The sequence below is a fragment of the Flagellimonas marina genome (assembly GCF_042651185.1).
In the GTDB taxonomy this organism is placed as follows: Bacteria; Bacteroidota; Bacteroidia; order Flavobacteriales; family Flavobacteriaceae; genus Flagellimonas; species Flagellimonas marina.
In genome coordinates this window covers 1-57,671 of record NZ_JBHSCL010000009.1, presented here as the reverse complement: position 1 = coordinate 57,671, position 57,671 = coordinate 1, and the positions used below count along the sequence as shown (strand labels likewise).

Genomic DNA, 57,671 nt, shown 5'->3' with positions numbered 1-57,671 from the left:
TTGACTGGAAAATCATCCATGACCATGTTCATTACATCGATTTGATGAATGGCCTGTCCGGCCAATTGGCCACCCCAAAGCCAGGTAAAGTATCTCCAATTTCTAACCTGGTATTCCATTTCGGTCTGTTGTGGCTCTCTGGGAATTATTCTGGGTTCCACTACATTGTAATAGGTATTTAAAGAAGTGATTTCCCCAATTTCCCCATTTTGAATCCGTTCCACCATTTCCTGAACGGCATTGGAATATCTAAACTGAAGCCCAACGGAAACCACCAGATTCTTTTGGTCGGCCAATTTTCCCACTTCCATTACTTTATGGTATCCAGGAACATCAACAGCCAATGGTTTTTCAAGAAAGGTATGTTTTCCAGCGGTTACAGCTGCTTCAAAATGAGCGGGTCTGAATGGTGGGGGAGTGGCCAGCAAGACAACATCGCAAAGTTCAATCACTTTGGTGTACGCATCAAACCCCACAAATTTCTGGGCCTCGCCAAAATCACATTTATCCGGATAATTTGTTTTGAGTCTTTCGTGCAATTGATCCGCCTTGTCTTTGAACGTATCGCCAATGGCCACTACTTTGGCGGAAGGGGAAACGTTCAACGCTTCAAAAAGGGCGCCGGAACCCCTGCTTCCGCATCCAACAAGTCCAATTTTAAGAACTTTGGCGTTGGCGCCTTTGGCATGTAGCTGACTGGGCAACATACCAAGTAAGGTGCCTCCAACAGCCACCGAGGCACTTTTTATGATAAAATCCCTTCTTCCGTTCAATTTTTCGTCTTCTATTTCCATTCAACTTGGTTGTTATATTCTTTGTTATTCATCCAATACAATTTGCCAAAACTTCTGGGTTTCTTCCTCCGAGGGTTGTTCAATAGGGCTTACCAGTCGAAATCCAATGTATGAAGAGTCTGTGTACCACCAGAAACTTTTTGGGATTTGTGGATCATTTTTTTGCAGGTATAAGCCCGATTCGCCCCTCTTTGTGGGAGAAATGTTTCTTAAGTCATCGTACCAAGACCCTCCTCTGTATACCCTAGGGTGAAGTTTTGTTGGTATGTTCCATGGATTTTCTGCAATGCTATCCCGAAACTTTTCATAATACTTTGCATTATACTCATCCAACGTCCATTCCGATACATTGCCCAAAATATCATATAGACCGAAACCGTTGGGTAGTTTTTCACCAACTTTCGCATACTGATAGTCACTGTTTTCGTAGCTCCATACGTATTGGTCCAGCACATCTGTCTTTACACTAAAAAAATCTTCGGTATCCGCCCCTTTTTTGCACATATATTCCCATTCGGCCTCTGTGGGCAACCTGTAAAATCTTCCGGTAACTGTGGAGAGCCATTTACAAAAGGTCAAGGCGGCATAGGGAGACACATTTACTACGGGAAACCCATCCTTGCCCATTCCCAGACTGGGGTCTTCAAAGGGAGGGCTGGGGCGGGTAATGGCATCCACTTTCTGTAATGTTTCATTGGGGAGGGAATCAAAAACTGCTTTGTTTTCTGCTAAAAAAAGGTCAAAAAGCTCCCAGGTCACCTCATATTTTCCAGCCCAGAGATTGTCTATTTTCACCAAGTGGGCTGGACTTTCATCAATGTTCAGTGAATCGCTGCCCATGGTATAGATGCCGCCTGGGATGGCCACCATATCAAAAGATACTTCCGTGCCAGGAATTTTCTGGGTGTATACACTGCTGGAATCCAGTTTAGCAATTGTTTGGGAAAAACCATACTGTACAGAAGCAGTAAAGACAAGCATCAAGATGGCTAAAAATCCTTTTGGAAGGGGTGTCAATTTCAGCATATTTTTTTTGAATCTATATATCAAATATAAAGGAAATAATAAATTTATAAGGTTTTGAAAGTATTATTTCTTACAAAATGCTTAATTACTATACTTTTTGAAATTTGTTTTGTAGTTTTAATTTCGAATACTTCATCAAATTTTAATTTCTAGAAGAATTGTCCCAAGAGGAATGAATATGCTCCGATTGACTCTTTTTGTGCTATGCACATTAACAAAGATTAGTGGCCTTAGTGGTCAGGATTTGGAACGATATAGCTTCAGTAGGCCGGCCATGGGTACCCAGTTGAATATTATTCTGTATGCCACAAGTGCTCAAAAAGCGAATGAGGCATCCAAAGCTATGTTTGAAAGGGTGGATTACCTCAATTCGATATTAAGTGACTATAACCCCGAGAGTGAGGTAAATCTTCTGTATCAAAAAAGCCAATCGAATACATGGGTTTCAGTCAGTGATGATTTGTTTGAATTGTTGAACTTATCCAAAAAAATTTCCAAGTCAACCCAAGGTGCTTTTGATGTGACATTGGGAAAATACACACGATTGTGGCGGCAGTCCAGAAAGGAAAAGAAGCTTCCTTCAGTGGGTGAACTTATTGATCGTAAGGTGTTTGGGTATCAAAATATACGCCTTAGGGCCAAAGACAAGTCCGTAAAGATCAAAAACCCGGAAATCCTGATTGATTTTGGGGGGATTGCCAAAGGCTACACTGCACAGCAACTCTTGATTTTATTAGAAGAAAACTGTATTGAACATGCGTTGGTGGACTTTGGAGGAGATATCACCGCAAGTGCTGCACCGCCCCATAAAACAGGTTGGCACATTGAGGTCAACTATGGTGAAGGGAAAGGAGAGGTCTCGGAAATTTTGTCGGTCCGGAATTTGTCGGTGGCCACGTCGGGTGACAGGTATCAGAAAATCAAGACAAATGACAACACCTATTCCCATATCATTGACCCAGCAACGGGATTGGGAATTACCAAACCTGTTCAGGTCACAGTGATTTCAAAATCTGGGGCATTGGCAGATAGTTATGCGACCGCATTTAGTGTTATGGGGCTGGAGCGAATCAAAAAGTTTGTAAGAAAGCCGAAGAACCAAAATGTCCATGCCTTGGTTTCGTATGTGGAAAACAACACATTAAAGGTTTGGAAATCCCCAAAATTTGACACGTTCAATACCGCTCAAAAATAAGTGCCCTAAATCCAATCTAGGTGACTTCCAAACCAACTATTAATCTTCAAAAAGGCTTTTGTAATGCTCTAGTTCATGAAAAACTCCACCACTTTCTTCGTAGAAATCCTGTCCTAAGGTGAACAATCCGTTTTGGGTTTGATTCCATGGAGCCCTTCCCATTGGGTGATATCCTATCATGGTTTCCCAGTTTCTGTAGTTTTGGCCACCATTGGTTTCCAGTAAGCCCACATCTTGTCCGGGAAACGGTTTAAGAAGGGAGGCAATGCACTTGTTCCAATCCACCAAGACTGGGTTTACGGTCAAATCGGTACAAAAACAAGGAATGTTTCTGTCATGGGCCAGCTTAGCTATTTTTATGGTCATGCTGAGTGTTTTTCCCATGGGCTTTAGCGCTATACCGGTATACCCCATTTCAATCCGTTTTAAGGCATCTGTATCGGTATGGGCACTCTCATCCGCGGCTATTCTTACACCCAGGTCGGAAACGTCTACATCCAGCGACTCGGGAAATGGTTCCTCTACAATCGCTATTTTATCCAGAACCTTTATTTTTTTGCAGTGATCAAGCAATCGCTTTAGGGTACCTTTACTTTCATAGCGCCCGTTCGCATCCAAATAATAGACAATTTTCCTCTCCGGATTGGTTTTGGCAAGTTCAGTGCTAAATATTTTGTGGATTTGCTCCATTCTCTGCATATCTTTTTCCAGCATTACTTGTTGCGAACCTGGAGCACCAATTTTTATTTTGATGAAAAAATAGCCTTCATCCTTTAATTTTTCAATATCGGCAATAGATGTGGAATATGATATGGAAGGAATACTGGCTATTTTGTCACTCCTATATGAAAATGCCGTTTTATATTTATCTGGGATTAGGTCTGTAAATGATGCTATATTGTTCTGTTTGGCATATAACATCCAAGCGGAATTATCAATGGAAGTAAGGCAGTTGAGTGCAAAAGTTGTTCGTAAATCAGCATTATTGGTAATTTTGGTGCCATAGGCCCAAACTTCGTCCAATATATCTTCTACCATATGTATTGGGGTCTCAAAAGACTGCCCCTCTATCATTTGCAATGCCCTGCAGGTTAGATTGAACATAGCGGAGTTGCCGCCACTTTCCCCCCATACTGATGTTACTTTGGAGTCTGACCATAGTGGAGCATTTACCCCGAGGCCAATAGTCTTATTACCCGAAGAATCCTGTAATTGTGAGACCACTTGCCATAACCGGGTGATATACCCTCCTTTGAATCCGTATGAATTGATCAACGGTTCCCTTTGAAAGGCTGTCTTGAAGCTATCGATCGACAATGGGCTTTTGGATTTGACTCCACGTCCTTGCGCTTTCATGAAGTTGGTGAATCCCAATGAGGCTGCCCCAGTGGCCAATGTGGCTTTCTGTACAAAATCTCTTCTGGTCACATTGTTTTTTTGATTCATTTTTTTTTGATGCTTTTGTGATTGGTAAAACCAATCAGATCAACAATTTTATTTTTTAAGGATTCGTTCCCAATATGTCTTAGATTGAAATCCAATCGCCTTTTTCCTCTTCACTTTTTTGGGCGGCGTCCAAAAATGCAAATAGTTCTATGGTCTCACTGGGGTCTACGGGTATTTCACCGGTTTCAAAATAGTTTAGAATTGCTTCAACCAATGGGAGTGAGCTCTCGTAGTGGCCTAAATAACTGACACTTTTATCACCGAAGACCTGGCCTCCATATTCTTGCATTTTATTTTTAAGCCCGCAATACGTGCCAATTCTACCGGCGCCCCAATCACCGATTACCATGTGGTATTGTTCGGTTACCATGGTTCTTACCCGTTTGCACCCTTGTTGCATAACCGTGAAGAGTAGCTCTGCCCCATGAACACCGTACCAATATAATCTCGGCTGAGTAGGTTCATAACTTATTGGGGCATATATCTGGGCACCTTGAACGTTACCTAAGGAGCCGTTTCTTGCTTCTTTTGCCTTGGTCATGAATCTAACGGAAGATGAAGAGAATATAGGCGTATTGTACTCTTTTGATAATGCAAATATTTTCTTCACTTCATCTAAAGATGCTGCCATAGGCTTATCTATAAAAACCCTTTTTTTTGCTTTTAAGATTTTTTCTGCCTGTTTCAAATGTAACCTCCCGTCAACTGTGCACAACAGAACATAGTCTACCCTGCTCAAGAGATTGTCAATGGAATCGACAATTTCCACTCCCATTGATTTGATTTGGGCGGTAAATTTTTCAACTCTATCGACACTTGGAGGAAAATCCCGACTTATCGTGGTAAAAGCTGTCGTTACTTTGTACTCGCTTTGCAAGCTGTTGATGATTTCCACAAATTGGGGGCTATGGGAAGTGTCCATGCCCACTATGCCAATACGCTTGCTATTGTATGCTGGTGACTTAAATCTGTTCCCGAGTACATTGGTCCCTAGCATGAGGGTGCCAGCACTAACAACAGATGTTTTTTTAATAAAATCTCTCCTCTTTTTGTTCACGGTCAGACTAGTTTAACTCCCTTATTTTAATAGTTCTAAAGCTCACCTTGCCTTCTAAGTTTTGAAGTAATATATGACCACTCCCGTCCTGATCATGATCTTCGGAATTTTTGTGCTGACTAAAGTCGATAAGTGATTTGAACATTTGCGAAGAAAGATTGAATTCAACCGTCTTTTCATTGTTCAGCCAATGTTCAACCTTTCCATTAAATGAAACTATACGTATTTTATTCCAGGTATTAGGCCCTCCAAATCTTTTTTCGCCACCCTTTACAGAAAGATTCTCGTAAGGAATAATGTTGTAGAGTGAGCCACTGCTTTTTCGTTGGGCGCCAATTTCTTCCAAGTTGAGGATATTGTCGTCTATAATTTGAAATTCATAGATAGGTTTGGTAGCTTTTTCCCCATTTTTATCTAGATCTACAAAGTATTGTACGCCGCTATCGATTCCTGGTTCAATTTTAATCTCCAGTTCCATTTCAAAATTCTGGAATCGATTTTCACTATACAGATCTATTGGTTTGCCAATATCAATGGCTAACAGTGTGCCATTTTCTATGTGCCACCCTTCTTTTGGTATTTTGGGAGAGTTGACACTCCTCCAGCCATTAAAGTCCTCACCATTCCACAGTAATCGATATCCATTATTCTTTTCCCATTCCGTAAGCTCATTAGTAAGGTAGCTTATTTCAGGAACACCAAGGTCTTTCTGCCATTGGTTGGTCTCTAAATTGGATGTAAGTATTCTTATATTTCTCCATTTAATTTCCGCCCCATCAAGCTCTGGATTTTCAGGTATGTCATGAATCTGTAGGCCAATAACACCTTCTAAGGAGACGTTGTCAACAATACGTGCACATTGAATACCGTTAACCCATGTTGCAATGGTGTTGCCAATGGCCTCTATATGGTAAGTGTTCCATTGACCATATTTTATGGCACTCCGGGCTTTATTGTTTCTGCTCAAAGGATATAGCCAGCCTCTTCTATACGAGTCATAAATTCCTCCGCTATACCCTCTGTCCGAGGGGTCAATTTCAATTTGATGGCCATAAAGCCTATCTTCTTCGGCATGCTCTTTATGAGATCTTATCTGAACGCCTGAGTTCAATTGCGAGTTAAAGTAAACATCAAACTCTAAAATAAAATCCCCAAATGTTTTCTTGGTTGCAAGATAGGTAGAGTGCGTGTTGGTTTTGGCCTTTCCGATTATAATGCCATCCTCTACCGTAAACGGATTTTCCCCACCAATCCGTACCCAGTTTTCCAGATCTCTTCCATTAAATAAAGGCATCCACTCTGATTGTGAAAACCCATTACTTGGAAAAATCTGCCCGCACATAAGTACAATTAGTAAAGTCCAAAATGATTTTGTCATTGGTTGAAATTAGATTACGAAATATTTCAAATATATTATGAAAGGTAATTAAAATAATAAAAATAAAGATAATAATCTTTATATACTTACGAAAAGAAGTAGTATTACTTATATTTGATTATATAAAGCAAAAGATATGAGTACAGAAAACAACCATCGGAGGGAATTTATTAAAGGGTTAGGTGTTTTAAGTGTGGGAGTGGCATCAGGATGCATCGATGCGAAAGATGTTGAAGAACCCAAGACAGGATATACCACACGACCCAAAAATGCCCAATACATGGGTGATTTTGCTGCCCCTCCCTTAGACAAAGTACGCTGTGCTTTCATTGGTGTAGGCGATAGAGGTTCGGGTCACGTTGCTAGAATGCATCAAATAGAAGGTGTTGAAGTAGTGGCCATAAGTGATCTGTATGAAGATTTGGCCAAAAAAGCCAAAGAAAGCTGCAATAAGGATGCAACCACCAGTCCTGTAGACATTGCCCTGTATTATGGCGGGGAAAATCTTTGGAAGAAGATGCTCCAAGAGGTAAAGCCAGATGCTGTTTTTATTTCCACCCCGTGGTCCTTGCATGCGGAGATGGCGATTGCGTCCATGGAGGCTGGGGCACATGCATTTGTTGAAGTACCCATTGCAACCACTTTGGAAGCTATGTGGAAGATAGTTGATGCTTCAGAAAGAACGCAAAAGCATTGCATGATGATGGAAAATGTCAATTATGGCAGGGAGGAATTGTTGTACCTGAATATGTGCAGGCAAGGTGCCATTGGTGAATTGCTCCACGGAGAAGCAGCCTATATCCACGACTTAAGGTTTCAAATGGAAGATGTTGAAAGGGGAACAGGGTCATGGAGAACCCATCATTATGCAAAGCGCAATGGAAATTTATATCCAACCCACGGATTGGGTCCGATAGCACAGTACATGAACTTGGCAAGGACCGAGGACAATTTTGGGCGATTGGTTTCATTTTCGTCCCCGGCGATGGGCAGAAAAATGTATGCGGAAAAATATTACGATGAAGACCACAAGTGGAATCAGTTGGATTTTAAAGGAGGGGATATCAATACCTCCATAATTAAAACGACCTTGGGAAGGACCATACTGGTACAATGGGATGAAACTAGCCCAAGACCCTATAATCGTTTGAACTTGATCCAAGGCACTAAAGGTATATTGGTTGGATTCCCCACAAGAATCGCCATACCTGAAGAGGTTAAAAAAGTGGGCAACCACCATGCTGAATGGTTCAATGAAGAGGAGATGGAAAGAATTTATGAAAAATATGAGCATCCATTATACAAAAGGCTGGGGGCCTTGGCCAAAAAGCGAGGAGGGCACGGTGGCACAGATTTCATAATGTCCTATAGAATCATAGAATGTTTGAGGAAAGGCACCCCATTAGATCAAAATGTATATGAAGGATGCTTCTGGAGTGCCGTTGGGCCATTGACAGAAGCTTCTGTGTCCCAAGATGGGATGCCGCAAGATTTCCCGGATTTTACAAGGGGTGATTGGAAAAATACCAACCCATTGGACATTATCTTTTAACAAGGCAATATTCCATTGAAATGTCTAAAGCAGTACCAGAGCGCATATTATCCATTGATGTCTTCAGAGGGTTTACCATGTTTTTGCTGATAGGCGAGTTCACTGGGTTCATGGGTCTGCTTTTGGATGATGGTTTACAGGGCAGCTTTTTATATGCCTTGGGAGAACAATTTCACCACCATTCATGGAATGGACTGCATTTTTGGGACTTGATTCAACCCTTTTTCATGTTCATTGTTGGATTGTCCCTGCCCTTTGGGGTTTACAACCGTCAAAAAAAAGGGCATAGTAAACGGCAAATATTTAAGCATGTACTAAAACGCTCAATTATATTACTTTTTCTTGGTTGGGCATTGTACTGCATCCCTGCAGGGGAAATCACATTTTACTTTCAGAACGTTTTGGCCCAGATTGGGGTAACGTATTTGATAGCCTATCTGATTATTGACAAAAGCACGGTATTTCAGATTTCATTTTCTGTGGGCCTCTTGGTATTGACCGAGGTAATATATAGATTCTTCCCTGTTGAAGGATTTGATCAGCCCTTTGTCTTCATGAAAAATTTTGGCACTTGGTTGGATATGCAATACGGGGGTGCATCAAACGGAGGCTGGGCAGCCTTCAATGCCATACCAACGGCAGCACACACCATTTGGGGTGTACTGGTAGGAAAGCTTCTTATGGGAAGCGAAGAGTCCATGCGTAAACTTAAGATCATGGTGTTGTTCGGCACGGCCATGGTAATTGGCGGGTACTTACTGGACCCTGTCATTCCGATCATCAAAAGAATAGCTACATCATCCTTCGTTGTTGTGAGCGGGGGTTGGTCAATTTTGGGGATTGCCCTTTTTTATGGGTTGATTGATATCCTAAAACTAAAGAGAAAATACACATGGTTTTTCAGTATAGTGGGGATGAACTCCCTCTTTATCTATTTGTTTTCGCATGTGGGTGGAGCTAAACTTGTTGAGCGGGTGTTATTCCCTTTTTCAAATGCAATTCTTACACCTTTTGGAGATTTAGCCGCTCAGATCCTGACCAGCTTCTGTGTCTGGATTTCCCTTTGGGGAATTTGCTATTGGATGTATAAAAAGAGATTATTCATAAAAATATAAACTATGGACCAAAACAAAATAAATCTGGACAGAAGGAGCTTTGTACGTGTAAACGCCAAAGCCGCAGCATTACTCTCATTGGCTCCCTCATTTGCCTTAGCAGCACCTAAAAAGGAAGGGGCAAGATTGCGGGTTGCCATGGTCGGAACCGGGATCAGGTCCTTGCGGGCCTGGGGCATTGAACTGGTGGAACCTTACAAGGAATATATGGAAATGGTGGGGCTATGCGACATAAACGAGAAAAGGGCAAAAAACTTCAGGGAGATTGTAGGGTTGGATGCCAAAGTATACCCTGCTGATCAATTTGATGGGATGGTGGCAGAGCAAAAACCGGACATGGTCTTGGTGACCACTACAGATAGTGCCCATGCCGAGTACATCATAAGGGCTATGGAATTGGGCTGTGATGTAATTTCGGAAAAGCCCATTGCCATAGATGAAGTGCAATGTCAAAACATTTTGGATGCCGAAAAAAAGTATGGTAAAAAAGTTTACGTAGGCTTTAACGTCAGGTACATGAACGATTCCGTTGAAATGAAGCGTGTTTTGGATTCGGGGGCATTGGGTAAAATCATTTCGATAGAATTTCAGGAGTATTTGGATACGGACCACGGGGCTTCTTACTTCCGAAGATGGCATGGAAAGAATAAGTATTCAGGATCGTTGTTTGTGCATAAATCATCCCACCACTTCGATTTGGTCAATTGGCTGTTAGATGCCGCCCCCATTCAAGTAAGCGCCATGGGGAGCGTAAGTTTTTATGGTTCCAACAATGATTTTAGGGGGAAGAATTGCCGCAATTGCAATTATACGGACCAATGTGATTTTTATTGGGATATCACAAAAAATGAGACTTTAAAAAAGCTGTATGTCGATTGTGAAGATGTTGACCAGTACTATAGGGATGGATGTGTTTGGGATGAAAAAATCGACAGTCCAGATTCGGGCTCCGTTTTGGTACAGTATGATAATGGTGCATACTTAAACTATACCCTAAATGCTTATTTACCCTATGAGGGGCAATATATCAGCTTTTCAGGTGAAAATGGAAGACTGGATGTTCGGATATACTACAACCAACCTTGGTCTGATGAGGTAAAGACCGAGTTTAGATTGACAAAGGACAAGAAAACCTCAAAAGCATGGACCATTAGTCCTGATGTAGGCGCACACGGTGGAGCCGATAAAAGGGTCAAGGACAATTTGTTTAAACCCAATCAAGAAGATACCAGTGGGCAAAGAGCCGGAAGTAGGGCAGGGGTACTGTCCAGCTTGGTAGGTATAGCTGCGCTAAAATCCATTCAGGAAGGCAAGGCCATCAAAATAGATAATCTTATAACGTTATGATTACCTTAAAGCTTGGTAAGTGGCTATTCGTACTTTGGTGAACATTTCCCTCGCCGAATAAGAACTTCTGTCCATGACCAAGCCGTAGAGATTGTTCTTGTGGTCTATCCAAAACAATGTGGCATGGTAACCGCCCCAGCCAAAAATGCCTTTTGGGGATAAGCCCCCATCTCTTACGGGGTCTGTAAGGTTGTACAAGGAAAACCCAGTTGAAGCACCAATAAATGTGCCCTTGTCAAGTTCGGGGTTTACAGGTGTACTCATCAAGTCTATTGAACTTGGACTCAATATTTGATGGCCCTTAAAAGTCCCTTTGTTTAGGAGCATTTCACAAAAATTACCATAATCTTTTGTGGTGGACACCAATCCAGCTCCACCAAAATGCAGCTTGGGTTCTTTGGAATATGTTAATTCATTGTACTTGTGCTTATAGAAACCGGTAACTTCGCCCTCTGTCCACAAAAGAGGATGTAGGCGCTTTAGTTCTTCATTGGTAAGGTGGAACTTGGTATGGTTCATTTCCAAAGGAATAAAGATGCGCTCCTTCATGAAATCATATAACGATTTTTTTGAGATCACTTCAATAAGTCTTCCCAAGATGGATGTGTTGATTCCATACAAATAGCGGGTGCCGGGTTCAAATTGTAATGGGATGGATGCCATGGATTTGGAAAAATCCTCCAGGTCTTGGTACCAAAGGTCGCTAAGCAATATATGCTGCCCATCAATATTCCGTGGATAGTACCCCCAACCGGTTTGGTGGGCCAGGACATCAAAAATTGTGACAGATTTTTTACAGGGATAGACTTTGCCTTGTTCATCCAAACACTGAAGATTGGCCATTTCCGGAAGATACTTTTCTATGGGGTCATCCAAGAGAAATTTGCCTTCTTCAAACAAAATCATGGCCGCCACAGTAGTAATGGGTTTTGTCATGGACCAAATGGGAAATAAGGTATCGTCGGTTATGTTTTCATCCCCTTTTAGTCCAGAATTGACAATACTGTCATAAATAACTTCTCCATCCTTGAAAATGACCACTTGGTTGCTCCCCACCTGACCCTTGGCGATCAACTCTTTCTGCACATCGGCAATCCTATTTAAACGGACTAAATCATAATCCTTGGAAACTTTCTGTTCTTTCTGTTGTGAGCTATTGCAGGATACAGCTAGCACAAACAGAAAGACCGCCAAAAGTGGGAGTATCTTTATTCGTATCATCTTTCTGAAAAGCGTTTGATGACTATTTTTCGTGGTTTATTCCCATGCGTTTGGAAATACTCTTTTTGCGTTTAAATAATAAATTTTGTCCACCACCTCTTTGGGCAGGGCCAAACCTTGAACAGGAGTGTCCAATTGGGGCACTGATATCATTTGGTCTGTATTGAAATACTTCCAATCGTTTTCCCATACCTCTTTCATATAAGCTTCCAATTCTTCAGGGTCAGTTTTGTCAGATTCCCCAAAATCGGTACCGTACAAAACCCGGTCTTGATATTTGATAAAAAAGTCACGAACCTTTTCCCTATCCCTCTGGGATTGATATTGCGTATGGCTCATACGCTCAGCCAAATCCACGGTGGCATTTGGAAAGCGATCTAAAAATTTAGCAGTCTCATCCACACTCCATTCCAAGCTGGCCATATGTACCGCAACCAAGCTGAGGTCAGGGTTCTTTGCCGCCCTATTGTCACGATGGTCTATTTGTTCTTGGTAGGAAGGTAAGTCCGGATGGAGGTACATATGGTATTTCGGATTTGCTCTAAAATACTTCCTATCGTTATTCACCGTCATGGAATCAAGGGGTAGCCAACAATTAAGGGGTTCCCCGGCATGACTCATCCATACCTTGCCTTCGCTTTTAAGGAAGTCAAAAACAGGATCAAATTTTGGATGATCTAAAAAGACCAGGTCTCCATTCTTATCCCTAAAATCCATCCCTATGTTCTTCCAAGTTTTTATGGAATTGGCTCCTTTGTCAAAATCCCTCTTCAATTTTGCTATGACCTTATCAGACCAATCTGGGTCGTCCCAACCTTCCAAGGAAAATGTAGAGCCAAATGCAAAAACATCTGGATGGTTTTTTGCGTGTTCGCGACTGATCTCTTGCTTTTCCTCAATGGAAAGTGGACTGCCAGGGTAATCTACTGCTATATTAAGAAGCTTAAAATTGTTGGCCCGGGTAAGATCGATCATATGGGAGTTCAAGGTATTTATATGTACATGCACATCAATCTTTGGCAGCGTTTTAAAATCATCAACTCCATAGCTCTTCACCACTTCAGCTTCTGTTGCATTTTGTTTTTTATCTTTGTTCTCTTTGCATTGGGTGAGCACCAAAGAAAGAATGATCAATAAGAGCGTATGATAGTTTTTCATTTTGATGAAATTTAAGCTATTTGTTGACAATTTTCAGAAAATCCGCAAGCAATAAAAACTTAAAGCTCCCTGAGGACGCCTTAATGGCATCTTCCGCAGATTGGATGGCCTTATTGTTCTTTTCAGCCTTTGCATTGACCCATTGGTAGTATACGTTGGTATGGTCTGCCGCCAGCGCCTTTTTCACTAACGCCTGTGCTTTGGCCTGTTCGCCATTTTTTTCATGGGCGAGAAACTGTAGGTAGAGGGCTGCATTTTTTTGATCGTTGGGGTCAAAGCCATGATCAATGAGCAATGCATTGTACTCTTGAGCTTTTTCAGCATTGTTCAACTGCTCATATGAGTAGGCCAAAATGGCATTTTCCAATCTTTCATCTGGATCATAGGGCTCGCCAGAACCTAGGTTGGTAGGCCATAATTTAGCCTTACGGGCATGTTCTATGGAAGAGGTATAATCTCCCTTTTTTAAAGATGCCAAGGCTGATTTAATATGGGCCTCATAGTAAATCTCACGCCCTTCGGTTGCACCCTCAAAAGGAATGATTTCAAACCCTTCCAGGAATTTTAGGCATTGTTCCAATTTATTGGCTTTGAGAAGTGCACGGGCATAGCGCATTCCCATAATGGAGAGTTCTTTGTTTTTGGAATAGTTGCTTTTTGCAATTTTGGCCGCCTTGTCGTATTCTGCATCCTTTAAATGCTGATCTATCAATGCAAGATCTACCCTCCAGTCTTTAGGAGCGATTTCTTTCGCCTTGGCCAAGGAATTTTTAACCACGGCATCGTCATCTTGGAATAATTTTGCCTTACTCAAATAAAAACCGACATAATCCGGTTGGTCTTTGCATTGCAGGAACAGCTGTTTTGCTTCTTCTAGCCGTTCTTTTTTCCATAGAGCCAAAGCCGCATAGTATTTTAGCTTCCAGTGGTCACTCACTTCCATAAGTTGATCTAGGGCAGTATAGGTTTCCGCTCTAAAGGGAAATACTAAAAAAGGAGTCGCCTCAAGGCCTTTGTTGAGCCATTCCGTTTGGTTGGATGAGTCCAAATGAGCCAGCAACAATAGGATTTTGGCATTTTCTGGACCAGCCTTCAGTACTTTGATACTTTCTTGGTCCATTCTAAAGGAATTGTATTTCACGGCCAGTTCAATGTATGATTCTGCCGGAAGCTCATTGGTGATCAATGATTTTAAAGAACTTACATTACTTTCTCCATGAAGTGTTCTCTCAAAGGCTACAAAAGCACTCGTATTATCTAGGTCATATAGTTTGGAGAGTACTTGTTTGGCCTGTTCAGTATTGTTTTGCAAGCGATGGGCCACTGCTTGAATTTCCAGTGCAACCACATTGGCCTGATTGTACATTAATGCCTTTTCACCCAACTCAATGGCTTTTCCATATTTTTTTTCCAAAAGGCTCAGTTTGGCCAACTCTGTGTAGGCTGCACTTCGGTATGTTGTTGATTCAGAGGCTATGGCCAAGCCACTTTTGGCATTGGTGTATTGTTTCAATTTAGCATTTATGATTCCATATAAGTAGTTTGCATCTGGGTCATAGGTATTTATAGACAATGCCTTTTTTGCATATTCCAAGGCTTTGTCATATTGCATCATCCTGTAATAATTAAAGGCAACCCTATTCAAGGCTGGAGCATATGCTGGATCTAACTTTAGGCTTTTTAGATAGAATTCTTGGGATATCTGTAAGGGACGGGCGCCGTTTTTGAGACCAGCGTATTGCTTTTCTGCCTCTATGCCTTTGGTATATAGCCCAATGGCAGAGTCCCAATCAAAATCTTCATTGGGATAAATGGGGCGATCAACCACAAGCTCATCATTTTCAGAAGTGTAGGACAAAAGATTATCGCCAAGGGTTATGTTGAAATCTTCATTCTCATGGAGTGCGATGTCCAATGTGTGCAACTCCAGCGGATTAAGCTTAACATCGTCGGAAAGCACTTTTTCCCCCACTTTGATTTTTAGTTTGGTGTCCAAGGGAGATAGTGCGCTTAATTTGATCTGTACGGAGTCACTGTTCTTCCTGATTACATTTAAGACCGCATACTCTGTTGCCATATCCATACCGCCCGTATTTTTTAGCGGAAAGTACAGTTCTGAGGATAGGTCGCTGTCGTAGGGAGCAAATTCGCGATGTTTAAAAGGAGTAAGGGTACTACTTTCCATAGCTTGGTTGAATGTGGAACCAGTTTGGTATTCAATATACTGGCCTTTTGAATCGGTTAAAAGGTCTTCCCAGATCATCCCTTCTTCTGCAAGCCCCCAAATCCATATCTTTCTTCCGGGCATTTTATCATAATCACGGATATTGCCAAAACCAAAATTGTCGTCGTGCCAGTATCCACCCATAAAATCCGCATAGCTGTTGACTACATGGTATGATTTATAGGTTCCAAAATTATTCTTCTCATAAAAGGAGATTTCTTTGCCATCTTCGCTTGGCCATGAGCCAACCTCCCCTGCATGGCCCACATAGTGGTTTCCGGGATAGATAAATTCTAGATTTCCACTGGCTTTTGCTGCCGCATTGGAATAATGGTAATGAGAGACCGGTAAGTTGCCTGTATTGAACCATGAAGACTTGACTTCAACAAAGGCTTTGTCTTTTTGCAGGTTTACCTCAACATTCCATTTAGTGTTGGTGTGCAGGTCCAGAGCACCAATGATACAGGATACGCTTCCATCCGCATTTTCCTTTAAGACATAATCCTGAGGAGTTGAGGTTGTGGAAGTATGCCCCATTACCCCAAAATTATACTCCAGTCCTCCTGAGGTCCAAGCACCTCTTTGGGCCACATCCCTAAATTTCACAACATCATTGTAATATAGAAATTCGCCTCCTGTTGACTTTTCTATGGCACCCCATATTTTGCCACCAATGTCTGTGTTGATATATACCTTTATATAATCATTCTCCAAAATGACCATGTTCCACTCTTTTTGAGTGCTTTTATCCGTATACCCATCAAATCTAAAATAAGGGTAGTTCTTGTTCATATCGGGGATGGGGTTCGGGTCTGAAAACATATAGGTTTTCATGGCGACTTTCTCTTCGGTAATTGTCGCTTTTTGAGCCCAAAGAAATTGTGTGAAAATTGTAGATAGAGCAAGGATAAAGCATCTTTTGATCATAAGGCGTCCTAATTAAATTGGTGAAGATTGAAAACAACAATAAAAAGCATTTAATTCAACAAAAGTAATTAAAAATAATTTATATATCTTTTATATAATTTCGAAACGCATTTATTCAAAAATGTAATTCTGAAGATTTAAAACACAATCTGGATTTATAGGGTGTTTTGGAGGGGCCTGTAAAATGTCAGACGTCTAGTATTTTGTTTTCCAGCAAAAACTGTTCTACTAAGATGTATTTGTCCTCGGCTTCTTTTCGTTGAAAATGACGAATAGGAAATGGATGGCAAAGGATTTTTGCATTCTTAAATAAGTTTTACTGGTACCATTTATAATGTAATTGATTTCGTAAACTTTCGAATTGTGTTTTAAAATTGTTGTTTAGTTTCTTTTTCATTGTTTTTTATAGTACTTTCATTAAACTTAATTAACTCAACAGATTTCAAATTATGAAAACAAACGGTACTAAACCATGGCTGCTGTACGCACTGATTACTATGGTCTTTTGGGGTGTATGGGGGGCTTTTGCCGGTACGCCTGCTGAAAACGGTTTTCCTGACACCTTAATTTATTGTGTTTGGGCCTTGACCATGATTCCGCCGGCTATATATATCCTTAAGCGTAATAAGGGAACATTGCAAACGGATAAAAAATCCATAGCATATGGTTTGGTGATTGGTTTGTTGGGTGCTGGGGGGCAGATGATTCTTTTCTATGCAGTAACCATTGGACCAACATACTTAGTATTCCCCATAATATCACTCTCTCCTGTTGTTACCATACTCCTTTCATTCTTCTTTCTGAAAGAACGAACCGGTAAGTTGGGAACGTTGGGCATCATCTTGGCTCTAGTGGCATTGCCTCTTTTTGAATATTCCGGGGGAAGTGTTGATGCAGACTCCGAAAATGGAATCCTGTGGTTTGTGTTGGCCATTTTAATTTTGGCCGCATGGGGAGTTCAAGCGTATTTCATGAAACTGGCCAATTACACCATGAATGTTGAGAGCATATTCTTTTTTATGACGATTTCTGGCATCCTCCTGATTCCGGTGGCATATTATATGACGGATTTCTCACAAGAAATAAATTGGGGGTTCAATGGCCCTTTTTTGGCCGCAGGCATACAGATACTGAATGCCATAGGAGCGCTTTGTTTGGTCTATGCTTTTAGATATGGCAAAGCAATGGTTGTGTCTCCAATGACCAATGCCGGAGCGCCGTTGATTACTTCCATTATTTCAATGGTATTGTTGGGGCTTATGCCGGGAAACTATAAAATGACAGGCATTGTACTCGCCATATTGGCTGCCTATCTTCTTGCAATAGATCAAGGCGGTGAAGTGGATGAAAGCGACAGTGTTGGATAGATGCATTCAAAATTTTATGTGTAAGGGTTGAATTAATACTGTTTTGCGGGGTGTCGGTGTTGTTGGATTGGATGTAGGTGCACGTATTGGAAGATGATTTTAAAGCGCCCATGGAGATAGGCAAATAACACGTTTCATATACTTTGTAATTTCATAACCTTGTGTTATTTGGTAGTTAGAGCTTTTCAAACCGATTTAGAAATTTACCCTTTACCGAGCCGTATTGCATGTAGATTCAATACAATCAATTAAAAATTGGTTTAACGCTTAGGGGCATCCCTTGTGCTGTGTAATGCTTAAGAAAACGTTTTTTAACATAAATAATCTTTCAAAAGATTATTAAAATAATATAAAATCTTTCATATATTTTGTTTTTACCATAAAAAAAGTAAATAAAAGTAGGTTATTTGAAACAACCTTGCTATATTGCTTTGATTTAATAATTAACCTTTCATTTTTATGAATTTATTTGACCAATTATTGTAAACATCTAAACTAACTAACTGAATTAATTATGAAATTATTTTTAAGTCTTGTTTTTGTGCTATTATCGAGTCTTCAAATGGTTGCCCAAATTTCTGTATCGGGAACTGTTGTTGATGCAGAGGATGGAACGCCCTTGCCGGGTGTTAATGTCATTATCCGGGGTACATCAGTAGGTGTGTCCACAGATTTTGACGGTAAGTATGTCATACAGGTCCCGAACGGGGATGCTGTTCTTGAGTTCTCCTACATTGGGTTCGAAACCCAATCTTACACTGTAGGTGGGCAATCTACTATTGATGTGGCTTTGGCTGCTCAGGCCGGCCAGCTCGACGAGGTTGTGGTTGTAGGTTATGGAGCTGTTAAAAAGAAAGATTTAACCGGTTCCGTTGTTTCTCTTGGACAAGATGAGGTGACTCTGGGAGGGGCGGTATCCAATACGGCCCAGATGATCCAAGGTAGGGCAGCGGGTGTCGAGGTTTCGGCCAACGATGGTGAGCCCGGTCAAGGATTGAATATTGTCATCAGGGGTAATACCTCTATTTCCAACAGTAACCAACCTTTGTTTGTAGTAGATGGTTTTCCAATAGACCCAGGAGTTGCGATTTCTCCAGAGGACATTGAGACAATAGACATATTAAAAGATGCAGCTTCTGCAGCCATTTACGGTTCAAGGGGTTCATCCGGTGTTGTGTTGATTACAACCAAAAAGGGTAAAAGTGGTAAAACTGAGATCACGGTAGATGGATCTACGGGATTCCAGACCTTGAACGGAGCCCCTGAATATTTGGATTGGAGTGACAGTGCAAGAATAACCAATGAACTATATGCTTCCGGTCCAAATGATGGAAATCCATTCTATACGGCCGAAGATTTGGCTTCACCTTTTAACACGGACTGGATTGAAGAAATTACCCGTACTGCCAAGGTTACCAATTATAATGTAAGGGCTTCTGGCGGTAGCGAAAAAGCACACTTTTCTTTGTCAGCAAACTTGTTCGACCAAGAGGGTATTGTGTTGAACACTGATTTTACTCGGGTGTCTGCTCGTCTTAATGCCGATCAGAAATTTGGAAACAATACTAAGGTGGCAGTTAACTTGTTCACTTCCAGGGTGCAGGGCAACGGTATTGTTAAACAGGCGGGATCTAGAACTAGGTCTCCCTTTTTTAATGCTGTAACCCGAGCGGTTAGAGGTAGACCTGCATATAATCCAGATGGCACATTCAATGAAAGTATGCAATTCTCTAGGGACACACAGCCGTTTAGAAACCCCATTGGTTTTTTTACTACCAGAACAAATGAAAGGGAGTTTTGGAGAACCTATGGTAACCTTACCGTAGACCATGATATATTGGAAGGTTTTACCGCCAAATTGAATCTTGGATTTGATCATGAGTCTGGACAGACGGGAAGATATGACCCGCCACCCTATAGCCGGGGAGGGGAGATCCCTCTTGGAAGTATAGATGCGAGTAGCTCAACCAATTACTTGGCCGAGTTTACTTTGTCGTACAGTAAGACTTTTGGGGAAGACCACGATTTAAATATATTGGGTGGTGCCTCTTACCAGGAATTTGAGAGTTTAATTTATGGGTTGAGTGGACAAAACTTCCCTACTGACAAGACCTTGTACTTTAATTTGGGTTCTGCAGAACAACAATTTATTTATAGTGGTAAGAATTCGAGTAATATTGCTTCATTCTTTGCTAGGACTACCTATAGCTATAAGGATAAGTTTCTGTTTAATGCAACGGTCAGGGCAGATGGAGCGTCCCAGTTTGGTGAAAACAACAAATGGGGGTATTTTCCATCGGCATCTGCAGCGTGGAGATTGTCGCAAGAAAATTTTCTTAAAGATTCCAATACCATATCAGATTTAAAATTAAGGGTTTCTTATGGGCTTACAGGGAACAACAATATTGCTCCTTACACCTCTTTGCAAAGAGTAAGTTCGTCGGCGGCCTATAGTTTTGATGGCGGTGCAAACTCTATTGGGTTGGGGCCTGATGGAGACCTTGCTCCAAACCCCAATTTGCAATGGGAAGAAACGGCAATGTTGAACGTAGGGTTGGATTTTGCTTTCTGGAATAGTGCTTTGTACGGTTCTGTGGATTACTACAAATCGGATACGGAGAACCTTATTATCAGAAGGCCACTTTCATCTGCTTCCACAGGATTCCAAGCTATCATTGATAATGTTGGATCTATGACCAATCAAGGAATTGAAGTGGCGTTGGGGGCTAGGATTGCCAATGCAGGTGACTTTAAATGGGATGCCAATCTTAACTTTGCGACCAATGATAATGAAGTTACCGAACTGGATGGTGACAACCCTATAAACATTGCATTTGAAAGACAGCCCTACGGTGAAGTTGGTGAGGAAGTTTTTAGAAGAATCATTGAAGGCGGTAGAGTAGGTGATTTTTATGGGTACAAATTCATAGGGGTTCTGCAGGAAGGCGAGACCTATGACCCACAACCCAACAGCGTTCAACCAGGTACTGCTTTGTATGAGGATGTGAACAATGACGGAATCATCGATGCAGATGATAGAACCGTAATTGGTAACGCCAATCCAGACTTTACCTTAGGTTTCAACAATCATTTTGAGTATAAGGGAGTGTATTTGGATATGTTCTGGCAAGGAGTGTTCGGTAATGACCTGTTTAATTTCAAGGCCATTGCAATCGATCAGAACCTAGGGGTCAATGCAGTAAACCGATACAGCGATTTCAATACCTCAGGTACTTTGCCAGGCGTCAACTGGTTCCAAGGAGAGTACGGGAATTATGTGAATGACTATTTCATAGAAGATGGTACGTATGTTAGGCTAAAAAACGTAATCTTAGGATATAACCTCAATACGGATAATATTCCTTGGATTAAAAACATCAATATTTATGTGCAGGGTCAGAACCTTTTGACATTTACCGACTACTCCGGGTTTGATCCAGAGGTGAGCTTTGATTACAGCGGATCTCAAAGTAGCATAAATAGGGGGGTCGATGATTACGGATACCCGAACTACAGAATTTATTCATTGGGTTTCAAAGTAACTTTTTAATTTAAAAAAATTGGTATTATGAAAAAAATGAAAAAAACAATCGCATTCTTAATGGTGCTATCAAGTATGGTCTCTTGTACTGAGGTACTTGATGAAGAGGTCTACTCTGATTTAGTGGCCGGAAATGCCTACGAAACCGAAGCAGATGCTGAGGCACTCATTTTGTCAGTGTATGCTGCCCTTAGGGGAACAGAGTGGGGAACATATTATGAATATGATTATTTGAACATTAGTGAACAACCAACCGACACCTATGGTAAGGACGCATGGGGTCCAGGTACTTCACCACTGGAAATGGGTACGTGGGGCATCAATGAAGGTGAAATCGTAAATCTTTGGGATGGAGCTTACAAGACCATTGGAGCGGCTAATTTTGCCATACCAGTTTTAGAGGGTATGCCCATAGATGAATCCTTGAAAGCTAGCTTAATTGGAGAGGCAAAATTCTTAAGAGCCTTGGCCTATCATGACCTTACTTTTAATTTTGGTGATGTTATCTTGAACTTGGGTGATTCCAGTGGTGACTTGCCATTGAGCCCACAATCTGAGGTTGTTGCCCAGATTATAGCGGATTTGACCGATGCGGCGGCTGTTTTGGGTTCATCAGGCACTCCGGGTAGAGCTAGTGAAGGTGCTGCATTGGCACTCCGGGCCAAGACAAACTTGAACGCTAAAAACTGGGCAGCAGCAGCAGCAGATGCTGCAGCTGTAATGAACTTGGGAGAATATTCATTGCTTCCAAGTGTCGAGGAGCTTTTCCATGTGTCCAATGTCGCATCAAGCGAATGGGTTTTTGCCGTTATGTCCACAACAGACGCAACAGGATCTCAAACACGAATACCATGGCATGAATTGTCTGGTGATTATGTTGCCGGTGCGTGGGGAAGACTTACCATTTCAGTTGACTTTTATAATTCCTTTGATGAAAATGATACAAGAAGAGCATTGTTGGCCAATGGTTTTAGGGATGGTCGTTTGCGGTTTGATGACGATACTGGTTTGCCTATATATTTTGCAGCTCCGGGCACCCCGGAGTACGATGAATTGGCTGCCGATCCAGAAGTAACCCTACGATCTACGCTTTCCACATCAGTGCTTCCATTCAAATCTTTGGGCGGATATGATCGTTTTGACCATGCGCACAGAGGAGCTCTTGCTAATTCAGGAATCAATTACCCTGTATTGCGATATGCTGATATTTTGCTGACAAGGGCAGAAGCCCTCAACGAAACCGGTGACACCGGAGGTGCACTGGTGTTGGTCAATGAAATACGATCTAGGTCCAATGTTGCGCCTTTGGCCGACTTGGGGCAGGAAGCATTAAGAGATGCCATTTTGGAAGAAAGAGCAAAGGAACTCTACATGGAAGGGAAAAGACGTATGGATTTGATTCGAAGTGGAGAATATATAGATCGATGGAGAGCCAATCTTGAATCTAAATACCCAGGCGAAAACTTTGGTTATCTAAACGAGGACAGGACCTATTTCCCTATACCACAAAAAGAGATAGATGCTAATGACCAAATTGATTAATTAGCGATTTAATAAAATAAGTTAGTTTGAATTAGTAGTTGATTTTCAAGAAAGCAATTGAACCTTAATTGGTTTAATTGCTTTTGTTTTTATAACCAAAGACGTTACTTCATCCAATCGCTGCTTTACCATTGCTTATTGTATAATTTTAAGAATGCGTGGGTGATTATGCTATTCCATAAAAGGTAGGTAACTCTCAACAAATAATCTAATGAAAATGAAAGGTTGCTTAATGTCTGCATACAAAAAGGGATATAATGAATGTCTGAAATTCAAATACTTGATCATATTGCTGCTTTTTACAAATTGTTCCAGTGATGAAGTTGCAAGTTCTACTTTACTGCAACTAACCGATCATCGGCAAACTGGTATAGATTTTAGGAACGATATCCATGAAGATGTCAAAGAAAATGTATTTACTTACACCAATTTTTTCAATGGTGGCGGTGTCGCTATTGGAGATATAAACAATGATGGTCTGGTGGACATCTATTTCAGTGCCAACCAAAACACGGGAAAACTCTATCTCAATAAAGGCGATTTTAAGTTCAAGGACATTACCAAAGGTTCTGGATTGGACACCATATCCGGTTGGAAAACCGGAGTTACCATGGTCGATATCAACCAAGATGGTTTTCTGGATATTTATGTGTGCAGATCCGGGGACACCAAGCCAAGGCTAAGAAGCAATCTTTTGTTCATCAACAATGGTGACAAAACTTTCGTGGAAAAAGGTAAAGAGTATGGTTTGGACGATTGGAGCAATTCAATTCAGGCCACCTTTTTTGATTATGATTTAGATGGGGATTTGGATATGTTCCTGCTGAACCATGCCGTAAAACCTATAAAGGAGATATTCAGAAACTTTCACGATAAGGATACAGACCGATTTATTGGGGACAAACTCTATAAAAATGACAACGGGCATTATACACAGGTAAAGGATTTTGTAGGGATCAACCGTTCAAAACTGGGCGATGGACTGGGTGTGGCTATTGTCGATTTCAATCAAGATCTCTACCCAGACATCTATGTCTGCAATGATTTTGCCGGAAGGGATTACCTCTACTTCAATAATGGCGATGGAACTTTTAAGGAAAGTGCGCTCACCGCAATGAAACACATCTCTTACGCTTCCATGGGGGCAGATGCGGCGGACATCAACAATGATGGCTTGCAAGATCTGTTTGTTTTGGACATGAATTCCACAACCAATCTTGGAAGAAAAACCAATATGGGTTCCATGGATCCAGAAGCATTCAATCTTTTGGTGAGCCTGGATGGGCACCATCAATATATGCGCAATACATTACAGCTTAATAATGGAAACGAAACTTTTTCCGATGTGGCCCCCATGGCCGGCGTATCGAGCACAGACTGGAGTTGGGCTCCATTATTTGTGGATTTGGACAACGATGGGTTCAATGACCTGTTCGTTACCAATGGCATGCGAAAAAATACAAATAACAAGGATTTTGAACACTTTAAAGATGAAAGAATCCTAGAAGAAACCAACAAACCAGTACCCGATTATGAGGCTATGGTCCAAGATATTTTGGACAGTATTCCTCCAGAAAAATCGGTCAATTTGGTGTTTAAGAATCAAGGAGGCCTCAGCTTTAGCAAAGCTAATGATACTTGGGGAGTGTCCGCACCTTCCTATTCCAATGGAGCTGCGTATGCCGATTTGGATAATGATGGCGATATGGATTTGGTGATCAACAACATTGATGAAGAGGCACACGTATACCAAAACCACGCTACCTCACTAACAGACAACCACTTTATCAAGATAAAATTAAAGGGCAGCCCCAAAAATATAGATGGGATTGGCGCCAAAGTAAACATCAGATACGGAGAAAACAAACAATACAAAGAACAATACGTCGTGAGAGGCTACCAGTCCAATGTGGATTATATCTTGCACTTTGGGGTGGGGCAATCCAGTGTGGTGGATGAAATAAAGGTGACATGGCCAAGCGGAAAAGTGAGCGAATTGAAAGATGTTCCAGTGGACCAACAAATCACAGTTGATCATGCTAAGGTGGGCAAAAGTCAAGAAAAACAGAAAACCACTCCTTTACTTTTTGCAAATGTTACAGCAAATTACAATGTAGACCACAAACATCAAGAAAACGAGTACGACGATTTCAGCAAGGAAATCCTATTGCCCCATAAAATGTCAACATTTGGACCTTCTTTGGCCGTTGGAGATATCAACAATGATGGTTTGGAGGATTTTTATATAGGAGGGGCCAAAGGTTCTGAAGGCGCTATCTATCTTCAAAATGCCAACAATACCTTCACTAAAAAGTATAACGGCAGCATCGCTTCAGACAAATCCCATGAGGATACCGATGCGTTGTTTTTTGATGCGGATAGGGACGGGGATCTTGACCTGTATGTGGTAAGCGGAGGGAACGAAATGCCCGAAGGGCATACCTATTATCGGGATAGACTCTATCTTAACCAAGGTAAGGGCAACTTTGTGAAATCCCAATATGCTTTACCTGTCGTAAATTCCAGTGGGGGCGTGGTACGTGCAGCGGACTACGATAAGGATGGGGACTTGGATTTGTTCGTTGGGGGCAGGTTGCTTCCTGGCCAGTATCCAAAACCAGGCCGAAGTTATCTGTTGGAAAACCAAAATGGCAAGTTTAAGGATGTCACCAAAGAAAAGGCACCCGATTTGCAGTTTCCGGGAATGGTCACCGATGCGGTTTGGTCCGATTACAACAATGATGGAACCCAGGATTTGATCTTGGTGGGCGAATGGATGCCCATTACCATATTTGAAAACAATCAAAACAAGTTTACCACAAACACAGATGACATAGTGCTGAACAATAGTGCCGGATGGTGGTTCAGTATCACGGAAGCGGATATAAACAACGACGGAAGAGCAGATTACATTGTGGGCAACCTAGGGGAAAATTATAAATATAAGACAGCACCCAATGCACCTTTTAGGCTGTATTCAAAGGACTTCGACAACAATGGCTCCTTGGATATTGTGCTCAGCTATGTTGAAAACGACACCCTTTACCCGCTTCGTGGAAAATCATGTTCATCCCAACAAATACCATCCTTAAAAGAGAAATTTAAGGATTATAGGTCTTTTGGGATGGCGAGTTTGACCGACGTTTATGACGAAGATGCCCTGAAAAGCTCAGACTTGTTCGAGGCCAAAACATTTTCAAGCGCCATATTGATCAATACCAATGCCGGATTCCAACTGGAAGCATTGCCCCAAATGGCACAGATTTCCCCGGTATTCGGTTCTGTATATGATGATTTTGACAACGATGGTATTAACGATATAGTCATAGCAGGAAACCTTTTCAATTCAGAAATAGAAACACCCAGAGCTGATGCTGGCCAAGGATTGTTTTTAAAAGGAAATGGAAAGGGTGGTTTCAATTCCGTAAGTGGATTTGAGTCGGGTCTTTTCATTTCTGGTGATGTCAAAAAGTTGAAACCGATAAACCTAGGCCCAAATGCAGAAAAAGGACTCATATCGGCCGTGAACAATGGAAACGTAGCACTTTTTAAGACCTCCAATGTCCAAACCAAAAAATCAACCAGTTTATGAAACCAAAAACGATTCTAAATTTAAGTCTTGCCATTCTAATGTTGGGCGCAGCACAAATTGCGGCACAAGGCATCCCTTTGCCACCTAACACCCTGGTTAAGGTGTATCCTGAGGAAAGTGATGAACTGCTTTTAAACCCCGGTATTGGCTTTACCACCTTTCAGAGGTTCAACGGGGACGATCTAAATTCTGGAATGCTTTGGACAGAAGGTTTGCCCATTGAGTACCAAGATTTTGATGGAGACCTTACCAATAAAGATTACCCACAGACCACCATAGCCTATTTTCGGGTAAACTGGCGCTTTTTGGAGGTGGAACCGGGCGTATACAATTGGGAAATGATCGATAAGGCATTGAAAACTGCCGCCGAGAGAGGGCAGACATTGATGCTTCGCATTTCACCTTACGAGCGTGATGAAGAAAAGGATGTTCCCGTTTGGTACAGAAAAATGGTTGGAAAAGAAAGCAAGGATAAAATATTGAGAGGCAAATGGAGGATAGATCCCGAAAACCCAGCATATCTCCATTATTTTGGTGGAATGATCGCTGCCATGGGACAGCGTTATGATGGACATCCAGACGTGGAAGCGGTTGACGTTTCTTTCATTGGGTACTGGGGCGAAGGAGATGGTATGGAATTATTGTCAGACAAGACAAGGGTTGGTCTCATCAATAAGTATCTGGACAATTTCAAGAAAACCCATTTAATTTTTCAACCCCTTAATGGAGATGCCACACAACCAGAACTATTGGTAAGGGGAACCAATATAGCGGCATACTGGCCCAACGGTACCCACAATGGCGAAGGGCCAAATATGCGTCATTTGGGTTGGAGAATCGATTGTTTGGGTGATATGGGCATTTGGGATGATTTTACCCATATGTTGGATGTTTATCCACAAGATATTGTGCGGAGTGGGATGAAGGATGCTTGGAAAAAAGCACCGATAGCCATGGAAATATGCGGTACGTTTTTAACCTGGTTGGAAAGGCAAAAATACAACGAAGAAATTGTCGACTACATATTTGAGCAAGCACTAAAGTGGCATGTATCCTCCTTCAATGCAAAGAGTTCGCCGGTTCCTGAGCAGTGGAGTCCCTTAGTGGATGAATGGCTTAAAAAAATGGGGTATCGGTTTGTTTTGAGAAGGTTCACCTATCCTTCCCGAGTAAAGCGACATGGCCAAATACCAATGACTTCATGGTGGGAGAACAAAGGGGTGGCGCCCATCTACAAAGACTATAAGTTTGCCGTTCGCCTAAAGAACAGCAAACACACAGAAGTGTTCTTTACCAGTGCAGACATTAGAAACTGGCTGCCCGGTGATATCGTATTTGACGAAAAACTATACGTCCCCTTGGACACACCCACTGGGGAGTATCAAGTTGAAATAGCGATTGTGGACCCTGTTGCCCAGAACCCTCGAGTTAAACTGGCAATAGAAGGCGTGAACAGTGAGGGTTGGTATCCCATGGGAAAAATCTTGGTTACGGACTAAGCCCGTTTATCGGTACAACATAACATTCAACTTAAATAAAACTTTTGCGATATGAATACTTTGACCTCTTTTAAATCGATTCTTTTAATCATGGCCCTTTCCTTGAGCCCAATACTTTCAGCACAAATTGTGAATGTTTGGGCCGTGGGTGACGGTGAGAAAGTTTTTAGATATAATACAGATCATTTCGCAGAGAAAAACAACAGTATCTGGGACGGTGAAAAAGTGAAGCTCAGAGGACTTTACAATGAGGTTCTGGGCTTTCAAGTTATTGTGGAATTGGATAGTTTGGGTGCCAATAGCCTTGAGATATCCATGAGTCCTCCCGTGAACACCGTCTCCGGGGACATCATTGGAGGCGATGGAAACATAGCCTACGGCCCCCAAGGGAGCATTGATTTGTTTTCACAACACTATTTAAATGTAACAAAACCAACAAAACCGGCCTGGTACTTTGGATCTGAGAACAGTGCACCGGAAAATATGGTCGGATGGATACCAGATGCACTGATACCTTCCGATGCTTTGGGAAAAGGAGGATTTCCCCTTACAGTTCCCAAAACCCGTAAGATAACGATCAGAATGCAGCACAGACTTGAGGTCATCGAGCGGCAAGAAACCCAAAATCAAGGCTTCTGGATAGACTTGTACCTGCCACGGGATAAAGATTTTGCCCCCGGTATGTATGCATCCGAGATTACAGTCTGGGTCAATGGTGAGGCCTCTTCAAAACTTCCGGTGGAAATTGAATTGATAGACGCTTACTTGCCCGATGAAAACCATTCGAATGTATGGTTGTTCACTTCCAAGAACAGTATGGTGAATTACTTTCGTGATTTGGAATATGATGAGGTCACGGAAATGATGAAGTTTGAGGCCCATAGACATCGGGTGGATTTGGTGGGAGGTTTTAATGTACACACCAGCATATTCGATATTAATGAGATGAACAAATACAAGCCGTATTTGGACGGATCTGCTTTTACAGCTGAAAATGGGTATCAAGGCCCCGGACAAGGGGTAGGGGAAAAGCTGTTCGCCGTTGGCATGTATGGAAACAAAGTCTTGGGCAGAACCAAGGATAGTATTCAATCGGAATCCAATAAATGGGTCGCTTGGTTCGAAGAGCACTCCCCTGAAACCCGATACTTTTGGTATATGATCGATGAACCTGGAGAAGTGCAATATCCCTATATCAAACAAAATTCTGGATGGGTGAAATCCAACCCCGGTCCGGGAAAGAGGCTCCCCATATTCACCACTACGGCCTATAAAGAAGAGCTCAAAGATGTGATTGATATTTTTAATGGATATCGTGGCATTAGGGATTACGAACAATTTAAATTATTGAAAGAAAGAGGTGGGGACCATTGGTTCTATAACGGAAACCGTCCCTTTTATGGTTCTGTAATCTTGGAGGCCGAAGCTGTTGATTTTAGGGTAAATGGCTGGATCAAACATCTGTTTGGTATTAATACATGGTTTATCTGGCATGGCAGTCACTGGCAACATAACTTCCAAGGACCCAAAGGCAATTTGCAGCAACGTGTGTTCAACGAACCGCTCACATTTATTAACTGGGGCTTCAACTATGGTAATGGTGACGGTGTCGTTTTTTACCCAGGTAGAATGCCCTATCACAAAGAAGAGGACCGAGGTTTGAACCAAGTATTGCCTTCCATTCGGTTAAAAAACATACGACGAGGACAACAGGACCATGAATTGCTTTGGTTGGCAGAACAAAAAATAGGTAAGACCAAAGTAAGCGAATTGATACGGAAAGTCGTTCCAAAGGCCATGCACGAAGTGGATAAGGATGACCCAGTGGCTTGGTCACAGCGCGGGGATGACTATGATGAGATCAGAAATGAAATACTAAACCTTTTAAAATAAAAAACCGTAAATGGGCGCAAAGGTTAAACTTATCGGTATCAATTTGATTGTACTTCTTTGGTTTTCGTGCAAAGATTCCAATACCAATGCCACAAGGGAAGATTCGTTGGGCAAAGAACAGAGCAATTGGACCCTTATTGGTCCTGGAGGTGGAGGATCTACATTTATCCCAACCTTCTCTTATGAAAATGAAGAAAATTTCCTGATTCGTTGTGATATGACCGGAGCCTATCACACCAAAGATGGAGGAAACTCTTTCATTGGCATCAACTATCCAAATGGTTCCCATGCCTTCGCTTACGATCCATTGAACCCAGAAGTAATGTACATTGGTTCAAATACGCTCAATAAATCAATGGATGGTGGAAAAACCTGGGAAAGGATTTATCCGTTTGAAAAAGATATCATAGAGGAGAATTATCTGGGAGACCATGCCGAATACTCCATTATAACCACCGAGAACTCTCTGTTCCATATAGTGGGTGAGTCGGGCCGGACCATTAACCCCACCATAAGGAACATAAAAGTGGATCCAAACGACTCCAAACAAATTTATTTTAGTTTAGACAGGTATCTTTTCTACACCCTTGATGGTGGAGTTACTTGGAATAGACTGAAAGTAAACAACAGGATTGATTTCATATATACCGATACAGGCGAGGCCAAAGACAAAGTTTTGGTGTTTACCTCCTCAGCGGTCAATATATTAGACAAGCAATCTTGGCAAGTTACATCAATGGAATATCCTGATGCAATGCAACCCGCTTTTTCGATTACGGGAGGAACTGTAAAAGGAGAAACCAGTTCAATATTTTATGGTTTGCACAATGATGAATCTGAAAGAGGAGATGGTAGACCGGCCCCTACCTCATTATGGATATCCAAAGACCATGGAAAGACTTGGCGGCAGGGCAAAGGGGATGTAATCACAAATAGGTCGCATACATTGCCTACTTATTCCACTATGGCTGCTGCCGAAAATGATGCCGAGCATGTGTATGTGGTGGCAAGCAGCTATCTAGAAAAGAAAGATGATGGAACTGATGCCGTATGGTTTGGAACGCTAAAGTCGGATGATTCCGGAGATTCTTGGCAATGGGTCTGGAAAGGAGGCGGAGGCTCGGGCAAGTACGGTGTAAAGGATGGCAATGATGTTACAAATTTAGAAGATGCTTGGGTAAATGAAGCTTTTGGAAAAGACTTCATCAGATTGATTGATGTAGGAGTGGCCCCGAACAATGGAAATGTGGCCATAGTTACAGACTGGTACCGCAGTATGAAAACTGTGGATGGCGGTAAGAATTGGACATCCATTTATTCAACACGCCAGGATGACGGAAGCTATGTTTCCAGCGGTTTGGATGTGACTACCAATTATGGGGTTCATTTTGACCCTTTCGATTCAACCCATATCGCCATCAGCTATACCGATATAGGGTATCACCATTCCTATAATAAAGGCCGTAGTTGGACCAGGTCCACCACAGGTATACCTACCGAATGGGAAAATACCTGCTATTGGTTGGTATTTGACCCAGAGGTCAAGGACAAGCTATGGTCTGTTTGGTCAAACCTCCATGATTTTCCACGGGGAAAAATGACCAGAAACCCCAAATGGACAGAATATGGCAGGGGAGGTGTCGCCGTTTCCACAGATGGCGGTACAACCTGGGAACCATCCGTAGAAGGGATGGGCTTTGACACACCATCCGCTTCAATTGCATTGGACCAAAACTCTCCTACGGGAAACAGAACATTATACGTTGCTGCTTACGGAAAAGGGGTCTTTAAATCTGTAGACGATGGTAAAACATGGAAACTTCACAACAACGGAATTGAAGGGAGCTTGGCCGCTTTTGAAATTACCATTCTTCCCGATGGAACCCTGTACCTTATTACCAGTCCAACTCCTCAACACATCAATGCTGAAGTAGGACGGGAAGTGCACATGGGCGCCGTATATAAATCAACGGATGGGGCACTTACATGGAAACGCTTGGATGTGGGTGAAAAGACCACATTCCCAAATGGCCTTGCGTATGACCCTGAAAACCTGGACAGACTCTATCTGGGTTCATGGGCGGATACTTTTTTAAGCGATATAGTTGGGGCCGCTGTGGCCCGGGAGACCGGAGGCAATGAATTGATGGATTTGGACGGGGGCATCCTCATGTCCGAAGATGGTGGCGAAACATGGAAACGGATATTAGATGAAGATCAATTTGTTTATGATGTTACGGTAGACAGTCACCATCCAGGCAGGGTGTATTGCAATACATTCAACAGAGGGGCATACATGAGCAATGATTATGGCAAAACCTGGGACAAAATAAAAAACTATGACTTTCACTGGGGTCACCGGGTAGTGATCGATGAAAATGACCCGGAAAAAGTATATCTGACCACATTTGGTTCAAGTGTTTGGCATGGCACACCCGAAACAGAATAAATTTTAATAATAATAAATCACAAACGCACATCTTAATAACAGTATGGAAAAAATAATTGGAAAGCTATCACTCACCTCAATTTTAGTGTCCCTGTTGATGGTATTCTCGTTTGTTTCTTGCAAAAATAAAGATGGAAATTCCACAAGCGTGGACACCTCTAAATTGTATTCCAACATAAATGGAAGAAACGATCATTGGGGATATATTGGCCCTGGTGGAGGTGGAGCCATGTTCAATCCGACCATAAATCCTTTAGATCATGACCATGTATTCGTCAGCTGTGACATGACCGGTTCATTCGTATCCTATGATGCAGGAAAACAATGGCGAATGTTCAACCTTAGAGATGTTACCAAGTTTTATGATTTTGATTATACGGATGAGAACATTGTTTACGCCGGGACTTCAAATATGCTTTTTAAAAGTAAGGACAAAGGCATATCCTGGGAAACAATCTTTCCTCAGCCCGAAGATATTGTAGATATTGTTTCCCAAGGGGACCATGCAAATGAAAAAGTCATAACAAAAGATAGTGTATGGACCCTTGTTGAAAAGCTGGCCATTGACCCGGACAACCCTCAAAAGCTATATCTGTTGACGAGAAAAAGAAAGATTGACTTTTGGCCGAACGGAAAAAACCAAAGATTTTATATGGCCATTATGGCATCCAATGATGGAGGTGAATCTTGGGAAACCATGGAAAAACTACGTTTTGACCTGAACAATATATTTATCGATCCTTCATCACCGGAAGATGATAGAACCATTTATATCTCTGGTAAAGGTGGTCTAGGTGCAAGACGCAAAGGTACTTGGGTCAATGTTGGACTTCCCGAAGATGCCGAAAATATTACACAGGTTATTAATGGTTTTGATAAGAAGGCCAATCGGCATATCATCTATGCTATTTCTGGAAAATCATACTTTAATCCCAACGCAAGGGAAAATTCCAATATTTATATGACCAATAACGGAGGGGAAAGTTGGAGCCAGATTGATATTCCATTAAAAGCTTTTAAAATGGATGGCGCCAAAGATATGGAGTATAGAAGTATCGCCACCAGTTATTACCATCCGGAAAACATTTACGTATCCTACGCCAATTTAATAATCGGTCAGGATTCAACCGCTATCGGGTTGGCTAAAAGCTCAGATTATGGAAAAACATGGGAGTTGGTATGGAAGGATGTCAACAATACACCTACACCCAACATGGACCAAGGCTGGCTAAATGAAAGGTTTGGTCCCGGTTGGGGAGAAAATCCTTTTCATATGACTGTTGCCGATAATGACCCTAACCTATGTTATACTACTGACTTTGGCCGTACCGTGCGAACCACAAATGGTGGAAAAACTTGGGAACAGCTCTACACCAACAAGGTTGAAGGAGCAGGATGGAGGTCAAGAGGGCTGCAGGTGACCACGGGGTACATGCTTGCATTTGATCCATTTGATTCACTGCATGTGTTGATGGCCGATACCGATACCGGGATGATGGAAAGCCATGATGGTACCAAAAGTTGGTCAAGTGCAACAAATAACAATGGGGTGCCCAGACGTTGGGTCAACTCTACCTATTGGACGCTATTTGACCCAGAAGTAAAAGATAAGGTATGGGCAGTGATGAGTGCCAATCATGATCTCCCCCGACCAAAAATGTGGCGAAACAGGGATATGTCCACTTACAAAGGAGGTATTTTGAGCAGTACTGATGGAGGTAAGACTTGGGAGGTTCTGAGTGAGGAAATAGGAGAAATGGCACCCACCCACCTGGTCATGGATCCCAATTCTGACCCCAATAGTAGAACACTCTATGTCTGTGCTTTTGGAAAAGGGGTATACAAATCAACGGATGGTGGCAAAACATGGCAACAGAAAAACAAGGGCATTGAAGGAACCCAACCAGCCGCATGGCGAATGACCCTTGGCAATAATGGGGATTTATATTTGGTGGTATTCCGAAAAAGTGATGATGGCAGCATAGGCAATGCTATGGACGGAAGTCTGTATAAATCAACCAATGGGGCAGAATCATGGGAGAAAATGCAATTGCCCAATGATGTAAATGGCCCATCCAGTTTGTTGGTGGATCCTGCCGACTCCGATAGGCTTCTTCTATCGGCATGGGGCAGATACGGTCCTGACGAATTTTCCAATGATGTGGGCGGTGGCATCTATTTGTCCACAGATGGCGGTGGCACATGGAAGCCGGTGCTCACTGGGGATCAGCATATCCATGATTTGACCATGGATGAAAAAAAGGGAGTGTTCTATGCATCAGGCTTCAATTCCTCTGCCTATCGTTCTGAAGATAGAGGAGAGACATGGCAACGGATAAAAGGGTATAACTTTAAATGGGGGAAACGGGTTCAGCCAGATCCCATGGATTCAGAAAAAGTATATATAATAACATTTGGAGGTGGTATTTGGCATGGTCCGGCCCAAGGTGACGAAGCTGCTCTGGAGGATATTAGTACTCCGGAAGCAGCTTATGAATAACGTATACATTGTTTAGAAAAGAATTCCTTAAACGCGGTCAATAGCTAAAAAGATTACTTTTGCGCTGGGCCGATTTAAGTTTTTTTGGCTAAACTCAAACAAAATTGAAACGAAAAATAAAAAATATGGGAAGGGTAACAATCTTTGTTAGAATATTTTTAATAATTTTCGAAACTGACCTTCATAATGTTATGAAAATCATATTCTTTTGTAAGAAATATTAATGACCATGGCTAAAAAGAAATCTACTGTAGAACGAAGAATGGCGATCATGACAGAACTTGAGCAAAGAGGGAAAGTCAATGTAAGCGATCTAAGCAAAAATTATGATGTAAGTGAAGTCACCATCCGAAATGATTTGGGCCAGTTAGAGAAGAAGAATATTTTAATCAGGGCCAGGGGAGGTGCAATAAAGGTGGACCCCGTAGGTATTGATTACCATATTTCGGAGAAAAATAAAATCAATATCAAGGCAAAAAAAGCCATAGGACATAGGGCCGCCAGCTTTGTCAATGAAGGCGATACCATAATGGTAGATTCTGGAACCACGGTCATGGAGCTTGTTAAGAACCTGAACGAAAGAATGGATTTAACGGTGATAACCAATGCTTTGAATATTGCCAACCAACTGGTAAAGAATAACAATATCAATGTTATCATACCGGGTGGATTTTTAAGAAAAAAGTCTTTTTCATTGATTGGGACGCCAGCTGAGAAAAGCCTGAGATATTATTTTTGTGACAAATTGTTTTTAGGCGTAGATGGGTTGGACATCGACTATGGTCTTTCAACTCCCAACATAGAAGAAGCCCATTTTAACAGCGCAATGATAGAGATGTCCAATCAGGTTTTTGTTCTGGCAGATTCTAGTAAGATTTTCAAGAGAAGCCTAGCCTTTATTTGTGACATATCCAAAATTGATGTTTTGGTTACAGATAGTGGCATAACCAAAGACCAAGTAGCAGCGCTCGAAAATGCAGGTATTGAAGTTGTGGTCTGTTAATTTCTTTGCCAATATTTTCCAAATGAGCCATTAATAATCCCCAACTTTTCTTAGGGTTTGGTTTTGATAAAAGTCATTCCCCGGTGATTTTATGTTTCAAAGCCAACCTATTTTATATAATAGAATAACCTTGTTCTTTTTCACACCAAAGAATTTCTATGCAAGAATTGACCAATAAAACCATTAAAAGGAAAACCAGTTTGCCTATCAGGGTGGTTCAGTTTGGCGAAGGTAATTTTTTACGTGCCTTTGTTGACTGGATGATTGATGAACTCAATCAGAACGCTGATCTTGATTATGGGGTTGCCGTAGTACAGCCCATTGAACAAGGAATGGTGGAAATGATGCAAAAACAAGATGGGTTGTATCACCTTATGATGAAAGGAACCTTGAATGGCAAGGTGGTCAATGAGAAAAAAATCATTTCCTGTATTGAACAGCTGGTAAATCCATTTAAGGATTTGGATGCCTTTTTTGCGTTGGCAATTACAGAAAAGTTAGAACTGATCATTTCAAATACCACAGAAGCGGGAATAGAATTTGATCAAGACGATAAGCCAGCAAAAAACAGTCTGGCCAAAACATTTCCCGGGAAACTGACCCAGTTCTTCTATAAGAGATTTGAACACTTTCAAGGCGACCAGTCCAAGGGTGTTGGAATAATCCCCTGTGAGCTTATTGACCGAAACGGAGATCAATTGAAAGCAGCAATATTGAACTATTGCAGGTTATGGAGCCTTCCTGCAGCATTTGGGAAATGGATACAGAACGCCAATCATTTTGGGAACACTTTGGTGGATAGGATTGTCCCAGGACTTCCTAGCGATTCCATTCATGAAGTACAAAGGGAACTCGGTTATAAGGATAATTTTGTCGTGGTTTCCGAGGCCTATCATTTATGGGTCATTGAAGCATCGAAGGAATTGCAGGAATTGTTCCCGGCGGATAATTACGGATTAAACGTAAAATATGTTGGGGATCAAACCCCTTACCGTCTACAAAAAGTAAGAATCCTAAACGGTTCCCACACCTGTATGGTGGCTATAGGGCTACTGAACGGTTTACAAACCATACGGGAAACGATACAAGATGAAAAGGTAGGTTCATACATAAAGGAGATGATGTTCGAGGAAATAATACCCACCATTGACTTACCCAAAGAAGAAGTGGAACAATTTGCCAATGATGTCATTGAGCGGTTTGAAAACCCTTTTATTAGACATGAATTGGCCGATATTTCCTTAAACTCAATATCCAAGTTCAAAGTTAGGGTCCTCCCTAGCATAGAAGATTATATCGCCTCGAACAATGAGGCCCCTGTCAAACTTTGTACTGCATTTGCTACCCTGATTCAGTTATATACCTCCAGCTTAAATGGAGAGATCATCGGCTTAAGGGATAGTGATGAGGTCATAGCCTTTTTCACATCCTTGGTCAATACAGGTTGTGATGTAGAAACCATGGTGAAGAAAGTACTTTCCAACAAGGCGTTTTGGGGCAAGGATGTTTCCCAAAATAATTTGATCGTATCCCAAGTGATTTTAGCTTTGGAAAGAATAAAAAATGGTCATACCATCTAATCTACATTGGAAGGTACACCCATGCTTCCATTTTACACAGCTCTGATATAATCTGTTAATCTGCTGTACATCACATAAACCAAAATACAAATTACAATGAATCCCAATAAACCAATCACATTTTGAAAACTGGAGTTCTTGTATTTGCCCATAACGGCCTTATTGTTTATGATCATTAGTAGGCCGATGGCGATCAATGGAACGGACAGCATGGAAGAAGCTTGAGCCAAAATCAGCGAATACACCGGGTCACCCATAAAATTGGCCACATAAATGGCAACGAACATGCCAACAAGAAGAATCAATATGGTAAATAGCTTTGGTATTTTTTCGTTCATGGATTTGCCCAAACCAAGACCATCGGACAAAAGACCACCTCCAATCACCGCATTCACCACTAAGGATGAAAAGGCAGCGGAAATAAAGCCCAGAGCGAATATATATTTTGCGTAACTTCCAAGAATGGCTTCCAACTGAATGGCCATATCTGCTGCTGAATTTACAGAAATACCCAAGGGTTGTAAAGTCGCCGCAGCTGTTATGATTACCAGAATGGATATGGTGGCCAAAAGAAAAACGCCTAGATTGGTATCCCGGATTCCCTTGGCTTTATCCTTTAATTTCCATCCTTTGCTTTGCACCAAATAGGATTGGTACAAGGCTCCATTGAGTGAAAAAGTTGTTCCAACCAATGCTATAAGGGCGTTGAAACTTTCCATGGGAAATCTATTTGGCACAAAACCTGATGCCACGGAAGTTAAATCGGGCTTGATAAAAAAAAGATTGATGACAAAGGCGGCAATCATCAATATCACCATGGCCATCATCATTTTTTCCAAAGCTTTGTATAGATTTTTGCTGAAAAAAATCAAGAGTATGGCCAATGGTGTGAATATGAATAACCAATACCCATCTTCAATTCCCGTTAGGGTTTCCATGCCCATGCCAGCTCCAAGATTATTGCCAAATTGGAAGCTCAAAGCAGCTAAAAAAGAGCTTATCCCAATGACCACGGAAAACCACCTTCCATATTTTTCGGCAATGAGACCCAAAATGGATTGTTTGTGCAATACCCCAAATCGGGTGCTCATATTGGTATACCCAATCATAAAAATGGCAGCTATGAGAACAACCCAAAGGAAGCTATAGCCCATTGTGGCTCCTATTTTAGAAGAAATTGCAATGCTCCCGGGTCCTAAGACAACTGCGGCCATAATAAAACCGGGGCCAACCATTTTTATAAATTCTTTTATTTGTTTGACCATTGTATTGTTTTTTTAAAGTGATATCCCTCTTTTCCACGGGATAAAATCATTTTGGTTTAGTTGCACCGCTTTTGGCACACGCTTTCCGCTGGCTACTTGGATGATGTATTCCAAAATTTCTTCTCCTTTTGTTTCTATGGAATCTTCACCACTAATGATTGTGCCTGCATTGAGGTCAATGATGTCCTTCATTTTTTCAGCTAGGCTGGTATTGCTAGAAACCTTGATCACAGGAGCAATTGGATTGCCCGTTGGAGTTCCTAATCCTGTCGTAAAAACAATGATATTGGCACCAGAACCAGCCAACGCTGTAGTGCTTTCAACGTCATTTCCCGGGGTGCAAAGGAGGTTTAACCCCCGTTTGGTCACGGGTTCCGTATAATCCAACACGTCAGTTACCGGAGAGGTGCCACCTTTTTTTGCTGCACCTGCAGATTTCATTGCATCGGTGACCAGACCATCTTTTATGTTTCCGGGAGATGGGTTTTTCTCGAAACTTGAACCAACATTTAAAGCTTTTTCTGAGTAGGTCTGAATAAGTGAGGTAAATCTCTCGGCGCTTTTGTTTGACACACATCGGTTTATGAGGTCTTGTTCAACGCCGTGTAATTCTGGAAATTCTGCTAAAATTGGACTCCCGCCCAAAGCGGCCAATATATCGGAAGCGTAACCCAATGCAGGATTGGCGGATATTCCCGAAAAACCATCAGACCCACCGCACTCCAACCCTAAGATTAATTTACTCAAGGGAGCGGGTTTCCGTTCTATTGTATTGGCTTCGACCAACCCCAAAAACGTTTTCTTGACCGATTCCGAAATAAAAGATTCCACACTCTTACTTTGTTGTTGCTCCAAAATATAGATGGGTTTGGAGAACAAGGGGTCTCTTTTACTGATAGCCTCCCGTATCATGGATATTTGGGCATTTTGGCATCCCAAACTTAATATGGTGGCTCCAGCTACATTGGGATTTGTGATATAACCCGCAAGTAAATTGCACAGGGCTTCGGCATCTTCCCGGGTTCCCCCACAGCCCCCTTCATGTTTTAAAAATTTAATACCGTCAACGTTTGGGAACACCCTATTCTCAATCATTTCTTCGGCATCCAGCATGATGGGTTTTTCCAACAATTCTTGAATGGAGTTTCCAGCCTTGTAGCTGTCAACAAGGGTCTTTGTGTTTATGAAGAAATCCCGTTTGGGGAGGTAACCCAGAGGTTCCAGTATGGCTTCTTTTATGATATCCAGGTTGTTGTTTTCACAAAATGTAAGTGGCACTACCACCCAATAATTGCTGGTCCCCACTTTCCCATCTGCACGATGGTACCCCATAAATGTCCTATTTTTCCATTTATCAATATTAGGGGGATTCCATACAAATGTGGACTGCTTGGGTTTAAAGTCTCCAGCTGCATGACCAATATTGTCCACTGTAATAGCTGATCCTTTGGATATGGGTTGATTGGCGACTCCTACCAAAACACCATACATGATGATTTCATCCCCAGTTTTAAGATCATGGAGTGCAAACTTGTGCTTGGACTTTATGTCATTTTTGACTTCAACCGTGATGAGGTTGATGTGCAGGACACTAAACTTTTTAATATCCCGTAGCGCTACGGCAATATTGTCTTTTGGGTGAATTTGCAAACAGTTTTGATTCATTTCTTTGTTTTTTTGATAATCAGGTCAATGCATTTTTGCCTTATCAAAAACCACTTTGCCACCAACTACGGTTTTAATAATGTCCAACTTTCCCTGATCTAGGGTAAAATAAACAAGGTCGGCCCGCTTACCGACCGCAATCACGCCGCGATCTTCCAAATCCAAGGCCTTTGCTGGATTCTTTGTGACCGTGTGAACAGCTTGTTCCAGCGAACATCCGGTATATTTCATTACGTTCTCAATCCCTCGGGTAACTAAAAAAGAAGCCCCGGCCAACACATTTTCCGAAGGCATCATGATGGCTCCTTCCTCGGTTAGAACAACTTCTTGGTCAAAGTCTTTGTATCGTCCGGGGGGCATTCCGGCCCATCGTGTGATATCAGAGACCAAAATGATGTTTTCGGCCCCTTTTGCTTTATAAAATGTTCGTACTTCTCCTTTTGTTAAATGGTGTCCGTCCGCAATAATACAGGTCATTAGGCCATCATTGGACAGTTGCGGCCAAATAGGGTTATGGTGCCTGTGGATGGTATTGGCACAACCGTTGCCCAAATGTGTTGAGAGCGAAGCTCCCAGCGCAACAGCCTCATTGATTTGTGAAGCATTGGCATTGGTATGTCCCAAGGCTACCTTGATGTTGTTCTCCCTACATTTCTTGATAAATTCTGCGGAGCCCTCCCATTCTGGGGCTATAGTAACTTCCTTGATTCTTTTGCCCGATGCATCGTGCCATGCTTTAAATTCCTCCCAATCCGGTTTGCGAATGTGGACCGGATTGTGAGCGCCCCTAAATCCATCCAAGGGGGAAATATAAGGGCCTTCCATGTGAAACCCCGGAAGGGATTGTGCCAATTCCCCATTCTTGAGGATTTCATTGAGAATCCCAAAGTTTCGTAATAAGACTTGGTTTGACTCTGTGGTCAAAGTAGGATAAAAGGTGGTGATTCCTTTTTCCCAAAAGGCTTTGGTGATTTTTTCCACTTGGGCCTCGTTCAAATCCTTCCCAACAAAGGCGTGTGATAAATATCCATTGACTTGGTGGTCTATAAATCCGGGGGCAACATATACTACATTTTCGGAGCTTGTGCTTTTGGTTGGTTTTCTTACAAGCTTGTTTATTTTCCCATTTTTGATTTCAATTTTGATTGGGTTTCCATCAGAATATAATACTGTGTCCATTTTAGAATTATCTGAGTGGATACCCGTATTCTGATGTGATTTTGCTGATACAGCAATGAGTAAACAAACGATGGTTATGCTATGTGCTATTAATTTGAACATTTTACTTTAGATAAAATCGATAATTGCCAAATAGGTGGTCACCAATCCAAATATCAGTACCAATCCAATGCCAACATTCATTAAGTTACTTGCAGTATGCTTTCCCATTATTGACTTTTTATTGATTAGAATGAGTATGGGTAGTGTCACTGCAGGTAGGATACAAGCTTGAAAGGCCTGTGAAAAAACCAGCAGTGCAGGGGGTCGCATTTCCATAAATTGTGCCCCAAAACTTAACAGCAATCCCAATCCACCCAAAACCCTGAACAAGGGGGATTTAATATTTCTGGGTTTACCGGCATAATCGCTAATCAGCCAGGGTGCGATCAATATAATGGGAAATATGGTTGAAATGGCGGCACTTGTAATTCCAAAAATCAATATAAATGACGCCAGTTTTCCGCCAATGGGCTCAAATAAGGAGATAAGATCTAAGGTGGTTTCAAGTTCTTTTCCTGATGCACGGAGAGTTCCCGCAGCCACGGCCATGATACAACCACTTAAGATCAACATCATGAAGGCCGAGACAAAAGCATCCCGTTTTTCAGTTTTTAGGTTTTTTATGGTCCATTTTTTCTCACTTACCACAATACTTCTTACAATAAATACGGCCGCCGAGCATGTGGTACCGACCATGGCGGCAATCAACTCAAAAGAACCTGGCTTTTGGGGAATGGAAGGAATCAACCCTTTCCCGATCTCTGGTAAATTGGGTTTTACCATAAAGAAAACAATGATGAAACTTAACCCCATCAATAGAACGATGGTCGTTAACAGTTTCTCAAACATTTCATATTTTCCATAATACAGCAGCACAAAGAGCGCCAAAACAGTGATTGCGGTTACCGAGGCGGTACTGATAACAAATGTTCCATCAATCAAACGGGCGCCTTCTTGCAAGAGCTCTGTTGCAATACCCATAATGCCCATTAAGGCAAAAACCTCCCCTACAATCAAGGCAGCCATAATATAAAGTGCCAGTGATTTGCCGTACTTAATGTTGTTTTTGATATTGAACAGGGCTGTTTTACCGGACACAATGGTGACTTGTCCGTAAGCGACCATGAGGATATAGGTGAAGATGCACGAAAGCACCAAGGCCCACAAAAGAGACATCCCGTTTCCGGCTCCTGCCTTGGCCATGGTAGTGACGCTTCCCGTACCAATGTTGTACCCAATCAAAAACAGGCCTGGCCCAATTAGGCCTAAAAAGGTGATGATTTTTCTTTTTATGGACATCTATGAAATCGTATTAATTAAGCAAAGCAGAGGATTCTTGATCCAAAAACAAATAGGTGGAACCATGCTTTTGAAGTATCGATGCTGGAACTTCCGGGGTTATGGAACCATTGACCACTTTGCTGACCGCCAGACTTTTTCGTTTATCGGGCACGCTGCAAATGATGTGCTCGGATTGCATAATTCTGTGTACCGACATGGAGATTGCCTTGGTCGGGACTTCATCCAAACTATTAAACCATCCTTCTCCCATTTGCTGCTTTCTACACTCCTCATCCAAAGTTACCTCCAAGTAAGATGCTTTGGTGTAAAAATCTGCAGGGGGGTCATTGAATGCCAAGTGCGCATTTTCCCCAATTCCCACAAATGCCACATCAATGGGGTGTTCCAAAATGAGATTGTGGAGCCTTTCACATTCTTTGGCCGTATTCCCTTCACCGTTTACATAATGAAAAGCCAAGGGCTCTACTATGCTGGTAAATCGGTCTTTGAGGTATTTTCTAAATGAGGCCGGGTGGGTTTCGGGGAGGCCAATATATTCATCCAAATGAAAGCATGTAACAACTGACCAATCAATATTTTCCTTGACCAAGGCTTCTAGCATTTCAAACTGGGAAGCTCCTGTTGCCACAATGATATTTGCCTTTCCTTTTGCGGATATTGCTTTTTGGATTAAAAGTACGCCTTGCTTTGCAGCTTTCTTCCCTAGCGTTGTTTTGTTTGCTGAAATTAGTATTTCCATTTATTTCGTTTGTAACAAATATCTTATTTAAATTTTGTATTTCATTATTTTTTTGCATTTAAAACCTTATTATATCTTACTTTTATGTTTTGTAAGTAACAAAAGAGAATAGATGAAAAGCAGAAATTGTCACCATGCATTGTTAGGTTTTTGTCTCACCGTTCTGTCATGGGGGTGTGAAAGGGCACAGATAAAAGATGAAATTGTACTGACCGAAACGGAGGGGATTGCCCGGCCATTGGAATATGTTGTGATAAAAAGTTCCGACCGGCATCAAAAGACTTTGGTTTTAAAAGACAAGGATACTGATGAGATGATCCGGGGCATAAAATTGGCACAGGAAGATTCAAACCAAGACAGCACCTCCTACATTTTTCCCGTGTCCATTAGTGCTCATCAAAAAAGGACTTTTCTAGTTTTGAATTCTTATTCGGAGCAAAATCAGGAAGAGGATACATTGAAGATAACTGGCGAGCACCCGGCCATAACCGTGGAAAATGGTTTTTTTATAGCAGATTTCAATACCAATCCTCAAAAAATCGAGAGAGGGCTTTACCCAGGACAGTTATCTGGAATCTTTATAAAAAAAAGAGATATCCTACTTAAAAGGGAACTCAATAATATGCATTGGGCCCCTAACTTTCAAAAAGAATCAGAGGATTACAAAACCATTGGCCATGCCAACGTGGATGACGCCAAAGTTAGTCAGAATAACGCTTTCTTCTTTGAAATGGTCAAAAAGGGAAAAGTAAAGGGCTATGAAGAAATCGATTTATCGGAGAAATACGAGTTTTATGCGGGCTTGCCCTATTTTCTTTACGAGTCTACCATGAGTTTTAATAAAGATGCAAATCTGTTTTTTCTAAGAAACAATGAAATGACCATGGATAAACTTTTTACGCATTTGGTGTATTCAGACTCTTTGGGAAAAACTAAGGAAATGCTTCTATATGATGATGTAAAAATCGACTCTTTGACAAAAGCTCCGTTAACGGATGATGTGAAATGGGTTGGGTTTATCAATAAACCGAAAGGTTATGGTTTGGTAAGTTTACAACTGGACTATGAAAACACGCATATAAATGGTGGAGAGCCTCCTCTATATAAGCCTCATATGAAAATCACCAAAGCTGGGGAGGAGGGGAGATATTGGAACCGAAGGCTTGTTCATGACCACAATACCATAATTACCAAGGGCAGTCGGTACCATGAGAAAAATGCTTATTTAGTTTTGGATAGTTTAGATAATTTAAATAAACAGATTAATTATTTTTTTAAGACCATAAATAATCCTATTTCCATTTATTATTCCGGTGAATAGAAATGTAATGACCATAGGGAAGAAAATTGACAACCAAAATGTAGCCATAGACCGCACTGTTACATTTCTTGTTCTGACAAAACAAGATTTCAAAATATACATCTTGGATTTTATACGGGGATACGACTTTTATACAGCATTGGTGAAAACCTTTAATATTTATGATGATTAACTTTTAAAACCAAAAAGGTATGGTAACACTGGAGACTTGGGATTTGGTACTAATATTCGGATTTTTTTCAATAACGCTAAGCATAGGACTATATGTGTCCAAAAGCTCTGGAAAGAGCAGTGCGGAGTACTTTCTTTCTGGAAGGTCAATGCCTTGGTGGTTGCTTGGTATTTCCATGGTGGCCACCACTTTTTCAACTGACACACCGAATCTGGTCACCGATATTGTGCGAACCAACGGTGTATCCGGAAATTGGGTTTGGTGGGCCTTTTTGTTGACTGGACTCCTAACAGTGTTTATTTATGCACGACTCTGGCGAAAATCTAATGTCAATACTGATTTGGAATTTTATGAACTTCGCTATGGAGGAAAGGCGGCACGATTTTTAAGGGGGTTCAGGGCTTTGTATCTCGGGGTGGTTTTTAATGTAATCACCATGTCCGCGGTGACTCTGGCAGCAATAAAGATTGGAAGTATCATGTTAGGGCTTGAACCTTGGCAGACTGTTATCAGTGCAGGTCTCATTACGGTGGTCTTTAGCGCTATGGGTGGGTTCAAAGGGGTTGTGTACACAGATTTCATCTTGTTCTTTGTTGCAATGGGAGGTGCTATTGGAGCCGCCTATTATTTGATCAACATCCCGGAAGTTGGTGGTTTGGAAACGTTACTTTCTCATGAAATAGTCCAGGAAAAACTAAGCATATTGCCTGACTCAACGGATACCGATACCTTAATAACACTTTTTATTATCCCTTTGGCCGTACAATGGTGGAGTTCATGGTATCCTGGATCGGAACCTGGGGGAGGAGGATACATTGCCCAGCGGATGCTCTCGGCCAAAAATGAAAAACATGCGATAGGAGCCACTTTATTTTTCAACATAATGCACTATGCACTTCGTCCATGGCCTTGGATATTGGTGGCTTTAGCTTCTTTGGTGGTGTTTCCTGACCTAGAGAGCCTCAAACAGGCCTTTCCAATCGTTGAAGACGACAAACTGGGGCATGATTTGGCATACTCTGCTATGCTTACAAAACTTCCGACCGGGTTGTTGGGATTGGTCTTGGCTTCCCTAATCGCAGCGTATATGTCAACCATTTCCACGCAGCTTAACTGGGGGTCTTCCTATATCGTGTATGACTTTTACAAGGCACGTGTCAATCCAAAGGCTTCGGAAAAGTCTTTGGTGACGGTGGGAAGGATTTGCACTGTGGGTTTAATGGTTTTGAGTGCGGCTTTGGCCCTATTGCTGCAAAATGCACTTCAACTTTTTGAGATTTTACTGGTTTTTGGTGCGGGCACTGGATTGATATTCATACTTCGATGGTTTTGGTGGCGTATCAATGCATGGAGCGAGATTGCTGCCATGTTGGCTTCGGGCCTAATTACAATAACACTTAAACTTACGCCAATTGGAACTTATTTGTTCGGGATTGATTCTGGAGTTTTATCACCTTGGATGGAATATCCTTTTGTGGTATTCTCAACCTCTTTGATTTGGCTTGGGGTAACGTTTATGACCCATCCAGAATCTTCGGAAACATTGATTGGGTTTTGTGATAAAATCAATCCGGGAGGTCCAGGATGGAAAAAGGTAATGGGAGGGATGGCACAGAACACAGAAGACCATCTTGAGAATGAGAAGAAATGGGGTGTGCCGGACGGCATCTATGCAATGATAACGGGTTGCTTTATGATTTATGCATTGATGTTGGCAACGGGTTATTGGATTTATGGTCAATACTTTAGGGCAACAATTTCCACCCTAATCGCATTGTTGGCAATGTTTGTATTGATCTGGCTTTGGAAAAGAATCCAAGATGATATCTTATAATTTTAATTGTTGAATTTGCGTAACTGAAAAATACTATGAAAAATCATATTGATCGCCCAATAACACTTGGTGAGTTCATAATTGAAAATCAAAAGGATTTTGAATATGCACAAGGCGAGCTTACTGCATTGTTAAGTTCCCTTAGACTAGCTGGAAAAATGGTAAATCAGGCCATCAACAGGGCAGGGTTGTCGAATATCATCGGTAAGACAGGGAATGAAAACGTGCAAGGTGAACATCAGGCGAAACTTGATGTCATGGCTAATGAGGTATTTATTAATACCCTAAGAAATAGGGGTGTTGTTTGTGGAATAGTATCTGAGGAGGAAGAAGATTTTATTTCTTTTGAGAATGAAATTAATGACAGCTCCAAATATGTGGTCCTCATGGACCCCCTTGATGGCTCTTCCAATATCGATGCGAACATTACCGTTGGAACTATTTTCAGTATCTATAGACGGGTCTCTAAACCGGGTACGCCGGTGAAACGTAAAGATTTCTTGCAAGCGGGAACGAAACAAGTAGCAGCGGGGTATCTCACCTATGGGTCTTCTACAATTCTGGTTTATACCACGGGTAGCGGAGTAAATGGATTTACCTTTGACCCAGGTATTGGTTCGTTTTTTTTATCGCATAAAGATATAAAGTTCCCTAATTCAGAATACATCTACTCAATAAATGAGGGAAATTATGGACAATTCCCAAAGGGCATTAAGAAATTTATCAAGTGGGCGCAGAGAATGGAGAAAAATGGACCCCGCCCATTGACCGCTAGATATACCGGATCATTGGTGGCCGATATCCACCGTAACATGATTTTTGGAGGAATTTATTTGTATCCCCAGGGGACATCTGCACCAAATGGAAAGTTACGGCTGTTATACGAGGCAAATCCAATAGCATTTTTAACAGAGCAGGCAGGGGGCAAAGCCAGTGATGGAATCAATAGGATTATGGAGATTGTTCCCGAGGATATCCATCAGCGGGTACCTTTTTTGTGTGGTACAAAAAGCTTGGTGGAATTGGTCGAGAAGTTTATTAAAGAGGTATGACCAATGAGCTGAATTTGAGCAATTCAATAATTGAGTAAATTGAGTTGAAAACCTGATTTTCGTAATTTGAACTACACGGCAACTGAAGTTAACTCCTAGGTTAACCCTCTACAATAAAATAAAAGCTTTGGCAAGATATTGAAACCTGACCCTAAGTTGTTTTTAAGGATTCTAGAAAATCGCGCCTGAAACTGGGTGAAATGGATGGTTGAGATCACTATAAACTGAAGATTGGAGCCACCCGGTATTTGGCTCTTGTGGTTTGAAAGCCACATTTGTGCTAGTTTCGAGGTGCTCAATTCTAGCCGACAAGTGTTGTATACTATGTCCGGCGTTTCCAATTTTTTCTTGGACTATTGATTGGATTTGGGTAAAGTCGAGCCGATTTATGTACCTAATTGTGGGGCCTTCCCGACTGGGTGTCTTGGACGGCTATTTCTTGGATTCGCACTATCTCTTAATTCGAGTGGGTAGTACTAGGAATAGTTATCCAACCTTACTTATTTTTGATTGTTGTGTTCTCCAAAGACCTCCCCAATTCCTATGCCGCACCCAGGGTCGAGAAACTGAACTCTGCCTCAACGCCGACGGTTTTATGTTGATGTTATCGATGATGTCGAATGTCCTGAACCTGTTCTCATGCACCACTGAATGGCTCATGAAGACCATGGGCCCAAATTTGTTGGGGCCATCGGGAAGCAAAACTGTTTGATCCGCTTCTTGCCCCATTCATTCCCCTGCTTGGTCTGGCCCCTAAAAAGTTCCAGTGGTTCGTAGATTACCTCCCTGTTCTTGGATAGAGGGGCAATGGCACCTAATTATTCGAAGAGATTAGTTTTTCATAAGCTCGTTGGTAGTGAGGTGATTCTAGATTGTTTCTTTTTGATTCAGCCAAAACATGGCCCAAGAGAGCATCTAATTCTGATTTTCTCTTACTTTCGATGTCCAATTGTGTAGAGGTTTTTCCCTCTGGGGGAAATCTCTCTAGAATCATCAAATGCTCTGCCATATCTTTGTGGACCAAGTTTATGTTTTTGATTCTTGCCAATGCCAGCAGTTCATTCATTAACCCTCTCAAAAATGAGAGTTTGCTTTCATCAGTTCTTAGCGTACCGATATCGCAAGAAAAATAACTTGTGGCCACAGCCAACGGGGAGATAAACAAAAATTTCTTCCAAATTACTTCAGAGATTGAGTTGGAAAGTGTTGCCTTAATGCCAGCATCTATGAACAAGTCAAGTATCCATCCATACCGTGAAATATTTGAATTGTCCCCAAAGAATAATGTTGCAGGCCCTCCCTTATGTTTAATGTGTCCTGGGGCTGCAATGTTGGATATGATATAAGCGCATCCCTGTAAATGCACCGTATTTTTTGGTAGCAATCCCTTGATTCTTTCAGCTTGGTCCAAAATATTCTGGATGGTTATGACCGCTCCTCCCTTCTTTACGTTTTGTCCGTAAGAACCAACTGCTTGGGCCATGCTATAGGATTTGACACAGACCAATAAAATATCCAAATCTCCTATTTCTACAGAATCCTCACTTACAAGAAACGGTTTGGTATTAAAATTTCCATCGACACTTTCCACCATCAAACCTGTTTCTTGTATTTTTTCTTTGGTTTCATTCCTTGCAATAAAGATGACATCCACCTTTTCGTTTTCATAGTAGTGTTTTGCCAATTTTCCGCCAAAGAAACCCCCGGTGCCTCCTAAACCTAAGATGCCTATTCTAATTCGTCCATTGGTTTTTTCCATAATCATTTCATTTTATCATAATGCTTGTTGTTCAACCTTCAATTATTTTATTGACGATACTTGTTACATGTATTTGTGTCGTGTCAAATAGTTCAATGTCATGAAATTCCTCTTGCCTCATAATGAAGGGTAATTCCGTGCCTCCTATGATGATGCCATCAATTTTTTCTTTGTGCTTAAGTTCTTCCATGATTTCTCGAAATTTTTCTTTGGTATCGGGCACAATGTGATTAAAAATTATTTCGGACAAGTATTTCTCATGTACGAAGTCTTGGGCTTTGGAGTGTGGGGTTACGATTTCAATACCATGTTTTTTACCGGCCATTTGATAAAAACCTGCATTCATTGTTGATTTTGTGCCCAGCAGACCAACCCTTTTGATATTGGCATTTGAAATAAACTTACAGGTTTCTTCAGCGATATCAATGATGGGAATCTCTATAATTTGTGCCAATCTTTCTGAAACCACGTGTGGTGTATTGGATGCCAGAGCTACGTATTCTGCCCCGGCACTCTTTAAAATTTCCAGATGTGATTTAAGGTACTTTGTCAGTTCTTCCAGATTCCCAGAATTGGCCATCCCCAACATTCTTATCAAGTCGATGCTACGTAAGGTCAACTCGGGATAGCTGTCCATACCTTGCTTTTCCTGAAACACCTTTATGATTGACCTGTAATACGCTATAGTGGATTCAGGACCAATACCTCCAATGATTCCAATATGCCTCATAGCTATCAATTCTTTGATTGCCTGTAGGCTATTGCCGATATCTCCACATTGGCATTTTTGGGCAGTCTTGCAATTTGAACGGCTTCTCTTGCTGGTGCGGTAGACACATCAAAATAAGAGCCGTAGATATGGTCCACTTTGGTAAAATCATCCATATTTTTTAGAAATATGGATGCCTTTGCGATATTGTTGAATGTCATTCCAGCTTCCGATAGGATTCCTTGCAGATTTTCCATGACCTGTTTGGTCTCTTCATGAATATCATCCTGCACCATATCCCCATTTTTGGGGTCGATTGCAATTTGACCGGATATAAATAACATGTCCCCCACTAGGACCGCCTGATTGTATGCCCCGATAGGCGAGGGGCTATTATTGGTTGTGATTATTTTTTTCATATGTCTTATTTTAAGAATTAGATAAAATTGAGTCTGTTATATCAAGCGAGCGTCTCTACCTTGAACTTGGTTCCATTTTTGATCGTGTTGATGGATAGACAGCCTTTCTCCGCAATGGCCAAGACTTTTTTAAACAGCGCCTTATCACTGCATTCCTCATAGCTAACCAAAAGTTTCACTTCGGTAAAACGCTTTGGTAAATCAGTGCTCTTCACCGCAATTATTTGCACCCTTAAGCCTTTAATCTCCAATCCCCTTGATTCCGCTGCTGCAAAAAAAGTACTGCAATAGCACCCACCGATTCCGGTCAACAGATATTGGCCACCCATTAAGCCGGTACCTCCACCTCCTTGTTCTTTTGGACGATCGACTATAATTTCCAAAACTGAGTTGTTAAGTTTCATGCCGGTGGAGGACTGTTGCTCCAATGTAATTTCAATAGTTTCCATAAAGTTCATAGTAAATTAAAAACATTCTTTTCGGTATGTTTTATGGTAAAAAAAATCATTTTAATTGCGCTATGAAAGCTGAAACGCCTTGGGTATACTCCTCCAGGATGGTATCGTCGTCATATACCTTTCTAATGCCCCTGACTCCCTCAAAAGAAGTAACTAAATGTACAGCCGCCGCCGAAGGGTTTACATCGGCTCTCACTTCACCATTTTTTTTCCCTTGCTCCAATAGGTTTACAATGACCTTTATCCATGAATCAATCAACTTTCTGAATATTGCCCTAAAAGCTTGTTCTGAGCATCCCAGCTCGTTGATCAAGTTGTTTGCCGGACATCCCAATTTCTTTTCTTCCTCTGTAAAATTCATTATTCTGACAGTAAAAACATCCTTTAGGGTTTGAAGAACATTCGTGCCTTGTGCTTCCTCCAAGGGACGTATCATCCCATCATAGATCCTTTTTGTTACAATCTGATTTATTACTTGCTTTCCTATATCATTTTTTCCGGTGAAATGATGGTAAAAAGCCCCTTTGGTCAACTTGGTTTCAGCCATTATCTCTGGAATACTCGTGTTATGGTAGCCCTTTTCATAGAATAGGTCGAAGGCTCCTTCAATAATTCGCTTTTGGGTTTCTTCCGATTTTAATTTCTGATTCATATGGCAAATATACATAAAACATTCAATAGAGTATGTTTTTGAGGAGAAAAAAATAATTGGTTTTACAGTATTTTCAGAATGGCCATGGTTTGAATCAATATGTGCCAATACTAGTCAAAAAGCAGTTTGATAACACCATTTTCAGGTAATCCATACCAATTATTGGAAAGGAGGATAAATTCATCTTTTAGTTTTTCTATATCTTTCAAATTCATTTTAGGCACTTTAATATCACTATAATTTTGGGCTTCCCACATGACCAAATCCCTATACTCTTTACAGCTCACAACATCGGCTCCCAACGACTGTAGATTTCTGGCCATTATTTCTGATAGCCAAACTTCTGGATCTAGCTTTTGAATTATTTCCTTATTGGATAGTTCCTCGAAAGAAAATCCTGAGTTGATATTCCCATAGAAGCCATTTTTTATCCCGAATCCTTTCTCCACAACATAATGGGCAAGGTCATGATATGGAATTTTGGAACCAATCTCCGTTATTATGAAGCTGCCATCATTTCTTATGCACTTTAATGAATTTCTCTTGTGTCCTTTGGTAATGTGTATTTCCATATCAGATACTATAAACAGTAATAGGCATAACCATTGTTAGTATTTCAATCCAAAAAAACTTTTAAATTTAAGTTCCGGATACTTTTTAGAACCTATATGGGCATCTGAACTAATTTACGTCATCATTGCGCCTGTATGTTCAATTATTTTATCAGCTTACCATCTTTTTATTCTATGACATAATTTTTGTGCCTTATCTATAGAAACCTAACTCCTCCATATTAGAAATGTCCGAATCAGTAACTTCGACTTTTATTATTTGTCCCGTACTGCAATTACAAGATTCACAAGAAACATCAGGATATGAATCAGTTTCGAAATCTAACTTTTGAACACTAATATTCTTAGCTTCTAGGTATGCTGTTAGTACTTTTTTTGTTTCTTCATGGGAATCATTTTCTCCAGTGTTCCATGGGTCAGCACATTTGGATTGGTTCCAAAAAAATTGGACAGACTCGTTTTCACTTCCGTTGGAATCACCCTTCTGGCAACCAACAATCCATAGGTAAATAAGTCCTATCAATAGTACTTTTTGAGTGTTTTTCATATTTGTATGGAATAAAACCTTATCATAACCCCGTCATGGAAAGCTCTGTGGCTTAGTTTAAACGGGATTAAAAGCTACTTGATCTATAAATTGAACTTTGTTTTAATTTCTAACCACCGTCATCTGTGGTCCTAATGATTCATTTTTTCAACAAGATATCGGGATTTAAACATTTAGTGGTCAACTCGCCTAATCGAACTCAAAAAACAACTAAAATGTACGGTAACCGTTGATCTTCCAACCTTCATTATTGATGTTTAAGACCATCCAACCCCGAAAAAGTGTCATATCCTTAAAACTTTCATGGTGGTTATCAGCTTGCCTATAATAATCTACCCAAATCGTATATGCTTCAAAACTGTCAAAGTCGTCAGCATTATCCACAGTTTGTGATGGATAATGGTCTGCTATCCTTATTGCTGTGATTTCATTGAGCAACTGGTTCCTCATCTGCTGCCACATCTTTTCAAATTTTGATTCCGGACAGTATTCATATTTTATATATCGCTCGTCAAAATAATCGGTTGCGACCATATCACTGTAACAGGCTTCCCATTGGTTGCGATACCCCTTCTTAATCAACGTAAAAAAATAGTTCAAGAAAGCTACTGGTCCCTCATTTGTAGATGGGCTTTGAAGGATTTGATCCTCTGTAAGTTCTTCTCCCTCAAAAGTTATTGTTTCGTTTCGCAAATCCACAAAGCACTCTTCATCGCCAGCTTGTGCCACTAGAGGGATCAATTCAAGACCCTCAACCTGCTTTTCTGAAATGGTCAACATTCTGGGCTCATTGACGATTTTCCCTATAAAGCGGAAACGATCTATCGTCTTTGGATTTACTTCGGACTTATACCTGAAGAAAGCATCATAAAACTTGTTCATTAAATCACTGTTCATTTGGATGTAGTTCATCCCAAATCGTGCATCGCCTACAATAAAATATCCCTTACCTATATCGGTAATACTGTTGGAGTAGGTAAGCCATCTCGTTTCAATACAATACTCGCCCTCCTCTTCAAACTGATCTGTACTTACCGGACCGGCCGAAAATGTACCATCCAAATTTGCTTTGAATTTCTTCCAATTTTCTTTGGAACGTAGCATACATTCGTTCCTGATTTTTAGTTGAATGCTGCGGTAGGTCAGGTCTACCTCCTCCATTGATAATCTTTTGGGCGTAAGAATTGCGGTACATTTTTCATAATCCTTTAGTAATTCTTTGGATATTATGTTTGGGTAATGTTCCTTGAAGTACGCAATCCGGTCTTTCTCCAATAAAAGATTCTTCATCTCCAGTTCATAATTGAAACTTTTTCCCCTTCCCCTATCAAGAAGGATAAGGTTCATCCTTTTGGTTACTTTGGAATACCAGGACCCCCATGCAGTATCGAATCCGTCTTTTTCAAAATTTTTAGGGCCGTTTTTTCCAATGGTTGTACTATTATCTCTTTTATATACCCTATCATCAAACAATGGAGCTGAAACTAGATATTGCCTACCGTCCATAGTAGCTTCGATTTGGCAATGGTGCTTACTATCAACGCCATGCTCTTGCCAGTAGGCTGTTTCATTGAAAAGCGTAGGTGCGGTTTCAATCTTTCCCTTTGGATTTTTGAATTCATCGATAGGCTTGCCATCGATTTGTTTTATAAGTCCTCCAAGGGGAAGCTCAGTATCGCGGAAGTTACTGCTATGTTCTATACTTTCGATACGTAAACCGAAAATCCGTCCCTGTTTGTATATCACCCTTGAGTGTATACCTGTTTTTAACGTATGCATCTTACAACTATTTTTTCATATGGCTACTTACCTTATTGTTAAGCTCGTTCCATTGTTTTTCAATTTTTTCAACAAGATCCAGATCACTGGCATTTAATAAGCCCTGAAGTTTATGTACCTCCATATTCAAAAGTTGCTGTACTTCTTTTTTATGTTCTTTTTCTCCATGTTCATTTACTTGCTCAATATCCCTATACCAAGTGTTGACCGAATTTTGGACATATTCTTTCAGCTTTTTTTCAATGTTGAGGTGTTTAAAGTTTTTTAATACCTCATCAAAGCTGTCCGTTCCCAAAATGATATCAAGATTTTCGGGAGAAATCATCCCCAGAAATATCCCTTCGTGGGACCTTATAAAGGCACGGTTGGTTTTATGAAATTGTTCCAAGTGCTTTTTGACCTGCTCCCTACATCTTTTAAAAAGTTCTTCGCCATCACTTTGTAAAGCTTTCGATTTAAACTTTTTAATCTGTTTTTCAAGATGCTTGTTTTGGTCTTCAAAAAAGTCGACCGTTTTTTCCAGGCTCAGTTCCTCCAAATACTCTTCAACATCGGCCTTGGTATGTGCATACATGATGCTGAGATCCCCATTTTTCTTCATTGCCTCCTTGAAAATGGGTACTATTTCATCAATAGGTTTCTCTGTGCTCTTTATGATTTCGTAGGCCTTCTCTGCTACCTTTGTGATTGGGTTACTGTCTATCAGAAAGGAAAAACCCTTTTTTACCAATTTAGAAATCAGTTTGTCCCCATCTTGAAGCTCTTTTCGAAGTTTTTCCAACGATTTTTCCAATAGGGCTTCGGTTTTGTATAATTGAGCCGTTGCCTTTTTGTTATGGCTAACTCCTTTTTCAGTAGTCTTGTTCCACTTTGTGGCCAAATCTACCTGAAGTTTTGACAGCTTTACACTATTTTCGATGATGGTTCCGTGTAGCCTGGCATAGATTGGGTAGTTTGTGCAAATGCTGTTATTGTATTTGCATTCCACGGCGAAAAATGTCCGCATCGCTTCAATGGTAATTTCTAGCCCCGTGTCGTTTAACAATACATTGGTATTTTTCTGGTATTCCCGCTCGTCCGGTCTGGAACCCAGCAGTGCCCGCATCTTGGATTCCGCTTTTTTAGGGGTAAGACTGCTGCTATCCTCATCAAATTGCTCATAGATATTCTTTAAAAAACCCTCTCTTTCCTTAAAGTAAGAATCAAGTATTTTAGTGATTTTGGATAAAGGGGTTTCACCTTCTGAAATACCAAGTTCTTTACAGTCCAACCGAATGGTATCTGTAAGTAGCGCAAGGATTTCTGTTTTTCTATTATTGAACATTGCTATTTGCGTTATTGGGTTTTTGACAATATTCCTTTATGGTTGTATTTGCCTTACTGTCCAACTGCCATTTTCAAACTCATACATTTTTCTCTCGTGGATTCTGTTTTTCTTAAATTCCATAAGCTCTATGCGTATAGGTTGGATTGAAAATCCACCCCAATGGTTTGGCCTGTTGATTTTTGTGCCTTCAGAAGCCATTTCCAAAACCTTTGTCTCAAGAACTGTCAAATTTTCAATGGCTTCTCCTTGTTTACTGATTGAAGAAACAGCTTGGGATATCCTACTACGTTCGCCAAAGTATATAACGGCCAGTTCATCCCGTATTCCGGTGGATAGTCCCTGTATTCTTATTTGCCGTTCAGAGTGTGGCCACCAGAACGTTAGGGCGACTTTATCCTGCTTTTTCATTTCCAACGCTTTGCGCGAGTTCAATGGGCCTGTAATGATAAAACAATCGTCAATCAATGCTTTGAGTGACACAAACCGTGCGTTTGGGAAACCATCCAAACCAATGGTGGACAAACAAACTGCGGATGGAACTCCCGATGTGGATAGCGTTTTTTCATCATCAAACCATTTTTTGAAAATTTCTATAGGTGTCATATAATTCTTAGTTTGGGTAAAAAACTTAGCCATAATTATGGTCGCATCCCTATTGAACAGTATTTATTTACTATTGGTCCTTTCCAAGATGAGTGATGAAAAGGATTTTATACCAACTTTTATGCACGCTTCATCAACTGCGAAATTTGGAGCATGGTTCATTGCATCTATCCCCTTTTCGAGATTTGAACCGCCCAATAGAAAATATACCCCAGGTGTTTTTTGTTGGAAGTAAATGAAGTCATCATTGAAATAAGGGATTTGGCCATGATCTGTCAAAACCGCTTCATCACCATAAATGGTATTGATGGTCTTTATGGCGCTATCGGTTAATTTCTCATCGTTCAATACAGTTGGATTCCCTTGAATATACGACGTAGAAATAAACTCACTTTTAAATTCTGAACGGGTTATTATTTGCTCAATTTCTAGTGGAATAGTGGATAAATTGGATCTATCGGTTTCATACAGATTGGCTTTTATCTGAAGTTGATCATTGACTTCTTCAATAATACAATTTTCATCCATGAAAAGATAATCCCCAAAAGCAGTATTCGGGTCATTCAATCCGGAATTGGCATCAAAAGCCCTATGTATTTCCCAAGGATTTGCTCCATCTTTTTTTCGCAGCATTTCATTTCTAATACGATTGTACAAAACTTTTGCATCGTCTTTAGAAAACCTATCACTAAATGTAATCTGTATTCTTTTTTGATATGCAAATATTTCATTGGGTTTGACCATTATTTGACCAACCGGCAGTGCAGTTACGTGCAATGCATATATTTCATCAATGTTCAATTCAGAAAACAACTTGCTTTCAACCATATTTTGAGCACCAACAAAAGTCTCTTCTTCAGGCTGAAAAA

43 protein-coding genes (1 of these 43 running past the window's edge) are annotated in these 57,671 nt (G+C 41.1%); 18 read left to right on the top strand and 25 right to left on the bottom strand.

Annotated elements, in window-relative coordinates; genetic code table 11:
• Both ACFOWS_RS14100 and ACFOWS_RS14095 read right to left on the bottom strand, forming a co-directional pair.
• Window positions 1-794 carry the 5' portion of a Gfo/Idh/MocA family protein gene (locus ACFOWS_RS14100; RefSeq protein WP_379765756.1) on the bottom strand. Its footprint begins 511 nt before the window's first position, so 794 of the gene's 1,305 nt are visible here — the first part of the coding sequence; its start codon is at window positions 792-794; the stop codon falls past the left edge of the window.
• Window positions 795-818: 24 nt separating this feature from the next.
• The gene (locus ACFOWS_RS14095; RefSeq protein ID WP_379765753.1) at window positions 819-1,820 is read right to left on the bottom strand and encodes a formylglycine-generating enzyme family protein; all 1,002 of its coding nucleotides are present in this window, start codon (window positions 1,818-1,820) and stop codon (window positions 819-821) included.
• A gap of 178 nt (window positions 1,821-1,998) precedes the next feature.
• Between ACFOWS_RS14095 and ACFOWS_RS14090 the strand changes: the two genes are divergently transcribed.
• Window positions 1,999-3,015 carry an FAD:protein FMN transferase gene (locus ACFOWS_RS14090; protein WP_379765750.1) on the top strand — a complete coding sequence of 339 codons (1,017 nt, stop codon included), beginning with the start codon at window positions 1,999-2,001 and terminating at the stop codon, window positions 3,013-3,015.
• 39 nt (window positions 3,016-3,054) lie between these two features.
• On the opposite strand, the gene ACFOWS_RS14085 is transcribed toward ACFOWS_RS14090, so the two are convergent.
• From ACFOWS_RS14085 to ACFOWS_RS14075, 3 genes are all read right to left on the bottom strand, one after another.
• Window positions 3,055-4,461 (bottom strand): enolase C-terminal domain-like protein, encoded by a 1,407-nt coding sequence (locus ACFOWS_RS14085; protein WP_379765748.1) that lies wholly within the window; start codon window positions 4,459-4,461, stop codon window positions 3,055-3,057.
• 79 nt (window positions 4,462-4,540) lie between these two features.
• Window positions 4,541-5,518: a Gfo/Idh/MocA family protein gene (locus ACFOWS_RS14080; RefSeq protein ID WP_379765745.1), complete on the bottom strand. Its 978-nt coding sequence runs from the start codon at window positions 5,516-5,518 to the stop codon at window positions 4,541-4,543.
• A gap of 7 nt (window positions 5,519-5,525) precedes the next feature.
• Window positions 5,526-6,812, bottom strand: coding sequence for a 3-keto-disaccharide hydrolase (locus ACFOWS_RS14075; protein ID WP_379765742.1), 1,287 nt, complete (start codon window positions 6,810-6,812; stop codon window positions 5,526-5,528).
• A 220-nt stretch (window positions 6,813-7,032) separates the two neighbouring features.
• On the opposite strand from ACFOWS_RS14075, the gene ACFOWS_RS14070 reads away from it, so the two are divergent.
• Genes ACFOWS_RS14070 through ACFOWS_RS14060 form a run of 3 tightly spaced genes read left to right on the top strand, consistent with a single transcriptional unit; the run spans window position 7,033 to window position 10,910 of the window.
• The gene (locus ACFOWS_RS14070; RefSeq protein WP_379765739.1) at window positions 7,033-8,448 is read left to right on the top strand and encodes a Gfo/Idh/MocA family protein; all 1,416 of its coding nucleotides are present in this window, start codon (window positions 7,033-7,035) and stop codon (window positions 8,446-8,448) included.
• Window positions 8,449-8,468: 20 nt separating this feature from the next.
• Complete coding sequence (locus ACFOWS_RS14065) at window positions 8,469-9,563, top strand: acyltransferase family protein (protein ID WP_379765736.1); 1,095 nt, start codon at window positions 8,469-8,471, stop codon at window positions 9,561-9,563.
• Between the two features lie 3 nt (window positions 9,564-9,566).
• Window positions 9,567-10,910 (top strand): Gfo/Idh/MocA family protein, encoded by a 1,344-nt coding sequence (locus tag ACFOWS_RS14060; RefSeq protein WP_379765733.1) that lies wholly within the window; start codon window positions 9,567-9,569, stop codon window positions 10,908-10,910.
• Here ACFOWS_RS14060 and ACFOWS_RS14055 read toward each other — a convergent pair whose 3' ends face one another.
• The 3 genes from ACFOWS_RS14055 to ACFOWS_RS14045 are packed head-to-tail and all read right to left on the bottom strand — an operon-like array spanning window position 10,911 to window position 16,440.
• Entirely contained in the window at window positions 10,911-12,131 is a 1,221-nt protein-coding gene (locus tag ACFOWS_RS14055) for a serine hydrolase domain-containing protein (protein WP_379765730.1), read from the bottom strand. It abuts the gene before it with no gap.
• Window positions 12,132-12,167: 36 nt separating this feature from the next.
• Window positions 12,168-13,289 carry an amidohydrolase family protein gene (locus ACFOWS_RS14050; RefSeq protein ID WP_379765727.1) on the bottom strand — a complete coding sequence of 374 codons (1,122 nt, stop codon included), beginning with the start codon at window positions 13,287-13,289 and terminating at the stop codon, window positions 12,168-12,170.
• Window positions 13,290-13,305: 16 nt separating this feature from the next.
• Complete coding sequence (locus tag ACFOWS_RS14045) at window positions 13,306-16,440, bottom strand: DUF5107 domain-containing protein (protein WP_379765724.1); 3,135 nt, start codon at window positions 16,438-16,440, stop codon at window positions 13,306-13,308.
• 449 nt (window positions 16,441-16,889) lie between these two features.
• Between ACFOWS_RS14045 and ACFOWS_RS14040 the strand changes: the two genes are divergently transcribed.
• The 10 genes from ACFOWS_RS14040 to ACFOWS_RS13995 all read left to right on the top strand — a co-directional run bounded on the left by ACFOWS_RS14040 (window position 16,890) and on the right by ACFOWS_RS13995 (window position 37,406).
• Window positions 16,890-17,807: an EamA family transporter gene (locus tag ACFOWS_RS14040; protein ID WP_379765721.1), complete on the top strand. Its 918-nt coding sequence runs from the start codon at window positions 16,890-16,892 to the stop codon at window positions 17,805-17,807.
• A gap of 514 nt (window positions 17,808-18,321) precedes the next feature.
• Window positions 18,322-21,357 (top strand): SusC/RagA family TonB-linked outer membrane protein, encoded by a 3,036-nt coding sequence (locus ACFOWS_RS14035; protein ID WP_379765718.1) that lies wholly within the window; start codon window positions 18,322-18,324, stop codon window positions 21,355-21,357.
• A gap of 27 nt (window positions 21,358-21,384) precedes the next feature.
• Window positions 21,385-22,890: a RagB/SusD family nutrient uptake outer membrane protein gene (locus tag ACFOWS_RS14030; RefSeq protein WP_379765715.1), complete on the top strand. Its 1,506-nt coding sequence runs from the start codon at window positions 21,385-21,387 to the stop codon at window positions 22,888-22,890.
• Window positions 22,891-23,101: 211 nt separating this feature from the next.
• On the top strand, window positions 23,102-26,482 hold the full coding sequence (locus ACFOWS_RS14025; RefSeq protein ID WP_379765712.1) for a VCBS repeat-containing protein: 3,381 nt from the start codon (window positions 23,102-23,104) through the stop codon (window positions 26,480-26,482).
• Window positions 26,479-27,981 carry a DUF4832 domain-containing protein gene (locus ACFOWS_RS14020; RefSeq protein ID WP_379765709.1) on the top strand — a complete coding sequence of 501 codons (1,503 nt, stop codon included), beginning with the start codon at window positions 26,479-26,481 and terminating at the stop codon, window positions 27,979-27,981. The genes ACFOWS_RS14025 and ACFOWS_RS14020 overlap by 4 nt, the downstream gene beginning before the upstream one ends.
• A gap of 51 nt (window positions 27,982-28,032) precedes the next feature.
• Entirely contained in the window at window positions 28,033-29,874 is a 1,842-nt protein-coding gene (locus ACFOWS_RS14015) for a hypothetical protein (protein ID WP_379765706.1), read from the top strand.
• A gap of 10 nt (window positions 29,875-29,884) precedes the next feature.
• Window positions 29,885-32,323, top strand: a complete 2,439-nt coding sequence (locus tag ACFOWS_RS14010) for a hypothetical protein (protein WP_379765703.1) — start codon at window positions 29,885-29,887, stop codon at window positions 32,321-32,323.
• Window positions 32,324-32,366: 43 nt separating this feature from the next.
• On the top strand, window positions 32,367-34,823 hold the full coding sequence (locus ACFOWS_RS14005) for a WD40/YVTN/BNR-like repeat-containing protein (RefSeq protein ID WP_379765700.1): 2,457 nt from the start codon (window positions 32,367-32,369) through the stop codon (window positions 34,821-34,823).
• 229 nt (window positions 34,824-35,052) lie between these two features.
• Entirely contained in the window at window positions 35,053-35,826 is a 774-nt protein-coding gene (gene agaR / locus ACFOWS_RS14000; RefSeq protein WP_379765697.1) for a transcriptional repressor AgaR, read from the top strand.
• A 158-nt stretch (window positions 35,827-35,984) separates the two neighbouring features.
• Window positions 35,985-37,406 (top strand): tagaturonate reductase, encoded by a 1,422-nt coding sequence (locus ACFOWS_RS13995; protein WP_379765694.1) that lies wholly within the window; start codon window positions 35,985-35,987, stop codon window positions 37,404-37,406.
• Between the two features lie 32 nt (window positions 37,407-37,438).
• Here the strand turns inward: ACFOWS_RS13995 and ACFOWS_RS13990 are convergent, their stop codons facing one another.
• From ACFOWS_RS13990 to ACFOWS_RS13970, 5 genes are all read right to left on the bottom strand, one after another.
• Entirely contained in the window at window positions 37,439-38,671 is a 1,233-nt protein-coding gene (locus ACFOWS_RS13990) for an Nramp family divalent metal transporter (protein ID WP_379765691.1), read from the bottom strand.
• Window positions 38,672-38,683: 12 nt separating this feature from the next.
• Window positions 38,684-40,336 (bottom strand): UxaA family hydrolase, encoded by a 1,653-nt coding sequence (locus tag ACFOWS_RS13985; RefSeq protein ID WP_379765688.1) that lies wholly within the window; start codon window positions 40,334-40,336, stop codon window positions 38,684-38,686.
• A 24-nt stretch (window positions 40,337-40,360) separates the two neighbouring features.
• The gene (gene nagA, locus ACFOWS_RS13980; protein WP_379765685.1) at window positions 40,361-41,515 is read right to left on the bottom strand and encodes an N-acetylglucosamine-6-phosphate deacetylase; all 1,155 of its coding nucleotides are present in this window, start codon (window positions 41,513-41,515) and stop codon (window positions 40,361-40,363) included.
• A 108-nt stretch (window positions 41,516-41,623) separates the two neighbouring features.
• Window positions 41,624-42,856 (bottom strand): Nramp family divalent metal transporter, encoded by a 1,233-nt coding sequence (locus ACFOWS_RS13975; protein WP_379765682.1) that lies wholly within the window; start codon window positions 42,854-42,856, stop codon window positions 41,624-41,626.
• Window positions 42,857-42,869: 13 nt separating this feature from the next.
• Entirely contained in the window at window positions 42,870-43,598 is a 729-nt protein-coding gene (locus tag ACFOWS_RS13970) for a glucosamine-6-phosphate deaminase (protein ID WP_379765679.1), read from the bottom strand.
• A gap of 112 nt (window positions 43,599-43,710) precedes the next feature.
• On the opposite strand from ACFOWS_RS13970, the gene ACFOWS_RS13965 reads away from it, so the two are divergent.
• Genes ACFOWS_RS13965 through fbp form a run of 4 tightly spaced genes read left to right on the top strand, consistent with a single transcriptional unit; the run spans window position 43,711 to window position 47,977 of the window.
• Window positions 43,711-44,919 carry a hypothetical protein gene (locus ACFOWS_RS13965; RefSeq protein ID WP_379765676.1) on the top strand — a complete coding sequence of 403 codons (1,209 nt, stop codon included), beginning with the start codon at window positions 43,711-43,713 and terminating at the stop codon, window positions 44,917-44,919.
• A 7-nt stretch (window positions 44,920-44,926) separates the two neighbouring features.
• Window positions 44,927-45,091 carry a hypothetical protein gene (locus ACFOWS_RS13960; RefSeq protein WP_379765674.1) on the top strand — a complete coding sequence of 55 codons (165 nt, stop codon included), beginning with the start codon at window positions 44,927-44,929 and terminating at the stop codon, window positions 45,089-45,091.
• 19 nt (window positions 45,092-45,110) lie between these two features.
• Entirely contained in the window at window positions 45,111-46,925 is a 1,815-nt protein-coding gene (locus ACFOWS_RS13955; protein WP_379765671.1) for a sodium:solute symporter family protein, read from the top strand.
• A 35-nt stretch (window positions 46,926-46,960) separates the two neighbouring features.
• A complete protein-coding gene (gene fbp, locus ACFOWS_RS13950) occupies window positions 46,961-47,977 on the top strand; it encodes a class 1 fructose-bisphosphatase (RefSeq protein WP_379765668.1) in 1,017 nt (338 codons plus the stop codon).
• A 486-nt stretch (window positions 47,978-48,463) separates the two neighbouring features.
• Here fbp and ACFOWS_RS13945 read toward each other — a convergent pair whose 3' ends face one another.
• The 12 genes from ACFOWS_RS13945 to ACFOWS_RS13890 all read right to left on the bottom strand — a co-directional run.
• Window positions 48,464-48,706 carry a hypothetical protein gene (locus ACFOWS_RS13945; protein ID WP_379765665.1) on the bottom strand — a complete coding sequence of 81 codons (243 nt, stop codon included), beginning with the start codon at window positions 48,704-48,706 and terminating at the stop codon, window positions 48,464-48,466.
• A gap of 85 nt (window positions 48,707-48,791) precedes the next feature.
• Complete coding sequence (locus ACFOWS_RS13940; RefSeq protein ID WP_379765662.1) at window positions 48,792-49,736, bottom strand: ketopantoate reductase family protein; 945 nt, start codon at window positions 49,734-49,736, stop codon at window positions 48,792-48,794.
• 31 nt (window positions 49,737-49,767) lie between these two features.
• Window positions 49,768-50,466, bottom strand: a complete 699-nt coding sequence (locus ACFOWS_RS13935; protein ID WP_379765659.1) for an aspartate/glutamate racemase family protein — start codon at window positions 50,464-50,466, stop codon at window positions 49,768-49,770.
• Between the two features lie 5 nt (window positions 50,467-50,471).
• A complete protein-coding gene (locus ACFOWS_RS13930; protein ID WP_379765655.1) occupies window positions 50,472-50,864 on the bottom strand; it encodes a RidA family protein in 393 nt (130 codons plus the stop codon).
• A 41-nt stretch (window positions 50,865-50,905) separates the two neighbouring features.
• Window positions 50,906-51,313: an OsmC family protein gene (locus tag ACFOWS_RS13925; protein WP_379765652.1), complete on the bottom strand. Its 408-nt coding sequence runs from the start codon at window positions 51,311-51,313 to the stop codon at window positions 50,906-50,908.
• A gap of 55 nt (window positions 51,314-51,368) precedes the next feature.
• On the bottom strand, window positions 51,369-51,974 hold the full coding sequence (locus tag ACFOWS_RS13920) for a TetR/AcrR family transcriptional regulator (protein WP_379765649.1): 606 nt from the start codon (window positions 51,972-51,974) through the stop codon (window positions 51,369-51,371).
• 110 nt (window positions 51,975-52,084) lie between these two features.
• Entirely contained in the window at window positions 52,085-52,546 is a 462-nt protein-coding gene (locus ACFOWS_RS13915) for a hypothetical protein (RefSeq protein WP_379765646.1), read from the bottom strand.
• 193 nt (window positions 52,547-52,739) lie between these two features.
• The gene (locus ACFOWS_RS13910; protein WP_379765643.1) at window positions 52,740-53,093 is read right to left on the bottom strand and encodes a hypothetical protein; all 354 of its coding nucleotides are present in this window, start codon (window positions 53,091-53,093) and stop codon (window positions 52,740-52,742) included.
• 210 nt (window positions 53,094-53,303) lie between these two features.
• Window positions 53,304-54,872, bottom strand: coding sequence for a hypothetical protein (locus ACFOWS_RS13905; RefSeq protein ID WP_379765640.1), 1,569 nt, complete (start codon window positions 54,870-54,872; stop codon window positions 53,304-53,306).
• A 7-nt stretch (window positions 54,873-54,879) separates the two neighbouring features.
• Window positions 54,880-56,196, bottom strand: coding sequence for a hypothetical protein (locus ACFOWS_RS13900; RefSeq protein ID WP_379765637.1), 1,317 nt, complete (start codon window positions 56,194-56,196; stop codon window positions 54,880-54,882).
• A 36-nt stretch (window positions 56,197-56,232) separates the two neighbouring features.
• Window positions 56,233-56,835 carry a pyridoxine/pyridoxamine 5'-phosphate oxidase gene (locus tag ACFOWS_RS13895; RefSeq protein ID WP_379765634.1) on the bottom strand — a complete coding sequence of 201 codons (603 nt, stop codon included), beginning with the start codon at window positions 56,833-56,835 and terminating at the stop codon, window positions 56,233-56,235.
• Between the two features lie 30 nt (window positions 56,836-56,865).
• A partial coding sequence (locus tag ACFOWS_RS13890; RefSeq protein ID WP_379765631.1) for a M20/M25/M40 family metallo-hydrolase occupies window positions 56,866-57,671 on the bottom strand: 806 nt, incomplete at its 5' end.

Excerpts from the sequence above, each read along its gene's own strand:
- ACFOWS_RS14050 (WP_379765727.1), bottom strand. The coding sequence starts at position 13,289 with ATGAAAAACTATCATACGCTCTTATTGATCATTCTTTCTTTGGTGCTC.
- ACFOWS_RS14065 (WP_379765736.1), top strand. The coding sequence starts at position 8,469 with ATGTCTAAAGCAGTACCAGAGCGCATATTATCCATTGATGTCTTCAGA.
- ACFOWS_RS13985 (WP_379765688.1), bottom strand. The coding sequence starts at position 40,336 with ATGAATCAAAACTGTTTGCAAATTCACCCAAAAGACAATATTGCCGTA.
- ACFOWS_RS13945 (WP_379765665.1), bottom strand. The coding sequence starts at position 48,706 with ATGGGGCAAGAAGCGGATCAAACAGTTTTGCTTCCCGATGGCCCCAAC.
- ACFOWS_RS14090 (WP_379765750.1), top strand. The coding sequence starts at position 1,999 with ATGCTCCGATTGACTCTTTTTGTGCTATGCACATTAACAAAGATTAGT.
- ACFOWS_RS14075 (WP_379765742.1), bottom strand. The coding sequence starts at position 6,812 with ATGCCTTTATTTAATGGAAGAGATCTGGAAAACTGGGTACGGATTGGT.
- nagA (WP_379765685.1), bottom strand. The coding sequence starts at position 41,515 with ATGGACACAGTATTATATTCTGATGGAAACCCAATCAAAATTGAAATC.
- ACFOWS_RS13915 (WP_379765646.1), bottom strand. The coding sequence starts at position 52,546 with ATGGAAATACACATTACCAAAGGACACAAGAGAAATTCATTAAAGTGC.
- ACFOWS_RS13905 (WP_379765640.1), bottom strand. The coding sequence starts at position 54,872 with ATGCATACGTTAAAAACAGGTATACACTCAAGGGTGATATACAAACAG.
- ACFOWS_RS13895 (WP_379765634.1), bottom strand. The coding sequence starts at position 56,835 with ATGGCTAAGTTTTTTACCCAAACTAAGAATTATATGACACCTATAGAA.
- ACFOWS_RS14005 (WP_379765700.1), top strand. The coding sequence starts at position 32,367 with ATGGAAAAAATAATTGGAAAGCTATCACTCACCTCAATTTTAGTGTCC.
- ACFOWS_RS14020 (WP_379765709.1), top strand. The coding sequence starts at position 26,479 with ATGAAACCAAAAACGATTCTAAATTTAAGTCTTGCCATTCTAATGTTG.
- ACFOWS_RS14045 (WP_379765724.1), bottom strand. The coding sequence starts at position 16,440 with ATGATCAAAAGATGCTTTATCCTTGCTCTATCTACAATTTTCACACAA.
- ACFOWS_RS14085 (WP_379765748.1), bottom strand. The coding sequence starts at position 4,461 with ATGAATCAAAAAAACAATGTGACCAGAAGAGATTTTGTACAGAAAGCC.
- ACFOWS_RS13910 (WP_379765643.1), bottom strand. The coding sequence starts at position 53,093 with ATGAAAAACACTCAAAAAGTACTATTGATAGGACTTATTTACCTATGG.
- ACFOWS_RS13955 (WP_379765671.1), top strand. The coding sequence starts at position 45,111 with ATGGTAACACTGGAGACTTGGGATTTGGTACTAATATTCGGATTTTTT.
- ACFOWS_RS13940 (WP_379765662.1), bottom strand. The coding sequence starts at position 49,736 with ATGGAAAAAACCAATGGACGAATTAGAATAGGCATCTTAGGTTTAGGA.
- ACFOWS_RS14055 (WP_379765730.1), bottom strand. The coding sequence starts at position 12,131 with ATGATACGAATAAAGATACTCCCACTTTTGGCGGTCTTTCTGTTTGTG.
- fbp (WP_379765668.1), top strand. The coding sequence starts at position 46,961 with ATGAAAAATCATATTGATCGCCCAATAACACTTGGTGAGTTCATAATT.
- ACFOWS_RS13975 (WP_379765682.1), bottom strand. The coding sequence starts at position 42,856 with ATGTCCATAAAAAGAAAAATCATCACCTTTTTAGGCCTAATTGGGCCA.
- ACFOWS_RS14025 (WP_379765712.1), top strand. The coding sequence starts at position 23,102 with ATGAAAATGAAAGGTTGCTTAATGTCTGCATACAAAAAGGGATATAAT.
- ACFOWS_RS13920 (WP_379765649.1), bottom strand. The coding sequence starts at position 51,974 with ATGAATCAGAAATTAAAATCGGAAGAAACCCAAAAGCGAATTATTGAA.
- ACFOWS_RS13935 (WP_379765659.1), bottom strand. The coding sequence starts at position 50,466 with ATGAGGCATATTGGAATCATTGGAGGTATTGGTCCTGAATCCACTATA.
- ACFOWS_RS13930 (WP_379765655.1), bottom strand. The coding sequence starts at position 50,864 with ATGAAAAAAATAATCACAACCAATAATAGCCCCTCGCCTATCGGGGCA.
- ACFOWS_RS13995 (WP_379765694.1), top strand. The coding sequence starts at position 35,985 with ATGCAAGAATTGACCAATAAAACCATTAAAAGGAAAACCAGTTTGCCT.
- ACFOWS_RS13960 (WP_379765674.1), top strand. The coding sequence starts at position 44,927 with ATGACCATAGGGAAGAAAATTGACAACCAAAATGTAGCCATAGACCGC.
- ACFOWS_RS14030 (WP_379765715.1), top strand. The coding sequence starts at position 21,385 with ATGAAAAAAACAATCGCATTCTTAATGGTGCTATCAAGTATGGTCTCT.
- agaR (WP_379765697.1), top strand. The coding sequence starts at position 35,053 with ATGGCTAAAAAGAAATCTACTGTAGAACGAAGAATGGCGATCATGACA.
- ACFOWS_RS13900 (WP_379765637.1), bottom strand. The coding sequence starts at position 56,196 with ATGTTCAATAATAGAAAAACAGAAATCCTTGCGCTACTTACAGATACC.
- ACFOWS_RS13970 (WP_379765679.1), bottom strand. The coding sequence starts at position 43,598 with ATGGAAATACTAATTTCAGCAAACAAAACAACGCTAGGGAAGAAAGCT.
- ACFOWS_RS14070 (WP_379765739.1), top strand. The coding sequence starts at position 7,033 with ATGAGTACAGAAAACAACCATCGGAGGGAATTTATTAAAGGGTTAGGT.
- ACFOWS_RS14035 (WP_379765718.1), top strand. The coding sequence starts at position 18,322 with ATGAAATTATTTTTAAGTCTTGTTTTTGTGCTATTATCGAGTCTTCAA.
- ACFOWS_RS13965 (WP_379765676.1), top strand. The coding sequence starts at position 43,711 with ATGAAAAGCAGAAATTGTCACCATGCATTGTTAGGTTTTTGTCTCACC.
- ACFOWS_RS14040 (WP_379765721.1), top strand. The coding sequence starts at position 16,890 with ATGAAAACAAACGGTACTAAACCATGGCTGCTGTACGCACTGATTACT.
- ACFOWS_RS13990 (WP_379765691.1), bottom strand. The coding sequence starts at position 38,671 with ATGGTCAAACAAATAAAAGAATTTATAAAAATGGTTGGCCCCGGTTTT.
- ACFOWS_RS14010 (WP_379765703.1), top strand. The coding sequence starts at position 29,885 with ATGGGCGCAAAGGTTAAACTTATCGGTATCAATTTGATTGTACTTCTT.
- ACFOWS_RS14015 (WP_379765706.1), top strand. The coding sequence starts at position 28,033 with ATGAATACTTTGACCTCTTTTAAATCGATTCTTTTAATCATGGCCCTT.
- ACFOWS_RS14095 (WP_379765753.1), bottom strand. The coding sequence starts at position 1,820 with ATGCTGAAATTGACACCCCTTCCAAAAGGATTTTTAGCCATCTTGATG.
- ACFOWS_RS14060 (WP_379765733.1), top strand. The coding sequence starts at position 9,567 with ATGGACCAAAACAAAATAAATCTGGACAGAAGGAGCTTTGTACGTGTA.
- ACFOWS_RS13925 (WP_379765652.1), bottom strand. The coding sequence starts at position 51,313 with ATGGAAACTATTGAAATTACATTGGAGCAACAGTCCTCCACCGGCATG.